At 61.7% G+C, this 54953-nt stretch carries 58 protein-coding genes and 2 pseudogenes (2 of these 60 running past the window's edge); 34 read left to right on the plus strand and 26 right to left on the minus strand.

Features of this window, described 5'->3' with window-relative positions; all coding sequences use genetic code 11:
* Window positions 1-265, minus strand: partial view of a LysR family transcriptional regulator gene (locus FHR21_RS13765; protein ID WP_184099242.1) — the start only. The gene continues 659 nt to the left of window position 1, outside the view; the window shows 265 of its 924 coding nt (coding positions 1-265); it begins with the start codon at window positions 263-265; the stop codon falls past the left edge of the window.
* Window positions 266-346: 81 nt separating this feature from the next.
* Between FHR21_RS13765 and FHR21_RS13770 the strand changes: the two genes are divergently transcribed.
* A complete protein-coding gene (locus FHR21_RS13770; protein ID WP_184099244.1) occupies window positions 347-1225 on the plus strand; it encodes a TauD/TfdA dioxygenase family protein in 879 nt (292 codons plus the stop codon).
* Between the two features lie 232 nt (window positions 1226-1457).
* Here the strand turns inward: FHR21_RS13770 and FHR21_RS13775 are convergent, their stop codons facing one another.
* Both FHR21_RS13775 and FHR21_RS13780 read right to left on the minus strand, forming a co-directional pair.
* Window positions 1458-2600: a thiolase family protein gene (locus FHR21_RS13775; RefSeq protein ID WP_184099246.1), complete on the minus strand. Its 1143-nt coding sequence runs from the start codon at window positions 2598-2600 to the stop codon at window positions 1458-1460.
* Entirely contained in the window at window positions 2597-3031 is a 435-nt protein-coding gene (locus tag FHR21_RS13780) for a Zn-ribbon domain-containing OB-fold protein (protein ID WP_246427241.1), read from the minus strand. Before FHR21_RS13780 ends, FHR21_RS13775 begins: the two co-directional genes overlap by 4 nt.
* A gap of 219 nt (window positions 3032-3250) precedes the next feature.
* Between FHR21_RS13780 and FHR21_RS13785 the strand changes: the two genes are divergently transcribed.
* From FHR21_RS13785 to FHR21_RS13820, 8 genes are all read left to right on the plus strand, one after another.
* On the plus strand, window positions 3251-4162 hold the full coding sequence (locus FHR21_RS13785; RefSeq protein ID WP_184099250.1) for a LysR family transcriptional regulator: 912 nt from the start codon (window positions 3251-3253) through the stop codon (window positions 4160-4162).
* Window positions 4163-4242: 80 nt separating this feature from the next.
* Window positions 4243-5400: an acyl-CoA dehydrogenase family protein gene (locus FHR21_RS13790; RefSeq protein ID WP_184099252.1), complete on the plus strand. Its 1158-nt coding sequence runs from the start codon at window positions 4243-4245 to the stop codon at window positions 5398-5400.
* Window positions 5401-5417: 17 nt separating this feature from the next.
* A complete protein-coding gene (locus tag FHR21_RS13795; RefSeq protein ID WP_184099254.1) occupies window positions 5418-6425 on the plus strand; it encodes an acyl-CoA dehydrogenase family protein in 1008 nt (335 codons plus the stop codon).
* 7 nt (window positions 6426-6432) lie between these two features.
* On the plus strand, window positions 6433-7227 hold the full coding sequence (paaG, locus tag FHR21_RS13800) for a 2-(1,2-epoxy-1,2-dihydrophenyl)acetyl-CoA isomerase PaaG (protein WP_184099256.1): 795 nt from the start codon (window positions 6433-6435) through the stop codon (window positions 7225-7227).
* Window positions 7224-8219: an NAD(P)H-dependent flavin oxidoreductase gene (locus FHR21_RS13805; protein ID WP_184099258.1), complete on the plus strand. Its 996-nt coding sequence runs from the start codon at window positions 7224-7226 to the stop codon at window positions 8217-8219. The genes paaG and FHR21_RS13805 overlap by 4 nt, the downstream gene beginning before the upstream one ends.
* Window positions 8216-8425, plus strand: a complete 210-nt coding sequence (locus FHR21_RS13810) for a ferredoxin (RefSeq protein WP_184099260.1) — start codon at window positions 8216-8218, stop codon at window positions 8423-8425. The genes FHR21_RS13805 and FHR21_RS13810 overlap by 4 nt, the downstream gene beginning before the upstream one ends.
* Window positions 8426-8649: 224 nt before the next feature.
* Window positions 8650-9759, plus strand: a complete 1110-nt coding sequence (locus tag FHR21_RS13815) for an acyl-CoA dehydrogenase family protein (RefSeq protein ID WP_184099262.1) — start codon at window positions 8650-8652, stop codon at window positions 9757-9759.
* Window positions 9759-10961 carry an acyl-CoA dehydrogenase family protein gene (locus FHR21_RS13820; RefSeq protein ID WP_184099264.1) on the plus strand — a complete coding sequence of 401 codons (1203 nt, stop codon included), beginning with the start codon at window positions 9759-9761 and terminating at the stop codon, window positions 10959-10961. Before FHR21_RS13815 ends, FHR21_RS13820 begins: the two co-directional genes overlap by 1 nt.
* 3 nt (window positions 10962-10964) lie before the next feature.
* Here FHR21_RS13820 and FHR21_RS13825 read toward each other — a convergent pair whose 3' ends face one another.
* The 4 genes from FHR21_RS13825 to FHR21_RS13840 all read right to left on the minus strand — a co-directional run bounded on the left by FHR21_RS13825 (window position 10965) and on the right by FHR21_RS13840 (window position 14835).
* Entirely contained in the window at window positions 10965-12095 is a 1131-nt protein-coding gene (locus tag FHR21_RS13825; RefSeq protein ID WP_221235178.1) for a Gfo/Idh/MocA family protein, read from the minus strand.
* Window positions 12096-12117: 22 nt separating this feature from the next.
* Complete coding sequence (locus FHR21_RS13830; protein ID WP_184099268.1) at window positions 12118-12975, minus strand: MaoC/PaaZ C-terminal domain-containing protein; 858 nt, start codon at window positions 12973-12975, stop codon at window positions 12118-12120.
* A gap of 56 nt (window positions 12976-13031) precedes the next feature.
* The gene (locus FHR21_RS13835; protein ID WP_184099270.1) at window positions 13032-13886 is read right to left on the minus strand and encodes an SDR family NAD(P)-dependent oxidoreductase; all 855 of its coding nucleotides are present in this window, start codon (window positions 13884-13886) and stop codon (window positions 13032-13034) included.
* 88 nt (window positions 13887-13974) lie between these two features.
* The gene (locus FHR21_RS13840) at window positions 13975-14835 is read right to left on the minus strand and encodes a cytochrome P450 (protein WP_184099272.1); all 861 of its coding nucleotides are present in this window, start codon (window positions 14833-14835) and stop codon (window positions 13975-13977) included.
* A 66-nt stretch (window positions 14836-14901) separates the two neighbouring features.
* Here FHR21_RS13840 and FHR21_RS13845 point away from each other — a divergent pair, with 66 nt between their 5' ends.
* The 3 genes from FHR21_RS13845 (at window position 14902) to FHR21_RS13855 (ending at window position 17925) form a co-directional block, all read left to right on the plus strand.
* Window positions 14902-15543, plus strand: a complete 642-nt coding sequence (locus tag FHR21_RS13845; RefSeq protein ID WP_184099274.1) for a hypothetical protein — start codon at window positions 14902-14904, stop codon at window positions 15541-15543.
* Between the two features lie 16 nt (window positions 15544-15559).
* Complete coding sequence (locus tag FHR21_RS13850) at window positions 15560-16861, plus strand: FAS1-like dehydratase domain-containing protein (protein WP_221235179.1); 1302 nt, start codon at window positions 15560-15562, stop codon at window positions 16859-16861.
* Between the two features lie 74 nt (window positions 16862-16935).
* Window positions 16936-17925: a LysR family transcriptional regulator gene (locus FHR21_RS13855; RefSeq protein ID WP_184099276.1), complete on the plus strand. Its 990-nt coding sequence runs from the start codon at window positions 16936-16938 to the stop codon at window positions 17923-17925.
* A gap of 55 nt (window positions 17926-17980) precedes the next feature.
* On the opposite strand, the gene FHR21_RS20900 is transcribed toward FHR21_RS13855, so the two are convergent.
* Window positions 17981-18172, minus strand: a complete 192-nt coding sequence (locus FHR21_RS20900) for a hypothetical protein (RefSeq protein WP_246427244.1) — start codon at window positions 18170-18172, stop codon at window positions 17981-17983.
* Here FHR21_RS20900 and FHR21_RS21085 point away from each other — a divergent pair.
* The 7 genes from FHR21_RS21085 to FHR21_RS13890 all read left to right on the plus strand — a co-directional run bounded on the left by FHR21_RS21085 (window position 18086) and on the right by FHR21_RS13890 (window position 23402).
* On the plus strand, window positions 18086-18352 hold the full coding sequence (locus FHR21_RS21085; RefSeq protein WP_276569281.1) for a hypothetical protein: 267 nt from the start codon (window positions 18086-18088) through the stop codon (window positions 18350-18352). The genes FHR21_RS20900 and FHR21_RS21085 overlap by 87 nt on opposite strands.
* Window positions 18253-18798: an SDR family NAD(P)-dependent oxidoreductase gene (locus FHR21_RS13865; protein WP_338113164.1), complete on the plus strand. Its 546-nt coding sequence runs from the start codon at window positions 18253-18255 to the stop codon at window positions 18796-18798. The genes FHR21_RS21085 and FHR21_RS13865 overlap by 100 nt, the downstream gene beginning before the upstream one ends.
* Window positions 18799-18815: 17 nt before the next feature.
* On the plus strand, window positions 18816-20024 hold the full coding sequence (locus tag FHR21_RS13870; protein ID WP_184099282.1) for an acetyl-CoA C-acetyltransferase: 1209 nt from the start codon (window positions 18816-18818) through the stop codon (window positions 20022-20024).
* Between the two features lie 134 nt (window positions 20025-20158).
* Window positions 20159-20479 (plus strand): 2Fe-2S iron-sulfur cluster-binding protein, encoded by a 321-nt coding sequence (locus FHR21_RS13875; RefSeq protein WP_184099284.1) that lies wholly within the window; start codon window positions 20159-20161, stop codon window positions 20477-20479.
* Window positions 20480-20492: 13 nt separating this feature from the next.
* On the plus strand, window positions 20493-21404 hold the full coding sequence (locus FHR21_RS13880) for an SDR family NAD(P)-dependent oxidoreductase (protein ID WP_184099286.1): 912 nt from the start codon (window positions 20493-20495) through the stop codon (window positions 21402-21404).
* A gap of 18 nt (window positions 21405-21422) precedes the next feature.
* A complete protein-coding gene (locus FHR21_RS13885; protein WP_184099288.1) occupies window positions 21423-22154 on the plus strand; it encodes an SDR family oxidoreductase in 732 nt (243 codons plus the stop codon).
* A 96-nt stretch (window positions 22155-22250) separates the two neighbouring features.
* Window positions 22251-23402 carry an acyl-CoA dehydrogenase family protein gene (locus tag FHR21_RS13890; RefSeq protein WP_184099290.1) on the plus strand — a complete coding sequence of 384 codons (1152 nt, stop codon included), beginning with the start codon at window positions 22251-22253 and terminating at the stop codon, window positions 23400-23402.
* Window positions 23403-23462: 60 nt separating this feature from the next.
* Here FHR21_RS13890 and FHR21_RS21185 read toward each other — a convergent pair whose 3' ends face one another.
* The 6 genes from FHR21_RS21185 to FHR21_RS13920 are packed head-to-tail and all read right to left on the minus strand — an operon-like array spanning window position 23463 to window position 29029.
* Window positions 23463-24710 (minus strand): acetyl-CoA hydrolase/transferase C-terminal domain-containing protein, encoded by a 1248-nt coding sequence (locus FHR21_RS21185; protein WP_184099292.1) that lies wholly within the window; start codon window positions 24708-24710, stop codon window positions 23463-23465.
* Between the two features lie 3 nt (window positions 24711-24713).
* Window positions 24714-26126 carry an MFS transporter gene (locus FHR21_RS13900; RefSeq protein ID WP_184099294.1) on the minus strand — a complete coding sequence of 471 codons (1413 nt, stop codon included), beginning with the start codon at window positions 26124-26126 and terminating at the stop codon, window positions 24714-24716.
* Window positions 26123-26563 carry a nuclear transport factor 2 family protein gene (locus tag FHR21_RS13905; protein ID WP_184099296.1) on the minus strand — a complete coding sequence of 147 codons (441 nt, stop codon included), beginning with the start codon at window positions 26561-26563 and terminating at the stop codon, window positions 26123-26125. The genes FHR21_RS13900 and FHR21_RS13905 overlap by 4 nt, the downstream gene beginning before the upstream one ends.
* On the minus strand, window positions 26560-27378 hold the full coding sequence (locus tag FHR21_RS13910) for an SDR family NAD(P)-dependent oxidoreductase (RefSeq protein ID WP_184099298.1): 819 nt from the start codon (window positions 27376-27378) through the stop codon (window positions 26560-26562). The genes FHR21_RS13905 and FHR21_RS13910 overlap by 4 nt, the downstream gene beginning before the upstream one ends.
* The gene (locus tag FHR21_RS13915; RefSeq protein WP_184099300.1) at window positions 27375-28160 is read right to left on the minus strand and encodes an SDR family NAD(P)-dependent oxidoreductase; all 786 of its coding nucleotides are present in this window, start codon (window positions 28158-28160) and stop codon (window positions 27375-27377) included. The genes FHR21_RS13910 and FHR21_RS13915 overlap by 4 nt, the downstream gene beginning before the upstream one ends.
* Window positions 28157-29029, minus strand: coding sequence for an SDR family NAD(P)-dependent oxidoreductase (locus FHR21_RS13920; RefSeq protein ID WP_338113159.1), 873 nt, complete (start codon window positions 29027-29029; stop codon window positions 28157-28159). The genes FHR21_RS13915 and FHR21_RS13920 overlap by 4 nt, the downstream gene beginning before the upstream one ends.
* A gap of 82 nt (window positions 29030-29111) precedes the next feature.
* On the opposite strand from FHR21_RS13920, the gene FHR21_RS13925 reads away from it, so the two are divergent.
* A complete protein-coding gene (locus tag FHR21_RS13925) occupies window positions 29112-29828 on the plus strand; it encodes a TetR/AcrR family transcriptional regulator (RefSeq protein ID WP_184099304.1) in 717 nt (238 codons plus the stop codon).
* Between the two features lie 24 nt (window positions 29829-29852).
* Here FHR21_RS13925 and FHR21_RS13930 read toward each other — a convergent pair whose 3' ends face one another.
* Window positions 29853-31472 (minus strand): AMP-binding protein, encoded by a 1620-nt coding sequence (locus FHR21_RS13930; protein WP_184099306.1) that lies wholly within the window; start codon window positions 31470-31472, stop codon window positions 29853-29855.
* A 172-nt stretch (window positions 31473-31644) separates the two neighbouring features.
* On the opposite strand from FHR21_RS13930, the gene FHR21_RS13935 reads away from it, so the two are divergent.
* The 3 genes from FHR21_RS13935 to FHR21_RS13945 are packed head-to-tail and all read left to right on the plus strand — an operon-like array spanning window position 31645 to window position 34193.
* Window positions 31645-32397 carry an SDR family oxidoreductase gene (locus FHR21_RS13935; RefSeq protein ID WP_184099308.1) on the plus strand — a complete coding sequence of 251 codons (753 nt, stop codon included), beginning with the start codon at window positions 31645-31647 and terminating at the stop codon, window positions 32395-32397.
* Entirely contained in the window at window positions 32394-33701 is a 1308-nt protein-coding gene (locus tag FHR21_RS13940; protein ID WP_184099310.1) for an MFS transporter, read from the plus strand. Before FHR21_RS13935 ends, FHR21_RS13940 begins: the two co-directional genes overlap by 4 nt.
* A gap of 27 nt (window positions 33702-33728) precedes the next feature.
* Window positions 33729-34193 (plus strand): NmrA family NAD(P)-binding protein, encoded by a 465-nt coding sequence (locus FHR21_RS13945; RefSeq protein ID WP_184099313.1) that lies wholly within the window; start codon window positions 33729-33731, stop codon window positions 34191-34193.
* Between the two features lie 101 nt (window positions 34194-34294).
* On the opposite strand, the gene FHR21_RS13950 is transcribed toward FHR21_RS13945, so the two are convergent.
* Window positions 34295-35995: an MFS transporter gene (locus tag FHR21_RS13950; RefSeq protein ID WP_221235180.1), complete on the minus strand. Its 1701-nt coding sequence runs from the start codon at window positions 35993-35995 to the stop codon at window positions 34295-34297.
* Between the two features lie 312 nt (window positions 35996-36307).
* Here FHR21_RS13950 and FHR21_RS13955 point away from each other — a divergent pair, with 312 nt between their 5' ends.
* The gene (locus FHR21_RS13955) at window positions 36308-37042 is read left to right on the plus strand and encodes an SDR family NAD(P)-dependent oxidoreductase (protein WP_184099317.1); all 735 of its coding nucleotides are present in this window, start codon (window positions 36308-36310) and stop codon (window positions 37040-37042) included.
* A 4-nt stretch (window positions 37043-37046) separates the two neighbouring features.
* Here FHR21_RS13955 and FHR21_RS13960 read toward each other — a convergent pair whose 3' ends face one another.
* On the minus strand, window positions 37047-37829 hold the full coding sequence (locus FHR21_RS13960) for a DUF2889 domain-containing protein (protein ID WP_184099319.1): 783 nt from the start codon (window positions 37827-37829) through the stop codon (window positions 37047-37049).
* 284 nt (window positions 37830-38113) lie between these two features.
* Between FHR21_RS13960 and FHR21_RS13965 the strand changes: the two genes are divergently transcribed.
* The gene (locus tag FHR21_RS13965; protein WP_184099321.1) at window positions 38114-39478 is read left to right on the plus strand and encodes an MmgE/PrpD family protein; all 1365 of its coding nucleotides are present in this window, start codon (window positions 38114-38116) and stop codon (window positions 39476-39478) included.
* Window positions 39479-39512: 34 nt separating this feature from the next.
* A complete protein-coding gene (locus tag FHR21_RS13970) occupies window positions 39513-40262 on the plus strand; it encodes an SDR family oxidoreductase (RefSeq protein ID WP_184099323.1) in 750 nt (249 codons plus the stop codon).
* Window positions 40263-40298: 36 nt separating this feature from the next.
* On the opposite strand, the gene FHR21_RS13975 is transcribed toward FHR21_RS13970, so the two are convergent.
* Complete coding sequence (locus FHR21_RS13975; RefSeq protein WP_184099325.1) at window positions 40299-40529, minus strand: hypothetical protein; 231 nt, start codon at window positions 40527-40529, stop codon at window positions 40299-40301.
* A 28-nt stretch (window positions 40530-40557) separates the two neighbouring features.
* Here FHR21_RS13975 and FHR21_RS21300 point away from each other — a divergent pair, with 28 nt between their 5' ends.
* Window positions 40558-40797, plus strand: coding sequence for a hypothetical protein (locus FHR21_RS21300; protein WP_184099327.1), 240 nt, complete (start codon window positions 40558-40560; stop codon window positions 40795-40797).
* Here FHR21_RS21300 and FHR21_RS13985 read toward each other — a convergent pair.
* Window positions 40792-41472, minus strand: coding sequence for an SDR family oxidoreductase (locus FHR21_RS13985; RefSeq protein WP_184099329.1), 681 nt, complete (start codon window positions 41470-41472; stop codon window positions 40792-40794). The two genes, FHR21_RS21300 and FHR21_RS13985, sit on opposite strands and share 6 nt — an antisense overlap.
* Window positions 41469-42326 (minus strand): HpcH/HpaI aldolase/citrate lyase family protein, encoded by an 858-nt coding sequence (locus FHR21_RS13990; protein ID WP_184099331.1) that lies wholly within the window; start codon window positions 42324-42326, stop codon window positions 41469-41471. Before FHR21_RS13990 ends, FHR21_RS13985 begins: the two co-directional genes overlap by 4 nt.
* 216 nt (window positions 42327-42542) lie before the next feature.
* Here FHR21_RS13990 and FHR21_RS13995 point away from each other — a divergent pair, with 216 nt between their 5' ends.
* The 7 genes from FHR21_RS13995 to FHR21_RS14020 all read left to right on the plus strand — a co-directional run bounded on the left by FHR21_RS13995 (window position 42543) and on the right by FHR21_RS14020 (window position 50599).
* Window positions 42543-43295 (plus strand): electron transfer flavoprotein subunit beta/FixA family protein, encoded by a 753-nt coding sequence (locus tag FHR21_RS13995; protein WP_184099333.1) that lies wholly within the window; start codon window positions 42543-42545, stop codon window positions 43293-43295.
* 28 nt (window positions 43296-43323) lie between these two features.
* Window positions 43324-44256, plus strand: a complete 933-nt coding sequence (locus FHR21_RS14000; protein WP_184099335.1) for an electron transfer flavoprotein subunit alpha/FixB family protein — start codon at window positions 43324-43326, stop codon at window positions 44254-44256.
* Between the two features lie 21 nt (window positions 44257-44277).
* Window positions 44278-44649 (plus strand): FAD-dependent oxidoreductase, encoded by a 372-nt coding sequence (locus FHR21_RS21305; protein WP_420825291.1) that lies wholly within the window; start codon window positions 44278-44280, stop codon window positions 44647-44649.
* 12 nt (window positions 44650-44661) lie between these two features.
* On the plus strand, window positions 44662-44997 hold the full coding sequence (locus FHR21_RS21310; RefSeq protein WP_476712845.1) for an oxidoreductase C-terminal domain-containing protein: 336 nt from the start codon (window positions 44662-44664) through the stop codon (window positions 44995-44997).
* A 161-nt stretch (window positions 44998-45158) separates the two neighbouring features.
* Entirely contained in the window at window positions 45159-46664 is a 1506-nt protein-coding gene (locus FHR21_RS14010) for a class I adenylate-forming enzyme family protein (RefSeq protein ID WP_184099337.1), read from the plus strand.
* A 121-nt stretch (window positions 46665-46785) separates the two neighbouring features.
* On the plus strand, window positions 46786-47715 hold the full coding sequence (locus FHR21_RS14015) for an NAD(P)-dependent oxidoreductase (protein ID WP_184099339.1): 930 nt from the start codon (window positions 46786-46788) through the stop codon (window positions 47713-47715).
* Between the two features lie 457 nt (window positions 47716-48172).
* Window positions 48173-50599, plus strand: a complete 2427-nt coding sequence (locus tag FHR21_RS14020) for a TonB-dependent receptor (RefSeq protein WP_184099341.1) — start codon at window positions 48173-48175, stop codon at window positions 50597-50599.
* A 210-nt stretch (window positions 50600-50809) separates the two neighbouring features.
* Here the strand turns inward: FHR21_RS14020 and FHR21_RS14025 are convergent.
* The 6 genes and pseudogenes from FHR21_RS14025 to FHR21_RS14045 form a co-directional block, all read right to left on the minus strand.
* Window positions 50810-51601, minus strand: a pseudogene (locus FHR21_RS14025) (transposase); the annotation flags it as partial.
* Window positions 51602-51665: 64 nt separating this feature from the next.
* A pseudogene (locus tag FHR21_RS21315) lies at window positions 51666-51923 on the minus strand (helix-turn-helix domain-containing protein); the annotation flags it as partial.
* A 66-nt stretch (window positions 51924-51989) separates the two neighbouring features.
* A complete protein-coding gene (locus tag FHR21_RS14030; RefSeq protein WP_184099343.1) occupies window positions 51990-53297 on the minus strand; it encodes a TraB/VirB10 family protein in 1308 nt (435 codons plus the stop codon).
* Window positions 53294-54058: a type-F conjugative transfer system secretin TraK gene (locus tag FHR21_RS14035; protein ID WP_221235181.1), complete on the minus strand. Its 765-nt coding sequence runs from the start codon at window positions 54056-54058 to the stop codon at window positions 53294-53296. The genes FHR21_RS14030 and FHR21_RS14035 overlap by 4 nt, the downstream gene beginning before the upstream one ends.
* Window positions 54042-54683 (minus strand): TraE/TraK family type IV conjugative transfer system protein, encoded by a 642-nt coding sequence (locus tag FHR21_RS14040; RefSeq protein ID WP_184099347.1) that lies wholly within the window; start codon window positions 54681-54683, stop codon window positions 54042-54044. Before FHR21_RS14040 ends, FHR21_RS14035 begins: the two co-directional genes overlap by 17 nt.
* Window positions 54684-54692: 9 nt before the next feature.
* A protein-coding gene (locus FHR21_RS14045; RefSeq protein ID WP_184099349.1) for a type IV conjugative transfer system protein TraL crosses the window boundary here: on the minus strand, window positions 54693-54953 show its 3' portion. 6 nt of this gene lie beyond the right edge of the window; only the last 261 of its 267 coding nucleotides appear in the window; the start codon falls outside the window, past its right edge; its stop codon occupies window positions 54693-54695.

Consider the following 54953-nt stretch of genomic DNA (forward strand, 5'->3'; position numbering starts at 1 on the left):
CCTCCCATGCCGCGGTAAGTGCCTCGGCTTCGGGGACGAGGGTTGCGCCTTCTTCGGTCAGGGTGACGGTGCGCGTGGTCCGCTGGAACAGCGCAAAGCCAAGGTCCCTCTCAAGCTGCCGTATCTGGCGCGAAAGCGTCGCCTGATCGATCCCAAGCGCGCGGGCAGCGGCGCTGAACGACATGGTCCGGGCGACGGCGGCGAAGCGCGAGAGGTGCAGAGGGCTCAAAACTATTGACCGGTCATATTGATGATGATCATACATCAATGACGCATGGCAAGCCCATTGTCGAGCGGGGTGGCGTTTCATATTCTTCTACGGGTATAGGAGAAGAAGGCGAAGAATATGAGCAGCGCGATATTCGAGCAGAAGGATATGGCCACCGGCATGCTGGTGTCGCCGATCGGCGGTCACATTGGCGCCGAGATCACCGGGATCGACCTTTCGGGCCCGCTGACGGATACCGTGTGCCGCGAGTTGCGGGCTGCACTGTCACGCCATGGCGTGCTGTTTATTCCGGGACAGGATCTGACGCTTGCGCAATATGTGCGGCTGGGCGAAGCGTTCGGCGAACTGGAAGTCAATGATACGCTGGCGCATCCGGCCGGCTATCCGCAGGTCGGGTCGCTCGTAAAGGAGGCCGGTCATGTCACGAGCATCGGTGATATGTGGCACACCGATCACACATATCTGGAAAAGCCGCTCGCCTTCACCATGCTTCGCGCCCTCGAAATCCCGCCGCACGGTGGCGACACGCTTTTTCTTAGCGCCAAGGCCGCCTTTGCTGCGCTTCCCGACAGCGTCAAGGACACGCTCCGAAGCCTGAGAGCATTGCATTCGAGATCCTACCTGATCCGCGACGGCAAATATGCGGCGCAGTTCCTCCTCGAGCGCCCGCCGCAGGGCGGCAAGCCTGCTCTCAACAAGACCGCGGTTCACCCGGTCGTCACCACCATCCCCGAAACCGGCGAAGAGGTGCTCTTCGTCAACCCGGGCTATGTCGTAAAATTCGAGGGCTGGAGCGCGAAACTCTCCCAAGGACTGCTCGCATCGCTTTTCGAGCATTGCCACCAGCCGGAGTTTCAGTGCCGCTTGCGCTGGCAGGAGAAGGCGATTGCCATTTGGGACAATCGACAGACATGGCATTTTGCGGTCAACGATTATCACGGCCACCGCCGGTCGATGCAGCGGTTGGTAATCGGTGAGCGGTCCAAGGTTGGGTAGCAGTGCAATGTCATCACGCGCTACAAGGATATTATGGCGATTTCACCTCGCGTTGACGTCTTCAGCAATGCTTGCGGCGGCTTTCTCAGCGAGATCAAGTATCGCGAAGTGGCGGGCGATGCCAACTTCTCGGAAGGCTTATGGCCCGAGGGCGGCGGGGAGATCGGAGATGCCGAGCCGCCCTGCCTCATCGGGAAGGGCGGCTCTCGATGTTCGGAGGCCGTACGAAAGATCAGGCCTTCTCAAGAATGTGAACCGCGCAGGCGCTTCCCAGTCCGACGACGTGGGTCAGGCCGATCGTCGCCCCTTCCATCTGGCGCTTGCCCGCCTCGCCGCGAAGATGCTGCGCAATCTCGTAAATGTTCGCGATGCCGGTCGCACCCAAGGGATGCCCCTTCGATAGCAGGCCGCCCGACAGGTTGACGGGAACCTTGCCGCCAAATGTCGTCGCACCGCTGTCGAGAAAGGCGCCGCCTTCGCCTTCGGCACACAAGCCCAGATTCTCGTAGTGCGGTATCTCGGCGGTGGCGAAACAGTCGTGCAGCTCGACAAGATTCACGTCTTCGGGCCCGACGCCCGCCATCTCATAGGCGCGCGCCGCGGCGAGGCGGGTGACCGTATTCACGTCCTGCATGACGAGATTGCGATCGGTGAAGGGATCGCTGGCAAGACCCGACCCTTTCACGCGAACGGCGCGGTTCATGAGTCCGAGTTCCTTCGTGCGCTTCTCGCTCATCAAGACGGCGGCTGCCGCGCCATCGACGTTGACCGAACACATGAGCTTGGTAAGCGGATAGGCGATCATCTCCGCCTCCATCACCATGTCGAGCGGGGTTTCCTTCTGATACATGGCTTTCGGATTGAGCACGGAATGCTTGTGGTTCTTTTCCGACACGCGTGCGAACTGTTCGAAGGTGGTCCCGTATTTTCGGCTGTGTTCCATCCCCATCTGCGCAAATACCGATGGCATCACGCCGGAGCCTAAAAGACCCTCCGTCGGTATGGCCGTCCCGCCGCTGTTCTTGGGTACGAGCATGCCCTTGCCCATCTTCTCCGAACCGACGGCGAGGCAGGTGTCGTACAGGCCTGCCTTGATGGCGATGAACGCTTCGCGAAAAGCCGTTGCCCCGGTGGCACAGGCATTGGTGACGTTGACGACCGGCGCGCCTGTCTGACCGATGTAGTGCAGCATGCGCTGTCCCATCATCGTGCCGTTGCAGGTACCCGCATAGATCGCCTGCATGTCCTGGATGGTCTGTCCGCAATCGTCGAGCGCCAGCAATGTGGCCCGGGCGGCCAGGCTTTCGGGCTTGGCATCGTCAAAACGGCCGAACTTGATCATATCGATACCGACAACATAGACGTCGTTGCTCATTGCGCGGCTTCCTGTGCGGGGATGAAGAAATGGGCAATAAAGCCGTCGCCATCGGCGACAGCGGTCGAGGCGGAACGGAAGATCACGTCGACCGGCATGCCGAATTTCACATGCGACGGGTCGGGCACGATATCGATCAGATTGCCGCGAACGGTGCCGCCGCCATCGAGATCGACCGTGGCGGACACGAAGGGGACTTTCACTCCGGGAAGGCTGCGGTGGACGATCGTATAATTGTACAACGTGCCGTGCGATGCGAGCCTGACAACATCCATGGCGTTGCGCGCACCGCATTTCGGGCAATTCTCGAACCGGCCCAGATGGGTCTGGCCGCAGGCACCACAGCGACTGCCGAGAAGATACGGCGCTCCGTTCTCGTCCAGTTCGGTGTAGGGCGCGACCGGTCTCTCTGTCGCTGTAATGTCGTTCATGCGTTCCACTTTCCAGTTTCGGCGTTCGGAGCCGCTGCCCGGCAGTCTCCATCAGTGCCATCGGCATATGCCGCGCGACGCATCGCTACCCCATATCCGGCGTAACGCCGCAGACGGGTTTGCCAAAAATTAGGAGCGATGCTGGCAATCGGCACGGGTCCCCAAACAGCGCCGGCGAGAGCAGGTTGACTGGTCCGGCCGTCGCGATAGGTAGGCGGGATGAATTTACGCTGGATCACATTATTCGCCACTATCGCGGAAGAGGGTTCTTTCACGCGCGCTGCCACCCGGCTCAACATCGCGCAGCCATGGCTGTCGGCCCAGATGCGAAAGCTGGAATATGAGCTCGGCGTACAATTGCTCGTGCGCGAGAATGTCGGCGTGCGTGTTTCGGAAGCCGGCGAACTGCTTTTGCCCCACGCCCGCCAAATCGCCGAGTCGGCCCGGCTCTTTCGTGAAGCGGCACGCAGTCTCTCGCAAAGCCGAAGCCAGATGGTGAAGTTGGGTTGCTATGTCCCGATTATCGATGTGAGCGGGCTCAAGACGGCGACGCTCGACTTCGTTCAGCGCTATCACAACTTCGAGCTCGAGACCGAGATGAACTATCCGGCCGCGCTGGTGAAGTCGCTCGACGAATGGAGTATCGACCTTGCCTTGATTCCCCGTGAGTTGGCTACCGGCGTGGTCGAAATGGATTTCATATCTTTCGGTTCCGCGGGAATTTACGCCCTCGCCCAGAGCAAGAAGGCGAGGAAACTGGACGACCTCAAGGGCGGAACGATCGGCTTGCCCCCGAAGGAGTGGGGCGGCGCCCTTCATGTCGGCTTGCGGGAGCGCTTCGAGAAACTCGGTATGGTGACCAGTGAGGTGCCGGAGTTCGACCTCCGCGCGATCGAGCATTCGGTTGCCGGTCGCGGGGCGATGGTCGCGATGGCGCTCGATGAACGAGGGCTGGCATCGCTCGACCGCGACATAAGCGCAATTCCCGTCGAGGGGATCGAACTCGAGCACGTGCTGTGCCGGATCAAGGGGCGCGAACTCGGCCGGGCCGCCGAACGGTTCTGGGCTTTGTGTGCGCGATCGGCCGAAGCCGGCGGCACCGACGCGGCTGCGGGCGAGCGAACTACCTAAATGGCTTAATTCGCGTTTTGGGAACGCAATTGCAATCCAGCTAGACCCGCGGTGAAAGCCAGATACGGGGCAGTTGACGCATGGATCTCAAATTTACCGCAGAAGATCAGAAATTTCGCGAAGAGGCGCGCGAATGGCTGAACGCGAACGTCTTCAAGGAACGTCGTCCGCATGGCGGCGACGAGATGCGCGAATATGATCTTGCATGGCAGAAATGCCAATATGACGGGGGGTGGGCGGGGGTGTCCTGGCCCGAGGAATATGGCGGCATGGGACTGGGCCTCACCCGCCAGCTGATCTGGTACGAGGAATATGCGCGCGCCAATGCGCCCGACAATCATCTGTGCTTCGTCGGCCTCAATCACGGCGGTCCGACCATCATTGCCCATGGCGATGCGGATCAGAAGAAAGAGCATCTGCGCTCGATCCTCTCCGGCGAGAAGATCTGGTGCCAGGGCTTTTCGGAGCCGAATGCCGGGTCCGATCTCGCCTCGCTGAAGACCCGCGCCTATGTCGACGGGAACGAACTGGTCATCACCGGTTCCAAGATCTGGACGAGCCACGGTCATCTGTCGGACATGCAGGAACTGCTGGTCCGGACCGATCCCGAAGCGCCCAAGCATAAGGGCATCAGCTGGGTCATTTTCGACATGAATACGCCGGGTCTGGAGCTTCGCCCGATCGAGATCATGACGGCGCCCAATCACACGCATTTCGTGCAATGCTTCTACGACGAGGCGCGCGTGCCGTTGAAGAATGTCGTGGGCGGACTCAATAACGGCTGGTCGGTCGCGATGTCGACGCTCGGCTTTGAGCGCGGAACCGCACAGATCAAGGACCAGATCCGCTACGCATTTCTTGTCGAGGAGATGATCGCGCGCGCGCGCGAACGCTACGGCGCCGCGTTTCTCGATGGTGATGAATTCGGATCGAGGCTTGCGCAGCTTCGCGCCGATATGGCGGCGGCGCGCGCGATGACCTACATGGTCGTCAGTCGCGCCCAGCACGACGTGAGCCCGGCGATGGCATCGCTGATGCGGGCCATGGTAGGCCAAGTGCAGCAGCGCGTCCGGCGGCTTGCCTTCGACATCATCGGTGCCGATGGACTGGAGAATCCGGAAGACGACGACTGGGTCTACTTCTATCTGCGAACCTATGCGACCACGATCGCCGCGGGCACGTCCCAGATCCAGCGCAATATCATCGGCGAACGTGTGCTCGGCTTGCCGCGCAGCTGACTTCAGGAGAATAGAGCGTGGACTTGCTTCCTTCCGACGACCAGCAGCAAATCGTCGATACGATCAAGGATTTTCTCCGCAACGAAGCGCCGGTCGACCGGCTGCGCGAGTTCGGGGCCATCGGAAATCCGGACGCCCTGCTTTGGCCGCAACTGGGCGAGCTGGGTTTCTTTGCGCTTGGGCTCCCCGACGACAGGGGCGGGGTGGGGCTCAGCGCCGCGGAGGAAATGCTCGCCTTTCAGCAGTTCGGCTACCACCTCGTATCGCCCGGCATCTTCGGCCTGGTGCTCGGGGCCCGAATCGCGGCTTTTGCAGGCGAAGATGCGCTTCGGGACGAATTGCTGGCGGGCGGCATCAAGGTCGGCCTCGCAAATTCGCGCGGCGCCGCCGGCGCTGCCGACGAATATCACCTGTTCGAGGCCGAGGAGGCCGCGTGGGTCCTTCTCGTGTCCGAGGAGGGGGCTGCACTTTACCCGCGCGATGCGTTCAGCGAAATCGTCCGGGTCAATTCGACCGACAGCGCCCTCGTCCTCGAGCGCGCGAAGCTGTCCGGCGCGCCGCGCGTCGCCATTTCCGCAGAGACCGACAATATCCACGACCGCGCCCTGATGTTGATGGGGGCCTATGCCGTGGGTGTCAGCGAGGGCGCGCGCGATCTGGCCGTGGATTACAGCAAGATTCGCGAGCAATTCGGCAAGCCGATCGGTGCGTTCCAGTCGATCAAGCATGTCTGCGCCGACATGGCGATCCGTTCGGAAGCCGCACTGTGTCAGGCATCCTTTGCCGCGCTGGTAATGGATGAAGGATCGCCCGATACGCCCTTCCACGCGACGGCGAGCAAGATCGTCGCCTGCGAAACCGCGGTAAGGAATGCGGCCGACTGCATCCAGGTGCACGGCGCCTTCGGCTTCACGGCGGAGGCCAATGTGCACCACTATCTCAAGCGCGCGCACGTCGCCGACATGATGTGGGGTTCGCTCCGCGAACAGCGCAGGCGCATCCTGACTTTCCCGACCCCTGCATGAGATTGGCATGTCCTACGAAACGATAATATTGACGGTGACGGATGGAGCTTACCGCCTGACCCTCAACCGGCCCGACAAGCTCAACAGCTTCAATGCGCAAATGCACGAGGAGGTGCGCGACGCGCTCACCTGCATCGAACGGGATGCCGATGCGCGGGTGTTGCTCATCACCGGGGCGGGGCGTGGATTCTGCGCCGGCCAGGACCTTGGCGACCGTGATGTGAATGCAGGCCCGCTCGATCTCTCGCAGGGCCCGCAGAATGATTATAATCCGCTGGTGCGGCGGCTGGTCGGGCTGCCGATCCCTGTGGTATGCGCCGTGAACGGCGTTGCCGCGGGGGCGGGGGTCAACATCGCCGCAGCGTGCGATATCGTGGTGGCCACGGCCTCCGCAAAGTTCGCACAGGCGTTTTCGGCTATCGGGCTCGTTCCGGATTCGGGCGGCACCTATATGCTGCCGCGGCTGATGGGACAGGCCCGCGCCATGGCGTTCACGCTGCTGAACGAGCGGCTGACCGCTGAGCAGGCGGCCGCGTACGGCCTCATTTGGAAGGCGATCCCGGACGATGAGTTCGGCGCCGAGGTGGAGGCGATCATCGCCAAACTCGCCGCCGCCCCGACATTCGGACTGGGCTCGGCGAAGCGGGCCATACGCGAGAGTTGGTCGTCGGATCTGGACGCGTCGCTCGATCGCGAACGCGACATGCAGAAACAATGCGGATTATCGCCCGACTACAGGGAGGGCGTGAACGCATTCAAGGAAAAACGCGTGCCCGAATTCACGGGGGCAGGCCCCGCATGAGCCGTTTACAAACCCGCTTTACGCAGGCCTTCGGGGTCGATCACCCTATCGCCCAAGGCGGCATGCAGTGGGTCGGACGTGCGGAACTGACGTCCGCAGTCGCCAATGCGGGTGCGCTCGGCTTTCTGACGGCCCTGACCCAGCCCACTCCCGACGATCTGCTCAAGGAGATCGACCGATGCCGGGAGATGACCGACAGGCCGTTCGGGGTGAATCTCACCATATTGCCGTCGATCAATCCGCCGCCCTACGCCGAATATCGGCAGGCCATCATCGATGGCGGTGTGAAGATCGTGGAAACCGCGGGCTACAGGCCCCAGGAACATGTCGACGCGTTCAAGAAGCATGGCGTGAAAGTCATCCACAAGTGCACTGCCGTCCGGCACGCCTTGTCGGCGGAACGCATGGGTGTAGACGCGATCTCGATCGACGGATTCGAATGCGCAGGGCATCCCGGCGAGGACGATATTCCCGGCCTCGTGCTGATTCCGGCAGCCGCCAATGTGGTGAAGGTGCCGATGCTGGCTTCAGGCGGATTCGGCGACGCGCGCGGTCTTGTTGCGGCGCTGGCGCTGGGGGCGGACGGGATCAATATGGGCACGCGCTTCTGCGCGACCCAGGAGGCGCCGATCCATCGCAACTTCAAACAGGCGCTTGTCGATGGTGACGAGCGTGCCACCGCGCTGATCTTCCGCACCTATCGCAACACCGCCCGGGTGGCTCGCAACGCGATCAGCGAAAAGGTGATCGCGATCGAGGCGGAAGGGAAGCCCTTCGAAGAGGTTGCCAGCCTCGTGAAAGGTGCCAAGGGGCGAGAGGGGCTCGAAAACGGCGATACGCAGCACGGCATCTGGACCGCAGGGATGGTGCAGGGGATCATCGACACTATCCCGACGGTGCGCGAACTGATCGAAACTATCGTGGGCGAAGCAGTCGATATCGTGGGAGGCAGACTTGCCGAAGCAGTCTCGCGCGAGGAGGAAAAGGCATGACGGTCAAAATTCGAGTCGATGTGAAATGTTGCGTGGGCCACGCTCGCTGCGCCGCCGTCGCGCCGGAAGTCTATGAGCTGGACGACAACGGGTTCAACACCACCCCCTACAAGGAAGTGGACGAGAGCCTTCGCAAGCAGGCGATCCGGGGCATGCGCGCCTGCCCGGAGAAAGTTATTACCATCGACGACGAGGATGGCCGATGATGATCGGCCGCATCGGCCTCGCGGCACAACTCATTATCGACGGCGGCTTTGCCGCCGCCTGATGCATGGCGGCGCGTTGCTCGACCGCGACCATGGACGTGTGATCTTGCTTCTACCGAGGAGCCGGGAGAGAGAGTGACCGATCCGCCAGCGCTGAGGCGATGCGCCGAACCCAAGCTTTGCCTTTGATCGGCCAACGAGACGGACGGGTAGGACAATAAGCGATGAATTTCGATTTTTCCGAAGACCAGGAAATTCTTCGCGGCGAGGCGCGAAAGTTCCTCGAAGCGCGATGCCCATTAGCGCTCGTCCGCGGCGTACTCGAAGACGAGGGGCGCAGCCATGACGCGACGCTGTGGCAAGGCCTGGTCGACCAGGGCTGGACCGCGCTGACCTTGCCGGAAGAGCATGGCGGGCTCGGTATGAGTCGCACCGATCTTTGCGTGCTGGCCGAGGAACTCGGCCGTGTGCTGGCGCCAGTCCCCTTTGCATCGACCGTCTACTTCCTGGCCGAGGCGATCATGCTCGCCGGCAGCGATATCCAGCGGGAGAAGCTTCCCGCCATTGCGTCCGGCGAATGCATCGGCTGCCTCGCCATCGACGAGGGAGCCGGGGAGCCGTCTCGCAAGAAGGTCGAGGCGCGCGTTCAGAACGGCTTGCTGTCCGGCATCAAGCAGCCCGTCATCGACGGCCTGTGCGCGACCGATGCCCTGGTCTGGGCGCGCGATGAAAGCGAGACGCCGCGGCTTTTCCTTGCGTCGTTAGTGCACGAGGGGGTCCGCCGCGTGGCGATCGACAGTCTGGATCCGTCGCGCGGTATCGCCCGCCTCGAATTTTCAGGGGTGCCCGTCCAGCCGATCGGCGGCCCCGAGCTGCTCGACCGCCTGCTCGACGGGGCGGCGGTACTTCTCGCGTTCGAACAGATCGGCGGGGCGGACCGGGCGCTCGAACAGGCGGTGGCCTTCGCGAAAGAGCGCTCCGCCTTTGGCCGGGAGATCGGCAGTTACCAAGCGATCAAGCACAAATTGGCGGACGCTTATGTTCATAACCAGATCGCGCGGTCCAACGCCTATTATGGCATTTGGGCACTGGATGCGGACAGCGATGAACTGCCCCACGCCGCCGCAGCTGCCCGCGTTTCTGCGTGCCAGGCGATGTGGTACGCCGCGCGCGAATCGATCCAGACCCATGGCGGCATCGGCTTTACCTGGGAAGCCGACCAGCATCTGTTCTATCGCCGCGCGCTTCATCTCAACATGGCGATCGGCTCGCCGCGCATGTGGCGCGACCGTCTGTTCGCCGCACTGGAAATGCATGACGGAGATTCGAACTGATGGACTTTTCGGACACGCCTGCCGAAGCCGAATTTCGCACTCGCGCACAGCAATTTCTAGACGCCCACCGCGATGATCTGCCCTCGCTGGCCGGCAGCGAGGAAGAGCGGCTGGAGCGCCAGCGTAAGTGGCAGGCGATCAAGGCGAAGCATGGCTTCGCCTGCATCACATGGGATCGCGAATGGGGCGGGGCAGGCGGCACGGCAATGGAAGCTGTGATCTTCCGCGAGGAAGAAGCCCGGCGCGGCGTACCCGACGCATTCTTCGGTATCGGTCTCGGATTGTGCATTCCGACTATCATTCGCTACGCGTCGAAAGAGCAGAAGCAGCAACTTGTCGCGCCGGCAATCCGGGGCGAGCAGATATGGTGTCAGCTTTTTTCCGAACCCGCCGCCGGCTCCGACCTCGCCGGCGTTCGCGCCAAGGCGGTGAGGGAAGGGGACGAATGGGTGCTCAGCGGTCAGAAAGTCTGGACCAGCGGCGCGCATTATTCCGATTTCGGCCTTGTCATTGCGCGAAGTGATCCCGACCAGCCGAGACACAAGGGGCTGACGACCTTTTTCGTCAAGATGGATGCTCCGGGTATCGAGGTCCGGCCAATCCATCAGATGTCGGGGGGGATGGAATTCAACGAGGTTTTCTTCAACGACGTGCGCGTTCCCGATGACCAGCGCCTCGGGGATGCGGGTGAAGGCTGGAAGGTGGCGATATATGCGCTGATGAACGAGCGGGTGCAGGGCGGAAAACAACGCGGCATTTCTGCCGCAGAAACGATCGCGCTTGCGCGCCGCACGCCGGCGGGGGATGCTACGCTCGCCGACGACGGCGCCTTCCGCGGCGCGTTCGCCGATTGGTACATACGCACGCGCGGGGTGCAATTGACGCGCTACCGGACGCTTACCGCCATGTCGCGCGGGCAAACCCCGGGGCCCGAGGCTTCGATAGGCAAGCTTGTCACGGCCTTCGAACTTCAGGAGATGTCGCGATTGCTGGTCGAGGCACAGGGACTCTATGGACTGGTCGACGATTCCGAACTCTCTATGCTGAGAGCCGAAGTTCATCACGATCTGCTGCATGCGCCGGGGATCCGGATCGCTGGAGGGACTGACGAAATCCTCCGGAACATCATCGCCGAACGCGTCCTCGGGCTTCCCAAGGGACCGCAGCCCGAGAAAGGAAAGCCCTTCACACTGACGAAGTAAGCCTCAGTCGCGAAGGACGCTCGCCCATTGGCCGGTTTCGGAGGAACGCAGCGCGGCATCGAGTATGGCTTCGACATGAAATGCTGCTTCGAAGTCGGGCACGGCTACGCCCCCTTCGCGGATCGCGCGCAGCATCTGCTGCAGCGCCGGGGCGATATCGTATATCTGCGGAATTGCCGGCGTATCGGAGAAGAAGAGGCCGGCCGGCTCGGCCAAGTCAGGATCGATCTGCAGCGGCTGGAGGGTGTCGCCATTCCCAGCGCCAAGGAGCTCCAGGCGGGGCCCGCAGGCGAAACCCTGATCGTCCCGCGTCATCAGCGTCATCGCCTGTCCCGAGATTTCCATCTGCCATCCGCTCTTGCCCGGCGACGACCAGCCCAGCGCAAGCGTGCCCATCGCGCCCGAAGCGAAACGCAGGAGCAATTGTGCCGTGTCGTCGACCTCGGGGCGCATGCTGGTTCCGTCGTCGAACACCCATTTCTTGCGCGCGATCATCGTCTGGCCGACGACAGCCTCGACCGGGCCGAGCAACCATGTCAGCAAATGCAATGAATGGGTGCCAAGGTTCCGCATGGCCGACGCGCCATGCTTCTTCACCCCGAACCACCTCCAGCCGGATCCGCCTGCGGTCGGGGTCGCGAAATGGCTTATGTGAAGCCGCGCGTTCACGGCGAAGGGTGTCCCGGCCGTGCCGGTCTCGACAAGGCGCTTGACCTGCCGGTGCGCCGCCTGCCACGCGAAAACCGAATCCAGCGCGCAGACGGTGCCTGCTGCACGCGCCGCGTCGCGCATGCGGCGGGCAGAGGTGAGATCGGGAGCAAAATTCGCGCTGGCAAAGACATGCTTGCCATGTTCCAGCGCGGCAAGCACCATTGGCATCCGTAGGTCGGGCCGCGTCCCGATGTCGATGATGTCAAGGTCTGGATCGGCACACATGGCGAAAGCGTCCCAGTAGGGACGCGCGACGCCAAAATCGCGTGCTGCCGCCTCTGCGGTTTCGCGGCGCGCGGTGCAGACCGCAACAACCTCGGCTCCGCCGGTCGCGTGCCAGGCGGGAAGATGCGCGCGCATTCCCCAATTCGCGCTGACGACGCCGACTTTCAGCTTGCCGGTCACAAGCGACGCCCGTGACATCGACTGGGTTGCTGGTTCCGCATCAGCGCAATTTCGTCAAGCCGTTTCTGATCACCGTCTTACCGCGTTCGGGCACCTCGGCTTCGAAGGAAATCGTCTTCTCGTCTTCCTTCCAGAGCTTCACGCGAAGACTGTCGCCCGGAAAAACCGGCGCCGAGAAACGCGCCTCGTGGCTCGCGACGCTGTCGGGATCGAAGCCGCAAAATGCCTCGACCACTGCGCGGCAGGTGAAACCATAAGTGCAGAGGCCGTGGACGATCGGACCATCGAAGCCGGCTGCTTGTCCGCGCTCGGGGTCGATGTGCAGGGGATTGCGATCGCCCGACAGGCGGTAGATCGCGGCCTGGTTTCCGGCCATCCTGTACTCGACCACCTTGTCGGGTTCGCGTTCGGGGATGGCATGCGGCACGGGCGTCGGACCGGTGTTCCCGCCCGACCCGCCGTCCCCGCGCGCAAAGATGGTGCGCTGCAAAGTGGCAATCTTTTCGCCGTCCGCCTTGTCGCGCAGCACCGTCTCGCGAACGATGATCGCACCCTTGCCCTCACCCTTATCGTAGACTTCGACTACGCTGCTGTCGGCGACGAGCGTGCCCTCTACAGGCATCGGGCGATGCAGGATTGTCTTTTCCTCGCCATGGAGGACCAGCTTGTAGTCGACGCCCAGTTTGTCGGTCGGGACGCCGGCGCCCCATGCCACGACCGTCGCCAGCGTCGGCAGCGCGCGCAGATCCTTCTCGTACACGAAGCGCAATTCATCGAGGTTCATCGGATCGCTTCCCATGCCGACGCCGAGGGCATAGAGCATCGTATCGCGGTCGGTGAAACTATATTCCTTTCCCGTCTCTTTCAGATCGAGGATTGCGGGATATTCTATCGGCATTGCGGGGATCCTCCCAAATCTGGTCCGGCGGCCGGGTCTTTGACCCGGTCCAGATTCTATTCGGCCTGCGGTCCGTAGGCCGTGACCCATTTCGCGGGCCTTTCGGGGAAGAAAATCTTGCCTTCCCCGGCTGCCCTCGCGATGTCATGCGCGCTGAACGCTTCTTCGGGTACATATCCCGCATGGACCTCGAACCGGCATTCGCCGACCCATCCGCCCCCGGCCATCAGGGTCTTCCCGCTCTGTTCGCCCGATAGCTCGCTGACCATGTAGAGAAGCGTCGGCGCCACCCGGTCGATATGGAACTGCCTCTTATATTCATCGGGCATATGCGCGGTCAGCGCGGTTGCGGCGGCGGGCGCGATGTTCCACACCCGGATGCCATATTTGCGACCCTCGATCGCCAGCGAATTCGTGAAGCCGATCGTGCCGCATTTCGCCGTTCCGTAATTCGTCTGGCCAAAATTGCCGCGGATACCGGCAGTCGAAGTCGTATTGACGATAACCCCGCCGCCATTGTCCTTCATCCAACCGAAGACGGGCTTCGTCGAGGCATAGAGCGCCTTGAGGTGAACATGCATGATCGCCTCCCACTGCGACTCTTCCATCTTCACAAATGAGGCATCGCGAAGGATCCCCGCATTGTTGACGAGAATGTCGACCCTGCCGAACGCAGCGAGCGCGGTCTCGAGAAGGCTCGCCCCCCCCTCGAGACTGCCGACGTCGGCAATATTCGCGGCAGCTTTGCCGCCGGAAGCGACGATGTCCTGCACGGTGGCTTCGGCTGCCTTGGCCGAAAAATCATTGACGACGACCGAAGCGCCTTCGGCTGCAAGTGCCCGGGCATAGGATTGCCCAAGCCCGGCGCCAGCGCCGGTCACAATGGCGACTTTACCATCGATCAAACCCATTTCGTCAAATCTCCTTCGCCCATTCCGATAGGCGCGAGCATCGGGCTCTGTCACATTCGGGAACATGTCTGCTGAGGCGTGAGCCCCCTTAACCGGCCCTTGGAACCCGATCCTGCCTGGGGGCCCAAACCAGTCTGAGCTCTTTCATTCCCATCACGCCGCCACCCAGCGTTTCGGGTTCGAAGCCCGGCTCGACCGAAAATTCCGGGATGCGCTTCAGCCATTCGTCGATCGCGACCTGTATTTCGCGGCGTGCCAGATGCGATCCGAGACATCGGTGGGGGCCAAAGGAAAAGGCGTTGTGCCGATTGGGGCTGCGTCCGAGATCGATCTTTTCCGGGTTTTCGAACTCCTCGGGATCGCTCGTCGACAGCAGCGTGGAGCCCGCGACCATGTCGCCCTTTTTCATCGTGACGCCGAAAATGTCGGTATCCGCGCTGACGATCCGGCCGGTCGTCACGACAGGGAAAGCGCGAAACAGTTCCTCGACCGCGTCCGGGATCTTTGCCGGATCTTCACGGAGCAGCTTTTGGGCCTCAGGATGTTCGGCGAGGTAGCGGAAGTGGAAAGTCAGCGAGCTGACCACGGTGTCGAGACCGCCGATGAAGAGCAGGAAAACCGTACCCATGACTTCTTCGTCGGTGAATGGCCGGTCGTCGGCCTTGAAGTCGATCACATCGGAGACCAGCGTACCGGGACGCGGATTTGCGCGATGTTCGGCAATCTGCTCCTCGAGAAAGGCCTTCACTTCCCTCATGGCCTGTCCGCGGCGGGCGCGGTCGTGCACGATCATGTCCGCCCAGTTGCGGAATTTTTCGAGATCGTCGTCCGCCATTCCCATCAGTTCGAGGAAGATGCGAACCGGCATCTGCTCGCCGAAGGCGCGGATGAATTCGCATTCGCCCTTATCCTTGATCGCATCGATCAGTTTACCCGCCATCTCGCGCATCCGCGGCTCGAGCTTTGCGACGCGGCCAGGCGAGAGCAGGGGGTTCAACGGAACTCTGTACTGGGCATGCTCGGGCGGGTCCACTTCGAGCGGGAGCAGTTTCCAGCTTTCGCCCATCGCGAAGCTGCGCGGCTCGGCCGAACTGAACAGATTTGTTTCCTGCAGCATCTTGCGGATGTCTTCGGCGCGAGTGAGCACCCAGGCACCTTTTCCCTCGCCGCCGCGATCCTGGTGGCTGAGCGGGGAATAGAAAATTTTGGGGCCTTTGTGGAACTCGGCGATCTGCTGGTGCGGGCAGCCTCCAAGGCCGGTGCGAAAATCGAGGAAGCGGACGAGCTCTGCCGGAACATGATCGGGTATGTTCCACTGGCCCTCGCGTCGCGGATCTTCATGGGTCATCGGTGCGCTCATCATCTTTTCCTCTCTGCAGACGCTGCATTCCGGATGGGGCCGACACGGCGTTCACCGGTACTCGTTCAACTTCGCACATTACTGATGCCATTACAGTTTTCAAGTGACACGGGCGCGCCATCACTGCCCGCCCATGCGCGCAGCGTGCGCAGGTTCCAAATAATATATTTAAAAACAATTTATTATCATATATCATCCATTATGAGGCGAAGCTCCATAATCGCGAATCCAAGGAGGATTCCTCATCAATTCATAGTTGACACTACTTCAGTTTTGACCCAGCATGCGCCTAAATAGAACCCGGTTCCGCCCGATGGCGGGGACTGGTCGGCAGGCGAGGCCTGCAATCGGGTATTCAGGAGAGAGCATGGCTGACGCTGATTCAACCGCAGGCCGGTTAACCGACGAAGACATTGAGCGAGCGCGCCGTCAGGTGGGCGTGCCGAAATTTGCCTATAACAAGCCCTTCAACGAGCGGGCCACTCCTGACAGCATGCGTCATTTCGCGTTCAACTACGGCGACGACAATCCGCTCTTCAATGACCGCGGCTATGGTCGCAAGACCCGCTGGGGTGACCAGATCGCGCCGCCGCTTTTCCTGCACACGACGGGTGTCAACCTGACGCCGAAGCCGGACGGCGAGTTGAAGGAGCTGTTCAAGGGCCTGTTTCGCGGCGTTGGCAAATATTACACGGGCGTCGACTGGACCTGGTGGCAGCCTTTGTATCCCGATCAGCAATTGTTCGTGGAGCGCGTGACGTCCGATGTATCGATCAACGAATCCTCCTCGTTCAGCGGCGGCCGGACTGTAACCGAGACGTATCGCGACCTTTACGTCAATCATGCCGGCATCCCGGTCGGCAGGCGCGAAGAGCATTATCTGTCGGCCGAGCGCGGCGGCACGAAGAAGAGCGGGAAATACGCCGGCATCAAACGGCAGACCTATACGCCCGACGATATCGCCAAGATTGACGAAATCTATGAGGCCGAGACTCGGCGCGGCGCGGAACCCCGTTTCTGGGAAGATGTCGAGATTGGGGAGGAAATGATCCCGCTCGCCAAGGGGCCGCTGACGATGGTCGAGATTATTTCATACCACATGGGAATGGGTCTGTCCTCCAGCGGCATCGGCCCGTTGGGGCTGGGTTACAAGCAGCGCCGGAAAATGCCGGCCTTCTACGTCGAGGATGCGCACGGCGTGCCCGACGTCGTCCAGCGCGTGCATTGGGATCATGAGCGGGCGCAGCAGCTCGGCCTGCCCAGTTCCTATGACTATGGCCAGATGCGCACGAGCTGGCTGATTCATCTTTGCACCAACTGGATGGGCGACGATGCCTGGCTCTGGAAATTCTCGTGCCAGTCCCGCGCTTTCAATTTCATGGGCGATACAACCATCTGTTCGGGCAAGGTCGTCGCGAAGCGCGAGGAGGGCGCCCACCGGCTTGTCGAGCTGGAACTGGCCTCGACCAATCAGCGCGGCCAGAACACCGCGCCCGGGACCGCGACCGTGATCTTGCCGAGCCGCGAACTCGGTCCTGTCGTCCTGCCGCAGCCGGAGGAGGAGATGCGGATCGCCGGAGCGAAGATGCGCGCGGGCGCGGCGCGGGCGCGCTAGCCCCCGAAACATCACATTGCGCGGAAAGTGCGAACGAGCGGACAGAAACGATAAGAGAATTAGGAGAGCAATAGATGGCAAGGATGCAATCCGGCAAGATGGCCCAGGACAAGACGGGTAAGCGCTCGAAGCTTGCGGTTTCCGACTCGGCCAAGAGTGCGTCGGCTTTCAGTGTCGAATATCTGCTGTTTTTCAGGGCCGTCGCGGACAATCTCAGCTTCACGAAAGCAGCGCGCGAGTTGAACATCGACCAGTCATGGCTCTCGCACAAGATACGCCAGTTCGAGGAGATGCTGGGGATCACGCTGTTTATCCGCAACACCCGCCATGTCGAGCTCACCGCCGCCGGCCGGATACTCCTCGAACCGGTCCAGCGGTTGTCCACGCTCGTCGAGGAAACGCGCGCTGTGACGGAGGCGTTGTGCGAGTCCATGAAAGGCGTGCTGCGGGTCGGCTGCCTGCCTTTCAGTTTTCCCGATCCGCTGCGCACGCGACTGATGGATGAGTTCATCGATCGTCATCAGAACATCCGGCTGCAGGTAACCAGCGGTCCGACGCCGATGCTGCTGGAGCAACTGCGTCTTGCGAAGATCGACCTGGCCTTCGTGTCCGCGCCCTTCGACGAGAGCGATCTCGACCTCCTGCTGCTGCGCGAGAACGAGTTCTGTTTCCTGATCCCCAAGGATCACATCCTGGCGTCGAAGCCGATGATCGAGGAGCAGGACGTGGCGGGAATGAAACTCGTCATTCCGTCGCCGAACTATCACCCCGCTGCATTTGAACTCTATTACAGGCCGCTGTCGAATGCAGGTGCGATCGTCGAGCCGATCCCGGAGTTCCAGAGCGCCGCGACCTATGCTCAGGACAGGCTTCAGCCGGTGGTCTGCACCCGTTATGCGGCAGAACGGTACAACAATCAGAACTTCGTGCGCCGCCCGGTGAGTTTCCTTCCGCCATGCCGCAAGTATCTTGCTCGTCTGAAGGAACGGCAGACGCCCTCGCAGATCCTGCTGTGGGAAATGGCGGAAAGCTCGCTGGAAATGGCCCGCAAGGTTGCCGCCTGATTGACGCTTGGCGAGCGGTACCGGGCCGGTGGCCCGGCGCCGTCGCCCGTCGTTTCTATCGTTCCGCGACAGGAAAGTTCGGATGGATCTGGGTCTTGCGAACCGCAATGTCGCGGTGCTGGGCGGTTCGCGCGGGATGGGCCGCGAGACCGTGCGCCTGCTGGCCGAAGAAGGCGCGAATGTCGCTGTCATCAGCCGAAATGCTCACGCTGCCGCTGCTGCGTTCGACGACCTCGCCGCGATGCATCGGGTCAGGATTATCTGTTTGTCCGCCGACGGTGCGCAGTCCGGTTCGGTCGAGGCGGGGCCGCGGATGCGCTCGGTCCGCTGTCGGGCATGGCCGTCACCAACTACTGGATGGGCACATCCCGCGATTTTGTCGCCATCAACGATACCGAGTGGGAACAATATTTTCAGAACTCGCTGATGGCTGCCATGCGGGCTGCGCGCAGCGCGCTGCCGCACATGGCGGAAAACGGCGGCGGGAGCTTTGTGATTACCAGTGCCTATTCCGCCCGTGCGCCCAAATCCTTCATCCCAGCTTATGCTGCGTTCAAAGCCGCGCTCAACAACCTCGTGAAATCACTGGCAAAATCTTATGGCCCGACCAACGTCAGGGTGAATGCCGTCGCGCCCGGCGCGATCCGCACGGGCCGCTATGACGAGCGTCTGACGGCTCTCCGCGCCGAACGGCAGGACATCTCGCGCGAAGAAGCCGAGACCATCATGCTTCAGGCCATGGAGATGAAGGTCGCGCTGAACCGCATAGGAGATCCATCGGAAGTTGCCGAGCTAATCGTCTTTCTGCTCTCGGCCCGTGCTGCTTATGCTGCGGGGCTGATCGCCAATATCGACGGCGGCACCGATTTCTGACCTGGAGATGTTCATTGATGCGTAGAGTTGCAATCGTATCGCCGCTTAGAACGCCGATCGGCCGGTTTCTCGGCACTTTGGCACCGGTGCCGGCAGAGGAACTGGCCGCCCACATCATTCGCAATGTGATCGAACGCAGTGGAATCGATCCCGGCCGCATTGAGGACGTGGTCCTCGCCCAGAGCTATGCCAACTCCGAGGCGCCCTGCGTCGGCCGCTGGGCCGCGCTGGCGGCGGGTCTGCCGATCGGCGTTCCGGGCATGCAGGTCGACCGTCGTTGCGGCGGCGGCCTGCAGGCGATTTCCACCGCCGCGATGATGGTGCAGTCAGGCGCCGCGGACTGCGTGCTGGCGGGCGGCGTCGAATCGATGTCCAACATCGAATATTATTCGACCGACATGCGCGGTGGGGCCCGCGCAGGCAGCGTGACATTCCACGATCGCCTCGACAGGGGACGCGAGCGTTCGCAGCCCGTGGAGCGGTTCGGCGTGATTTCCGGCATGATCGAGACGGCCGAGAATCTTGCAAGCGACTATTCGATCTCGCGCGAGGCCGCGGATGCCTTCGCTGCGCGGAGTCAGCAGCGCGCCGCTGCGGCCTGGGCCGAGGGACGCTTCGACCGGGAAGTCGTCCCCGTTCCCGTCGCCCAGCGCAAGGGCGATCCGGTCGATTTTGCCCGCGACGAGGGCATTCGTGCCGACACGACTGCAGATACGTTGGCGGGGCTGCGCCCCATCTCGAAGAACGGCACCGTCACTGCCGGCAATTCCAGCCAGCAGAATGATGCTGCCGGCGCTTGCCTCGTGGTTGCCGAGGAAAAGCTCGCCGAGTTGGGGCTTGAGCCTATGGCCTGGTTTACCGGATGGGCCGCCTTTGGTTGCGACCCGTCGCGCATGGGGATCGGGCCGGTGGGTGCGGTCGCCCGGCTTTTCGAACGACACAAGCTCGGTTGGGACGACATCGACATTCTCGAGATCAACGAAGCCTTTGCCGTTCAGGTCCTTGCCTGCCTCAACGAGTGGGGCATCGACCCCGACGGCGAATGGTCGGAGAAGATCAATCCCAACGGGTCGGGCATCTCGCTTGGCCATCCGATCGGCGCCACCGGCGTCCGCATCATGACGACGATGTTGCACGAAATGGAGCGCAGCGGTGCAAGACGCGGCCTCGAGACGATGTGCATCGGTGGCGGGCAGGGCATTGCAGCGGTTTTCGAACGGCCCTGAGCATGTGGACCGGTTAAGGCGGGAAACGCGATAGTGCCGATGATGGCGTAATGGCACCCGGAGCGGTGTGCCATTATGCCCAATCTATGAACCGGCTCCGATGGTGACGCGCGAGCAAGGAAAATCGAGGAATTATGGTCAAGGTTGTCTTCAAGAAGGAAGGGGCGGAGGACCGCGTCGTCGAAGGCCAGGTCGGCAACAGCATCATGGAAACGGCGCTCGACGGCAATATCGGCGAGATACTCGCCGATTGCGGCGGCGCGCTGTCGTGCGCAACCTGCCATGTCTATGTTCCGAAAGAATGGCAGGACCGCGTCGGCACGGCGGGCGCGGAAGAGGAGGCGATGCTGGAAATGGCCGTCGATCCCGACGAACGCAGCCGCCTCTCTTGTCAGATCGGGCTTTCAGACGAAATGGACGGGGTCGAGATCATCCTTCCCAAGTCGCAGCTTTAAGGAGGGGATTTTCATGGGACTGCTTGATGGCAAAGTCATTGCGATCACGGGCGCTGGCCGCGGCATCGGTCGAGCGCTCGCCCGGGAATGTGCGGCGCAGGGTGCAAAGCTTGTCGTCAACGACTTCGGCGGGTCGCTCTCGGGCGAGGGGACGGATCACGGGCCGGCCCAGTCCGTCGTGTCCGAAATCGAGGCTGCGGGCGGCACGGCCATTGCAAATCTCGCGAGCGTATCCGACCCCGCTGGTGCGGCCGGCATTGTTTCCGATGCAATCAACAGCTTTGGACGGATTGATGCCGTCGTGAACAATGCGGGTGTGTCCCGCGACGGTATGTTTCACAAGATGAGCTTTGAAAACTGGCGCGCGGTAATCGACGTGCATCTCAACGGCTCCTTCTTTCTCTCGCGGGCTGCGGCACCGCATTTTCGTGAGCAGGGCAGCGGCGCGTTTGTATTCATGACCTCGACGTCGGGCCTCATCGGCAACGTAGGTCAATCCAATTACTCGGCCGCAAAGATGGCCCTGGTCGGTTTGTCGAATTCGCTGGCGCTCGACCTTCAGCGTTACGGCATCCGCTCGAATTGCGTTGCGCCCTTTGCCTGGAGCCGCATGACCGAGAGTATTCCCGCTGAGACGCCTGAGGCGAAGGAGCGCGTGGAGCGACTGAAGACCATGACCGCCGACAAGGTCGCGCCGATGGTTGCTTTCCTCTGTTCGGACGCGGCCAGCGAAGTTTCGGGCGAGGTTTTCTGCGTTCGCAAGAACGAGATATTCCTGTTCAACCCGATGCGTCCGGTGCGGTCAATCCACCGCAGCGAGGGCTGGACGACCGAGACGGTCGCAACCGAATATCTCCCCGCAATCCGATCGAATCTTCGCAAGCTGGAGGTTTCGGGCGACGTTTTCGCCTGGGATCCCATTTGATCCGTGCCGTCCCGCGCCTTGATTACCGGTGGCGCGGGCGTGCTGGGCCGCACGCTTGCTAGGCTTCTTCTCGACCGTGGCTTTGAAGTCGCGATTGCGGACCGCAGGGAAGCGGCGTTGGCGCGCGCGCGCGAATGGCTGGGCGCGCCCGCCGCTCTGGTATGCCTGCCACTCGACGTGAGCGACGCGCGATCATGGAACGCCGTAGTCGAGGCTGCGGGTCCGATCGATTTCCTTGTCAACAATGCCTGCCCGCCCTCGGCACGCAAGGAACTGCTGGCGATGGACGCCGACGAATGGCGAGCGATGATCGATACCGGGCTGACCGGTGCGTTCCTCGGCATCCGCAGCTTCGTGCCCGCGATGGTCGAGCGGGGTGGCGGGCGCGTGCTCAATATAGCATCGCTGGCCGCCCTTGGCGCAGCGCCGCGACATGGGGACTATGCGGCCGCCAAGGCCGCGCTCGTGAGCCTGTCGGATACGTTACGCAGCGAACTTGCCGGTACGGGCGTCTCGGTCAGCGTTGCCTGCCCCGGTGCGATCGGTCGTCCTGTGGGCGAGGGGAGCGACCCTGCGGGCTGCGCGACTTCGCGTGGTCGAATGGATCCGGCGAACGGGATGGCGCATGTGCTGGACCGGGCAATGGCCGGAGATTTCCTGATTTTGACGCATCGCGACAGTGGCGAGCTTGCAGCATTGCGAGGGCGCGAACTGGCGGCGGCACTTGCTGCGACGCCGCAGGGCCGATGAGCGGTGCAATTTCCTGAATGCGGGCTGATTCCGATTGGGAGGGGGGTGTCCGCCCCCCTATGTCACGCGTGAAACCGCAAATCCGGAGTGTGATCATTGAGCGAGTCATTTCCCGAAATTCGTGAAGCCGTCAGGCGCTTGTGTGCCGACTTTCCCGGCGAATACTGGCAGAGACTCGACAGGGATCGAGCCTATCCCACTGAATTCGTCAGGGCATTGACCGAGGCCGGCTTTCTTTCGGTTCTTATCCCGGAGGAATTTGGCGGCTCGGGCCTCGGACTGAGCGCGGCTACCGCTGTACTCGAGGAAATCCACCGCTCAGGCTGCAACGGCGGCGCTTGCCATGCACAGATGTACACGATGGGGACTGTTCTCAAGCATGGGTCGGAAGAGCAGAAGAAAAATTACCTTCCGAAAGTAGCGTCGGGCGAACTGCGTCTGCAGGCCTTCGGGGTGACCGAGCCGACCGCTGGTACCGACACGACACGCATTCGTACCTTTGCAAAGCGCGACGGTGATGATTTCGTGGTCAATGGACAGAAAATCTGGATCAGTCGCGCCGAACATTCGGACTTGATGGTTCTGTTGTGTCGTACGACGCCGCGCGAAGAGTGCAAGAAACCGTCGGATGGAATGAGCGTGCTGCTTGTCGACATGCGCGAGGCTGTCGGTAACGGCCTCACCATTCGGCCAATCCGGACCATGCTCAATCATGCCACGACCGAGCTGTTTTTCGACGACCTGCGCGTGCCCGCAAAGAATCTTGTCGGCGAGGAGGGCAAGGGTTTCAAATACATCCTGTCGGGCATGAACGCGGAACGTATTCTCATCGCCTCGGAATGTATCGGCGACGGGCGCTTCTTCATCGACAAGGCCTCGGCTTACGCGCGCGGCCGCAGTGTTTTCGGACGGCCCATCGGCGAGAATCAAGGGATCCAGTTCCCGATTGCCCGCGCTTATGTGCAGCTTTCCGCCGCAGCCGAAATGGTCGACAAGGCCGCCCGCATGTTCGACGAAGGACATGCTAGCGGCACCGAGGCGAATATGGCCAAGATGCTTGCATCAGAGGCGAGCTGGTACGCCGCTGACATGTGCGTGCAGACTCATGGCGGATTCGGATTCGCGGAGGAGTATGACGTGGAAAGGAAATTCCGGGAAACCCGGCTCTATCAGGTCGCGCCGATCAGCACGAACCTGATCCTCAGTCATGTCGCGACCCACATATTGGAGCTTCCGAAAAGCTTTTGACGGAGGTTTGTGCGGGAGCGGGCGCGACATCGACCGATGCTTGCGCCCGCTTCCAAACGGTCAGTTCATCGCTTGGCGAAGCTCGCGCCAACTTTTGCTCAGCGCATCGCGGAAGGCCGGGGCCGCGATCGCAATCAGTGCTTCCGCCCGCTCATCGATCGACAGATATCGCAGATGCGCCGTGCCATGTTCGGTCACGATCACGTCCGCAAGGTTGCGTGGCAGCGAAACGGTCGGTGTATCGAGCCGCCCGACGATACGGCTGATCGAGCCCTCGCGCGCGGTGCTCGGCAGCATCGTGATCGCCGCGCCGCCGGGTGAAGCCATGGCCGCGGATGCGAAATCGGGCGCTCCACCCGCGCCGCTCGCGAGGCGCCCGCCCTGCCATTCGAGATTTACCTGTCCGAAGAGGTCGACCGAAAGCGCCGAATTCGCCGCAAAAAAGCCGCGCTCCAATCCGATTGCTCGCGCGTCATGCGTTTCCAGGGTATCGGCAAGCCGGACAAGGTCGCGTTCGGCCATCGCGGAATAGAAGGCTCTCGAACCGGCAAGGATGCCCGCGACATGGTCGCCATCGGCCAGCGCACCCTGATCAGCGAGGTGAAGCAGATCCTCGCTCGCAAGCCCCGATCGCAGGCGCAAACCGCGCCTTCCCGCCAGCGCACGCCATAACGCCGCAGGCGCCGAGCCAATCCCGATCTGGAGTGTGGCGCCGTCAGGAACCAGCGCCGCGACATGCCCTGCGATCGCCTTTCCGACGGCGTCGGGGGAAACTTTCGGCACTTCGACCAGTGGGCTTTCGCATTCGACGACGAGATCGGCTTCCGCAAGGTCGATGCGCGGCGCGCGCTTGATCGCGGGCATCGAAGGGTTGACCAGTGCGATGCGGTAGCGGGCCGCGCGCCATGCGATCGCCGTGAAATCGGCGGCGATGCCCACCGAGGCCCGTTTTCCTTCGCCCGCGAGGGGCGCGGCGACATGCGCAACCGAGACATCGATGCCGGCATCGCAGGCCAGATAGCGGGCGGCGCCGAAGTAGGACAGCGGAAGGATGCGCAGCCTGCCGTTCGCCAGACTGTCGCGCGAAGCGGGCGGAAAAAGAAAGGCGGTCTGGCGGGCATCGCAATGGAGCGCGGCATAATCCGTGGCATTCATGCCCGGCAAGGGACAGCCGATGATGTGCATGCCGGCCATGCGGTCCGGATCCGCCTTCAGCGCGTCGGTCAGTGCCAGTATTTCTCCGGTGGCGCCTGGCAGGTAGCAGGTGCGGCCCGGTGCGAACCGGTCAAGAACGGTATCGAGAGCCACCGGTCAGGTCTCCCGTCCGGTGCGGGGCGTCGCCGCCAGACTCTGTCGTCCGCGGTGGATATCGGCGACGACGGTTGCGAGCGGTAGCAGGCTGATTGGCAGCGTAGCCAGGCTTAGCGCCTTCAGCGCCGTCGTGCCGATTGCATCGGCCATCAGATAAGCGACGAGCGGGGCAGACAACATGGCGCCGAGATAGGCGGACGTGCGCAGGAGGCCCGCCGCCGAACCGCTCTGCTCCAGCGGGGCATAGTCCAGAAGCCGCTGCTGATTGCTCATGTTCAATATGCCGAAGCTTGTACCAAAACCGAGAGAAAGGATGAGAATTCCGATCGCCGAGGGAGCGAGCGCGAGCAGGAAGAGCGAAGCCGAGTTGATGATCAGCAGGGATGCACCCATCATCTCAGTCATGCATCCCTTGCGCCCCCGCGTCGGTAGCAGCGCACCGATGAACGACGCGACCGCCACGGGCATGAGCATCAGTCCCGACGCGGTGAGCGAGAGACTCAACGTCACCTGCGACCATTGCGGGATGGAGTAGAAAAAGCAGTAGTTGACGAAATTGAATGCGGCGTGATTGCCATAGGTCAGCGTCAACGGCAGATTGGAACGCAGAAGGCCGACATCGACGAAGGGGCTCGCCCGTTTCCGCTCGACCAGGGCGAACACCGTAAGCCCGATCAGCCCGAGGCCGAGCGCCTTTGCATCGAACCGGGTTTCCAGATGCATGAGGAAGAACATCAGTGCCGTCATAAACCCGGTGAAAAGCGCGATGCCGGCCCAATCGACACGGATGCCGCCGTGCCGCGGGCTCTGATTTGCCGGCACGGCCAACCAGATCGCGATAAATGCGATGATGGCGAGGGGCAGGTTGATGGCGAAAGTGCCACGCCAGCCCAGCCATTCGGTAACAAGCCCGCCCAGCGGCGGCCCCGCAGCGACGGCGACCGAGCTTGCTGCCGCAAGCCAGCCGAGGATGCGCGCCGGCGGCTCGATCTCGGCCTTGTGGGCGCGCTGGCGGATGATCGCAACGGCGCAGGGATAGGCACTAGACGTACCGAAGCCGATTAAAACCCGCGACAGGATCAGCGTAGCCATGTCTTGCGCCACGATGCCGGCGATGCCCCCCAGCCCCAGAATGACGGTCGCCCAGACCAGCGTGCGGCGGGCGCCGAACCGATCGGCGAAACTGCCGAGCACCGGCTGTGCGATCGCTGCGGTGAGGTACAGCGATGCGACGAGCCACCCACCGATTGTCTCCTGCCCAGGAAAGGCTCGCCCGATAGGAACGAGCGCAGTCGTGAGCATCGCCGAATTGAGGGGATTCAGGATGGTGACCAGAAGCAGCGGAGCGACCAGCCAAATCGTGAACGGGTTGCTCCCCCGCGTGTCCGACACCAGCGATGGCTGCACCGTCATGATTTGCTTCGGACAAGCGTTGATCGCCGCAGCGCAATACGCAGCGATCCGTCCTCGCAAATCATCTCGTCATGAAACTGGCCAAACCCACGGAGCATCGGCGCGCCCGATACCGTGTGAAAAAAGGATACGGCATGCCGAGCAACCAGTGTGCCATCCTTCTTGAGCGTGATATCGGGGCTTTCGGCCACATGGACTTCGCGCCGGTCCGCCTTGCCATGCCCACCCGTTTCCCACACCGTCCGGTAGAAGGCCATGATGGCGCTGCGGCCCTCAATCGGCTCCATCGCCGTTCCGTTCGACGTGATCTCGAGCCGCGCGCCCCTAGTCCAGCAGGCTTCAAAGCGAGGCGCGTTCTCGTCGTCCTTGGCATATTTGACGGCCGCGAGCAGGTCCATCACGGCAGATCTCACGGGGACTTCGGCACCGTGCGTCATCTGCCATACCCCTCGCTCTTCGTGAGCATGGCATCGACCGCATGCAGCAGACGGCCACCGTCGACCGGCAACACCGCGCCGGTCGTGAAGGAACTGGCATCGCTGGCAAGGAACGCCGCGGCATGGGCAATTTCATCCGTGCGGCCGCCGCGGCGCAGCGGCAGGCGGGCGATTCGCCTCGCACCTTCCTCGCTTGCGAACAGAGCCTGGCTTCCGCTCGATTCCACCATCCCGGGTGCGATCGTATTGGCGCGGACGTTGCTCTTCCCGAATTCCGCGGCGAAATTCTTCATCATCTGCCATTCTGCGGCCCGCGCGATGCAATTGACCGAACGTTCGCCCGTGGCCTCGAAAACCGAGCCTGACCCGATGTAGATCAGCGAACCGGTGCCCGCCGCGATCATGTGCGGGATCGCCATCGATGAAAGCCAGAAACGGCTCTTTAGAATGTAGAGCAGTTGTTCGTCGAACACTTCGTCGGGCGTGTCGATCGCGCTTCCGAGCCACGGCCGGACGGTAGGGGAGCAAAGAAGCGTCGTGAGCGCGCCGAAGCGGCCGACGGCCATATCGACCAGCGCTTGCAGATGCGCCTTGTCTCCTAGGTCGCCTGCGACCGCGACTGCGATGTCTTGCCCATTCCCATAGGTCAGGTTGAGTTCATCGGCCACGGCTTCGAGCTTGGCCCGCGTGCGCGCCGCGAGCACGAGTTTTGCTCCGCTCGCAGCGAACAGGCGGGCGGAGGCAAGCCCCATGCCGTTGCTCGCGCCGGTAATGATCGCGACACGCGCGGAGAGATCATATGTTGCGCCCGTCATTCGTGCAGTCCTGTCAATATGCCGCCATCGATCTGGATTGTCTGGCCTGTGATGAATCGGCCGGCGTCGCTGGCGAGATAGGCCACCATGTGCGAGACGTCTTCGGGTTTGCCGAGCGCCGGGGTCAGGACATTTGCGCGTGACTGCGTCAGGCGTTCCTCACTGAGTTCCCGTAGCATGCGCTCGGTCTCGATGGTGCCGGGCGCGATGGCATTGCTGCGGATGCCTTGCTTGCCATAGGCTACGGCCATGTGCCGCGCGAGCATGATGAGGCCGGCCTTTGTCGTCGAATAGGCAAGTCGCCGTGCTGAGCGCGGTGGGGCGATGCCTGCCCGTGAGACGATCGTCGCGATCGAGCCGCCGCCACCTTCTAGCATGATGGGCACGATGGCGCGCGACACGTGCATCGTACCGGTGAGATTGACATCGACGGTGCGGCTCCAGACCTCCGGATCTGTTCCCAATAAATCGAGGTCGGCGCCAAGATCGGCATGCGCCGCATTGTTGACAAGCGCATCGATCCGACCGAACGCATTTCGGGCCGTATCGGCAAGTTGCGCGACCGATTCCGCGTTTGCGATGTCGCAATACACGCCCAGCGCGCCATTGCCGACCTTCGCCGCCGTCGCTTCAGCCATCTCCTGTGCGATGTCGGCTAGTATCACGCGCGCGCCAAGCCGTGAGAACTGGCTCGCCATGTCGGCGCCGAGCCCATTACCGCCTCCGGTGACGAGAATGACTTTTCCCGACAGATCGATCAATGATGCCCCGGCTGCATTCATCGATCGTCCCTCTGGCCTTCCATCTGTGTCCATTGGCCTTTTGAGCCGCGGACCCAGCCCATCGCGGCAGACGTCCCACCATCGATCGGAATAATCGCGCCGGTGATATAGGACGCCATGTCCGACGACAGGAATGCGGCGAGATCACCGCATTCATAAGCGTCTCCTTCGCGCAACAGCGGGATGACGCGCCGCATGCGATCGTCCTGCTCGGGCGTCGGGACGCGCCATTGGCTTTCGTCCACCGGACCGGTGCGATTGCCGCGGCCGCCCGGCGTGATAGTGTGGTCGGGTGCGATGCAGTTGACGCGGATCTTGTCGCCTGACAGCTCGAGCGCCATCGAGCGCGTGAAGCCGATCATCGCGGCCTTGCACGCGGCATAAACCGCGACATTGGGACCGGCGCGCATCCCCTCGATAGAGGCGACGTTGACGATCGAGCCGCCGCGTCCGCCACGCGCCATAATCGGGGCTGCGGCATGCGTTGCCGCGAGCATCGAGACGAAATTGATATCGATATGTCGCCGCCAGCTGTTTTCGCTCTGGTCGAGGAAGCGCTTATAGGCGACGCCCCCGGCGTTGTTTACCAGGATGTCGAGCCGCCCGAACTTCTCCTCCGTGGCGGCAATGCACTGACGAATGCGATCGGTGTCCATCACGTTGGTCGGGAACGGAAGGGCATTCCGGTCCAGTTCGGCGACCCGTGCAGCCACTTCCTCGCAGCGTTCGGGTACGATGTCGGCGATCACGATGTCGGCGCCCAATTCAGCCATGGCGAGGGCACAGGCGCGGCCGATGCCTCCTCCTCCTCCTGTGATCACCGCGACCTTGTCCTTGAGCGACAGCCTTTGAATTGAAGTCATCTGCATCCTTCCCTCTATGTTCGCAAACTTGACGAAGCTTCAGCTTTTTCGCAATGCACTCGCTGCTTCAATCTAGGTGACAACATCCATGGCGCGACCAAAGCAGAACCTTTATGGCCAGGAAATGGGCAGCAAGGGCTTCCAGACCCGCGAAAAGATCATCGATGCGACGACCGAATTGTTGGGGCGACGTCCTTTGCGGGACATCAAGGTCGCCGAAATTGGACAAAACGCAGGCGTTTCGACCGCAACCATCTATCTCTATTTCGAGACGGTAAGCGATATCGCGCTGGCGGCGATCGACCGTATCGATCAGGCGAGCCCGGAAATCGTCCAACTCCTCGAACGCGAATGGAAGCGTGACAAGTTGCTGCAATATTCACGGGAGTTAGTGAATCTGCATTTCTCGATATGGGATCGGCACCACGCGCTTCTTCGTGTGCGCAATTTTGTCGCGGACGAAGGCGATCGGCGTTTTGTCGATTCCCGTCGTCGCTCGGTCGAACCGGTACATTTGCTGCTGCAAGAGAAGATCCGCGAGTTGCAGGCCGTCTTGCCCGAAGAGCGCCGGCTCGATCCTCCGTCCACGGCCTCGGTCGTTTTGGCCATGCTTGAGCGCACTGCGCAGGTCATCCGCCTCCCGTCGGCCCACAAGGCAACGCGGCCGCGGCAGGTCGATACCGCTGCCTTCCTTGTCGCTAGCGCGATCAGTGGGGGCGCGCCTTTCATGGAGACACTGCCGGCGGGCCTTGCCGATTCCGCCGAGCAGCTCCCTTCCGCCATCCGCGTCAATAGAGGCAACTGAACGCGCGCGCCGCTGCGGCGGGTATCACCGTTTCTTCAGTTCGAAGCCCGATTTCTCGCGGTCCCATGTTGCAGCCGTGCACCCCTCGTCGCGCAACTGATATTTCAGCACCCGGCCGACCGGGTTGCGCGGCAGGTCTTCCCTGAACTCGAAAAAGCGCGGCACCGCGAAATAGGGCATCTTGTCGACGCACCATTCGCATAATTCTTCTTCTGTAATGCTTGCGCCGTCCTGCAATGTGATGGTGGCTTTCACTTCGTCCTCGGTTTCCGCCAGTACCGCGTGCACGGCCACGTCCTTCACCAATTTATGCTTTTTGAACGTCGCCTCCAGCTCTTGGCTGGAGATATTCTCGCCGCGACGACGAAGATAATCCTTCTTGCGGTCGACGAAAAACATGAAGCCATTCTCGTCCATTCGCCCGATATCGCCCGAATGCAGCCACATGTTGCGCATGATCTTCAGCGTGTCTTCAGGCCGGTTCCAGTAGCCCATGAACATGATATCGGGGTGACGAGGGCGGATGATGATCTCACCCGGCTGCCCAACCGGCACCTCATTGTCCTCGTCGTCGACAATGCGAACATCGAAATCTTCGTTGATCTTTCCCGCGTTGCCGACCGGTCCCTCTTCGTGATCGGCAAGGGTCGTGACGCGGGCGGCTTCAGTCAGGCCATAATTATGCGATCCTGTGATGGTGACACCGAACCGCTCCCTCCACTTACGTTGGATGTCGGGAGGGAAGGGCGACCCGCGCACCGCGAAGATTTGCCCGAAACAGCGCTTGGCTGCCTCGTTCTCGGGTGCGTTGGCAATGAATGTGAGCATCGACCCGAGCAGGTTCACGATCGTCGCTCCCGAACGCTCGATATCGTCCCAGAATCTGGACACGGAAAAGCGAGGGAACACCGCGACCCGCGCGCCGACCATGGCGGACGAAAGGATCGACCCGCCGAGCGCATTCATGTGGAAAAAGGGAAGCGGCGTCCAGTTCACCGTCTTCTCGTTGCGCGCCTCACGCTTCAGAATCTGGCGACCCACATTGCAGCAATAGTTGTGCGAGATCATGCAGCCCTTCGAAGGACCGGTCGTGCCCCCGGTGAAAATCAGCATGCAAAGATCCCCGGGCTTGTTCTCGTCGGGAATGGGCGCATCATTCTCTTCATAGGCGGCCGACAGGCGTTCGGTTTCGATCCGCTTGAACAAGGGCAAGGCTTCGTCCTCGCCGCGGACGAGTACGCGGTTCGCCTGCGGCAGGTCTTCTTCGATATCGGTCAGGCGCAGCGCGTAATCAGGCTCCATGACGAGTAGCTGCGCCCCTGCATCGTCGAACTGATGGCTGAGAAACCCGCCCTTATAGGCCGTGTTCACGGGCACATGCACCGCTCCGATCTTGTTTGCAGCAAACCACAGAGAGATTGAGTCGATGTTGGAATCGAGCAGGCTGCACACCCGGTCGCCACGCTTGACACCCCGCGATAGCAGGCCATGCGCCAGCCGGGTCGACCGCCTGTCGACGTCGGCATAGGTGTAGGTTTCGCCCTGGAAATCGAGGAAGATATTGTCCGGATATCTTGCGACAGCGCGCGCCAGGACCTCGGTGACAGTTTCGCGAACGTCGGAAGACCAAACCGGGAAGCTCAACTCATTCTCTCCCAAACTGATGATGCGTCAGTAATAGCTGGCCTTTGCGCGCCCTGACAAGAAGCTGGCTGTGCAGTCTAAGGTGCGACGGTCCTGAAAACGCCGATGTCAAACCTTGGGTGACATGGTCTTTCGCGCAACAATGTCGGACGGAGCAGAGAGGGAGCGGACAGTGCGCTATGCCGGAAAAGTTGCGATCGTCACCGGCGGAGGCCGCGGCATCGGCTTCGCCATTGCCCGGAGGGTAGGGGGCGAGGGGGCGTCGGTGGTCCTTGCGGATATCGCCATCGCGAATGCGCAAGATGCTGCTACGCGCCTGAAGGCCGAGGGAATCGAAGCGCTCGGCATCGCATGCGATGTTGCGGACGAGACCGCGATGCATGCCGTGGCTGAAGAGGCATGCGCGCACTTCGGTGGCATCGATTTACTTGTCGCTAATGCCGGACTGCATCTTTCCGGCTATGCCAAGACGCCGTGCGAGCTGCCTGGCGAGGAATGGCAGCGGCTGATGGACGTCAATGTCATCGGTATCGTCAACGGCGCGCGCGCCTGCCGCGCCGCGATGCGCGCGCGGGGCGGCGGGGCGATCCTCACCATTTCCTCGATGGCAGGGTATAAGGGGGAGAACGCCTATGGCATCTCCAAGCTGGCTGTGCGGGGTTTGACGGTGGCGCTGGCGAAGGAACTGGCGGTCGACCGCATCCGTGTCTGCGGAATTGCTCCGGGACTTGTCGATTCGGAAGAGGCGATGGCCCGCTTCCCGGTAGACCGGCGCGAGAAATATGTGAACGAACTGCAACTGGTGAAGCGCCTGGGGCGGATGGACGACATCGCCGCGGCTGCGGCATTTCTGGGCAGTGACGAAGCGTCCTTCATCACAGGAGAGACGATATTGATCAGCGGAGGCGCATTTTGCAGGATATGACCGCGACCGATAGCTCAAAAGACGCACGAGATACTCACCTCGTGGCCGGTCCCGCGACGGATCGGCCTGTCGCGCATCGCCCGTGGTACATGCTGTTGCTTCTGGCGCTGATCTATATCTTCGGTTCCATCGACAGAGCCGTCCCGTCGGTCATCGTCGAACCCCTCAAGAGCGAGTTCGGACTTAGCGATTCGCAGATGGGCTTCCTGACGGGTTTTGCCTATTCCATCCCCTTTGCGATGGCGGCGCTTCCAGCGGGCTGGCTGATAGACCGGATGGACCGGCGTATCTTGCTGTCGATCAGTTCGGCCATCTGGAGCCTGCTGACAGCCGTCGGCGCATTCGCGCAGAATTTCACGATGCTCGTCCTGGCGCGCGTAGGCGTTGGCGCCTCGGAGGCGCCTGCCTCGCCCGGCAGCCTGTCGATCATCAGCGACCTGTTTCCCAAGGAACGCCGTGCCACCGCCATCAGCCTCTATTACGCGGGCACGGCTACGGGCCAGATGATCACCTTCCTTGTCGGCGGGTGGTTGCTCCTGCATTTCGGCTGGCGCACGCTTTTCATGATCGCCGCCGTGCCGGGGCTGATCCTCGCGGCGCTTCTGTTCTTCACCTGCAAGGAGCCGAGGCGCGGACAGTATGACGACGAACGCGGCGCAAGTGAACCCGTCAGCTACAGCAAGGCGGTCGGTGTCATCTTCAGAACGCCGGCGCTGCGCCATGCGATCGTCGCGAACATGCTGGTCACGGGCGTGCAATATGCGGTGATGGTGTGGACCGTATCGTTACTGGTGCGCGTCCACGCGATGAGCGTCGAATATGCCGCGATGGCTATGGGCGTTGCGGTCGGGCTGGTCATGATGATCGGCTCGACGCTGGTAGGATTCGTCGCCGATAGCTATGCCAAGGGCGATCCGGCGCGCATCGCCACCGTTCCCGCGATCGGAGCGGTGTTTGCAGGGCTTGCAGGTGTCGCGATGTGCCTGATGACTTCGCTCGTCCCCGCCCTGATCTTCATGGCGATCCTTGCCTTTTGCATGGGTGTCAACACCGGACCCAGCTACACGACGCTTGTCAGCATGACGAGTTCGAACATGCGCGGTTCGATACTGTCGGTCGCCAAAATTGCCTCGATCCTGATCGGCAACGGATTTCTGGCCTATTATACCGGTGCCGTGAGCGACCTTATCGGCGGCGAGGACTCGATAAGATGGGCGCTTCTGCTGACGGTGATCTTCTTCTTCTGGGCATCGCTGCATTTCTGTCTCGCCAGCCGCGCCTGGCGGAGCCGGTTGGCTGACTGACATCTCGAACGAAGAGGAGTGCCACCAATGACAATCAGCGGGAAGACCATATTGGTCACCGGTGCGACCGGGCAACTCGCCGGCGCTGTCGCCCGCGGGCTGGTCGGCGACAACGAGATTATCGCTCTGGCCCGATTTTCCGCGTCGGGCTCGCGCGAATCGCTCGAGCAGGCGGGCGTGACCTGTGTCTATGGTGATTTTGTCACCGGGGAGTTCGGACAAGCTCCCGAGACGGTCGACTATGTTTTTCATGCACGTCTCGGCAACCGGTTGCTATGCCGCGCATCCAGACCCGGAGCATATCTGCACCGAAGACGAACTGCTCGGCGGCTCGACCTGGTTCGCTCCGATGTACGGCGTTTCGAAGACGGCAACCGAAGGCGTGGTGAGGTCGGCGCTCTGCAGGATCTACGGCCTACTGACGGTCATCGGTCGGATGAACGTGGCTTCCGGGGCCACAGCTTGACTAACTCCTCGCGGGAGAACCGATAAAACTCCAACTGACAGCGCGCGCGACCTTTACGAGGCGGCGTTGGCGCTCATCGCGGCGCGCGGGATCGCCTTCGACAATTTCGCTCCCGGAGGGGGAAGCTTCAGTGCGAACCGATCGTGGTCAGACTGACCGGGACGCGAAGCACGTCCCCTGGATCGATCGTGTCTTCGCGCCAGCGGACCGACCCCGTGGGACGTTCGAGAAACCGCCGAACGCGTGGCGGCGCGTCGTCGATCTGAAACGCCAGCGCGCGGTCACGCCATTTGCGGTCGTCGACGGTGGGGCGGTCGCGGGCGCGAAGATAATCGTTCCAGGTGGCATAGTGGAAGCGCTCGATCCATAGCTTGGGATCGGAAATGTCCCGCGCGAGCGAGGTCGAATAGGCGCCGTTCCGCTCGCGCGACCGACGTACATCGCGCATCGCATGGTAGAATTTGCGCGCATCGTCGACATGGACGCGATACTCGATTTCGATCACGATCGGGCCGCTCCGCCCGGTGAGTGCCATCTTGACGACGGGATCGCTGCTCGGCGGTGGCGCAGCTTCGGCAGAGGTGGTGCGCGGCATCGCGAGGATGAAGCGCAGGAGTGCGGTAATGACCATCAGCGCCGACGCGGTGCAGACGGCGGCAGTGATCCCGAACCGCTCGGCCAGCAAGCCCCAGCACAGCGAGCCTAGGGCCAGTCCGCCGGCGACCGCCGCCTGGAAGGCCGCCAATGTCCGTCCGCTTACCCAGCGTGGCGAACTGATCTGGACCGAGACATTGTAGGTCGAAATAGAAACCATCCACGACGCGCCCGCCGCAAATGTCGCCAGCACGGAAAGCGCGGCAAAGGGGCTGAAAGCAAGAACGAGCAGCGCCGCTGCCATCACCAGCGAGCATCCGACCACGATCGTCTCGACGTCGAACCAGTCGTGCAGACGCGTTGTCAGTAGCGCAAAGCCGATCGCCCCGAGGCCGAACCCGCCCAGGAGAAAACCATATATCTCCGGCCCGCCGCCAAGTATCGAATGCGCGACCAGCGGCAACATGGAATAGACCGCTGCACCGCCCAGCGACATCGCCAGCGCGCGTAATATCACCCGCATCACAGGAGGCGAATAACCGACAAAGCGCAGGCCGCCGAGCATCGCCCGGTCGAGCCGCTCGGGGGGCAATCGCGGCGGCGGGACATCCCGTTTCCACAGGAACAGCGCGACGAGGATCGGGATATAGAGGATCGCGTTTACTGAAAAGGCGGCCACCATTCCGAAGGAGGCGATAACGAAACCGCCGATGGCCGGCCCGACGCTGCGTGCCGCATTGGACGACATGGAATAAAGCGCGACCGCGGCGGGAAGATGCTTCACGCCCACGATCTCGGCCGCCGAAGCCTGCCAGGCCGGCGAATAGAGCGCGATCCCCGTGCCGGTAATGAAAACACCGAGAAGGATCATTGCGGGAGAGAGCATGTCGAGCGCGGCGACCGCCGCCAGAAGCGCAGATCCGGAAAGCGAGACGGCAAGCGCGCTTATGGCGACCAGCCGCCGATCGTACATGTCGGCAATCGCGCCCGCCGCGATCGCAAGCAACATCACCGGCAGCATCGACGCCGTTTGCACCATCGCGACAAGGTCGGCCTGCTGGGTGATCTGCAGCATCGTCCACGCCGCGGCGACGGCCTGCATCTGCTGGCCAAGGTTCGAGAGCAGGCTAGACCCCCATATCCGCCGGAAAGTCGCATCGCGCAGCGGCGCGCCAATACCGCTACGGCTCCTGTCCGTTGGGGTCGACTCTTCCGCGCCGGGGGTTTCGGTCAAGGCCTGCCTTTCGCAATGCTGCGGCCGGAGCGAACTCGCACGACCGAAAAATGATGTCCCATCAGTTTCGTTCCGCTTTATCGCAGCGTCGAACCCTGTCAACGCCATCTTGGTTCCCGGCACCCGCGGCGGCTGCTGAACGGACATGGCGGTGGCGGCGGCCCATAGGTACCGCTGACCCCCGTCGACATGCGGAAGGATCTGACGTGACATCTATACTGGCCGGCAAAGTCGCCCTGGTTACCGGGTGCGGTCGAAAGGATGGGATCGGCAGGGCGGTGGCGCTGGCACTCGCAGAACTTGGCGCCGCTGTTGCGATATCCGACCTTGTCGCAGGCGGCGTGCGCAATCTGGGTGGGGGCGAGGTGCGAGGACGACTGGCAAGGCACCGCCAGCCTCGCCGGGGAAATTGCAGCGCTTGGAGGCCGATGTGCGACGCTGACCGACGATATCTCGTGCGAAAGCGATGCCGAGGCCATGGTCGCCGATGTGGTGGCGCGGTTCGGGAGGCTGGACATCCTCGTCAACAATGCCGGCGCACCGCACGGTGCTGATCGCGGACCGTCATGGGAAATCCCGATCGAAGCGTTCGACAAGGTGATGGCGGTCAACACCCGCGGCACCTTCCTGATGAGCCGGGCGGCGGTGCGGCAAATGCTCTCGCGCAGCGAAGGCGAGGCGACCGGGGGGCGGATCATCAATATCGCCTCGGGCGCCGGGAAACGCGGTTTCCCGGACCTGGCCGCCTATTGCGCCTCAAAATTCGCGGTCGTGGGACTGACGCAGACCATGGCCCAGGAATTGGGCGACAAGGGAATTACCGTCAACGCCGTCTGCCCCGGCGCGATCGAGACCAGCCGGGCCGCGGCGCGCACCGCTCGGGGCGACGCACCGGACCTCGCAAAGCGGGGCATGATTGCACCCGCGATACCGCGCGCGGGAAGCCCCAAGGAAATTGCGGACATGGTAACGTTTCTCGCGTCGCCATCGGCTGCCTATATCACGGGGCAGTCGATCATGGTCGATGGCGGCCTGCTCATGGGGTGACGGCTCAGGGCCGTTCGCCTATGTGCGAGAGCATGCCTGCGCTATCGTCCTCGTAATTTCTCGCCGCCCCCCTCATGTTATGGGCCTCGGCGCGGCGCTTTTCCTGGAAGGTGAAGCAAACCCCGCTTTGGCCCCGCTCCGCGGCGGTGCGCACCGTATCGGGGTCGAGCGTGCGACCCGACGCGACCATGACCGCGCGGCGCAGAACGGTCGCAGCTTCGGCTTCATCGACTTCCATCGCTTCGGTATGGGTGCGAAAACCCTTGATCATCGACTGGCCGGCCCAGCCTTTCGGACCGGTGATGTCGCGCCGGTCGACCTCCCACATGAGCACCTCCTCGCCGTCGCGGAAGAGGCGGGCCGTGCCGGGGCCGAGCAGGCGCCGCATGCCGGCTTCCCAAGCCACGATTTCCCGGTCCTCGACGATCGCCTCATAGCGTCGGTGCCGTCTCCTAACCGAAGCTTGCGCCATCGCAAGGCCGGCCAGATCGAACATATGAGTGCACTGGTCGCGCATCTCGATCATCGCACCGACATCGGTCGAGCGAGCGGAGAGTGGCTTGCCGATCATGCCCTTGAGATGTTCGCCGGCGAGCGGGCAGGTCGAGAAGGGTACGCGCGGCGATGCTGCGCGGATGTCGGTGACGCATTCGCCATCATGTTCGAGGGTGACGCCGAAATGATGGAAATCATCCTCGAGCCAGCCGACCACCGCGCCGTCGCGCTCGGTTCGCAGATCGATCAGCCTGCGAAAGCGGCCGCCCGTCCGAGGGAAATCGTCGCCCATATCAATCGTCCTTGCCGTATCCGCGCCCGCCGATTGATCGGCCTGCCTGTTCAGTGTGGGCACGCTGCCAGGACGCGGTCAAGCGGGAGCGTGTGCGGCAGGAGCGGCAAAATCGGCTCCTGCGGCGCACTTTCGCGTGGATTATGGTCCAACACAGCATAAAGCGCGCGCACGCATCCGGAAGGTGAGGGAGAATTTGATCTAGAAGGGGAGGAAATCCGGGCAGACTGTCCGGGGGAAGGGTAGGGAGAACAGCTTTGGCTCATGCAACATCGCCTGTCGAATTGAGCAAAACCCTCGCAGGGCGGCAGGCGGAATGGATTGCGTCCCTCGACTTTGAGCAAATTCCTGAGGAGGTGCGTCACCGGGCGCGGCTTTTGCTGCTGGACTTTCTTGGCGTGGCGCGGCGCGGTTCGACACTCTCGCAGGTGGAACCGGCGCGGGCCCTGCTCGCCGACCTCGACACCGCGCCGCAGTGCGGGATTATCGGCGGTGGACGCGCCACGGCCGCCTATGCGGCTTATGCCAACGGAACCTTTGGCCACGCGCTGGAATATGACGACGCGCATTGGCAATGCGGGCATCCTGGCGTGTGTGTTATTCCCGCCGTCCTGGCGCTGGCAGAACGGGAAAATATCTCCGGCAAGCAGTTCCTGACCGCGATCGTTGCCGGTTACCAGTCGATGGTCTGGTCCATGGGGCCGATCAATCGGCGCACGCTCGATATCGGCTGGCACGGCATGAAGATCGGCGGCGTATTCGGCGCTGCGGCTGCTGTGGCGAAGGTCCTCGGTCTCGACGTGGTCCAGACGGCCAACGCGCTGGCGATTGCTGGCAGCGACGCCTCGGGTACGATGGAATATGACCAGTCCGGCGGCGAAGTGAAGCGGTACCATGCAGGAATGGCGAGCCGGGCCGGGGTCGAGGCCGCGGTTCTTGCGCGGGCGGGCCTGACCGGTCCCCTCACGATCTACGAAGGTCTGCGCGGCATCTACAAGTTGTTCTCCGAGCGCGATCACCTCGACCCCGAACTGCTGTGGGACGGGACATGGCACATCATGAACACCTTCATAAAGCTGTACCCGATGGTAGGGACAACGCATGCTGCACTGGATGCGCTGGGCATGGCGCTCGCCAATCTCGAGCAAGGCGGGGTCGCGGTCACAGCCGATGATATCGAGACGATCGAAGTCGGAATCGTCGACTGGGCCATCCCGCATGGCGCGGCGATCGTCCATCCGCATGACATGCTAAGCGCCCAGTTCAGCCTCGCGTTCGCCTCCGCCCTCCGCGTCGTGCGAGGCCGGGTCGCCATTCTTGATCTTGCCGATCCGGACGTGCGATCGGACCCTGTCGTCAATGCGCTGGCAGACCGGGTCAAGCCCTTTGCCATGGACGTGCCGAACGGGTGCGATCCGCTGTTCGGTTATGTGCGCATCACGACCAAAAACGGGCGCAGTGCTGAAGCGCTTCAGCCCGCCCCGCGAGGGCATCCGGCCAATCCCGCGGGGGCGGAAGATATCGCCGCGAAGTTCCGCGACGTTCTGACGCCACTGATGACCGATGAAGGCATTTCTCGCGTTCTCGCGGCTGCCGACAAGCTCGAAACCGATGAGCCGCTGCCCGAATTCATAAAGCTTATGAACTGATCATTCTCTTCAATTTGACGGAGCAAATCGAACTATGCGTTTCAAGGACAAGGTGGCAATCGTCACAGGCGGCGGGCAGGGTATCGGCGAGCATTATGCAAGAGCGCTGGCCGCGGAGGGGGCGGCCGTGGTCGTTGCCGAGATCAACGAAGACAATGCACGCAAGGTCGCGGAGGCCATCGTGGCCGAGGGCGGCAAGGCGATCTATACCGCGACCGACGTCTCGAACGAGGACAGCTGCGCCGAATGCGTCGAACGCACGATATCCGAGTGCGGCGGGATCGATTTCCTCATCAACAATGCCGCGATATTCGCAGGGATGCGCCGCAAGTCGTGGATGGAAATCGAACTCGACTATTATCGCCGCTTCATGGCGGTCAACCTCGAAAGCGTGCTGCTCATGACGCGCGCGGTCTATCCCGCGCTCAAGGCGCGCGGCGGCGGATCGATCGTAAACCAGTCGTCCACCGCCGCCTATTACGCGGGCAATTATTACGGCCTGGCGAAGCTGGGCGTGAACGGCCTGACAATCGCGCTCGCCAAGGAGCTCGGGCCGGACAATATCCGCGTGAATGGCGTAGCGCCCGGACCGACAAACACCGAGGCGACGCGTACGTCGGTGGCCGAAGACCGGGTGAAGGGCATCATCGACAGCCTGCCGCTTCGGCGACTGGGCGAGACGCAGGATATCGTCAACACCGTATTGTTTCTATGCTCTGACGAGGCCTCGTGGGTGACGGGCCAGACCTGGTCGGTCGATGGCGGGCATATAATGCGACCCTGAAGCGCGGCCACGCGGCCCACTGGTTCGGTCCATGCTTCAGGGATACCCGGGTTCAAGCGTTTCGACCAGAGTCCGGCGCGTCATGCCCTCGACGAGATGAGCGCGATATTCATCATCGCCATGGGCGTCGCCGTTCATTTCGGCCGGATCCATCTTGAGGCCATCCCGTGCGTTGACCGAAAATGACGCGGTCAGCGTATCGTTGGCCTTCGACGAGCGAAAGGCGCCGGACCTGCGGTCTATCAAGAGTTTTGTGCGCGGGGCCATAAGATGGAATGGAAAAGGGGGCCATCATATGGCAATCGACAAGGAAGTTTCGGATCTGTTGGTGGCGGGGCGCGATCCCGAGGAGTTGTCTGCCAAAAATGGGCTGACCGACGAGTTGAAGAAGGCGCTGCCGGAATGGGTGCTGACGGCGAGCCTGGATGATCACCTGGGATCGGAAGCTGAGGTCGGCGCCGGTATCATCCCCGTCGGTCGCCGCGCGATTCCATCGGCAATGCCCGATCGACCGGCATGTCCGCTGCGATCATAGTCTTCCAGTAACGGGAATATTCGCGCCGGTGATCGCACTTGCGGCGTCCGAGAGAAGAAATGCGATGACTTCAGCCAATTCTGCAGGCTTCACCCATTTGTGGCTGTCCGCATCGCCCATGTCCTTGCGGTTCTGAGGAGTGTCGAGGATCGAGGGAAGGACCGCATTGACCCGGATGCCTCGTTCCTTGCATTCGGCCGCCAGCGCCTCGGTCAGACGCGCAACGCCCGATTTGGCCGCCGTATAGGCTCCCATCCCGGCCGCCGCGTTCGCCGCCGCTGCGGCTCCGACGTTGACGATGGAGCCGCCCGAGCGCAATAAGGACAGCGCCGAGCGCGATGCGTTGACGGCGCTCACCACATTGATCCGAAACATATTTTGCCAGCTTTCGGTGCAGCTTTCTTCCACCGTCTGCCAGACAAAGCCGCCGGCCACATTCACCAGCCCGTGGATGTCTCCGTCATTTCCTATCTGTTCGAAAATCCGGGCCACGCTCTGCTCGTCGGCGAGATCGACCCCGTCGAAGAACGGAATGCCGGCAGGTCCCTGGCTTGCGAGGTCGATACCTATCGGCTGCAGCTTCGCAGCGACGAGGCGGTCCACGACCGCCCGTCCGAGAAGGCCCGATGCACCTGTAACGACTATTCGCCGTTCTTCGGAATGTGATCCGTTCATGAAATTTCTCCCGCCCGAGTGAGAGTGAGCCGCGCTCTTGCAACGACCGGCGCATCGATCATCATGCCGTCCAACTGAGCTACCGCGACGCCAAGCGATTGGGACTGGCCCCATGCGGCCAGAATGGCTCTGGCCTCGTCGATATCCGCGGGTGCCGGAGAAAAGGCAGAGTTGACGGCTTCGACCTGATTAGGATGAATGCAAAGCGCGCCGGTGCAACCGAGACCGGCTGCCTTCTTTGCCGCTTCGCTGACTTTTTCAGCGTCGCGAAACTCAGCAATCGAGAGGGGAAGCGCCAGAGCCGCAAGGCGATGGGCGCGAGCGGCAAGGGCGATCTGGCGTACCGGAAGGTCGAGCAGATCGGGCGTCGGACGCGTCCCCATGTCGAGCGAGAAATCCTCGGTGCCAAGGGCAAGCGCGGAGACGCCAACGGCGGCGGTGATCTGCGGCGCCGCGAGAATTCCGCATGCACTCTCCACTAAGGCGATAATGGTGGGTGGGATCTGGCCCCTGCCCGGGTTATGGTGCGCGATCAACGCGCTGGCCTGTTCGATGCGTGCGGGGGATTCCACTTTCGGCAGCATGACGGCATCGAAGCCGCATTCGCAAGCGGCGCGGAGCTCGGATTCCGTTCCCGGCGGGTCGGCGTTTATCCTGACGACGCACGCTTTTCCGGCAGACTTCAGCACGGCATGCGCGTCATTCAGACCCACAAGGGCAATATCCTTGGCACCCGTTGCGACCGAATCTTCCAGATCCACGATGACCGCATCCGCCTTGCTGCCTGCCGCTTTCTGGATGCGGTCGGGATTGTCGCCGGGCACAAAGAGAAATGATTTGAGGCTTTCGATCATGACGACACCGCGTAGCTCGTGCCGGCAAAATCGGAATGACCAAGACAGCCTATTTGAGGTGGTTCAGGACTAAGAGCGATGTCCGGCCACATCGCGAAGTAAACCCTCCTGAATTTCCGAATATCCATCCTCCTCCATTGTCTCGATGTGATCTAATTCGCGCTCGACAGGCCGCCGAATTGCTCGGCGCGGCTATTCATCGAGTAGGACCTTTCCATGAAAATCCTTGTGCCCGTAAAGCGGGTGATCGACTATAATGTAAAGCCGCGGGTGAAGGCGGATGGCTCGGGAGTGGACCTGAGCAATGTCAAGATGAGCATGAACCCGTTCGACGAGATCGCCGTCGAGGAAGCCGTTCGCCTGAAGGAAAAGGGTAAGGCGGAAGAGATAGTGGTCGTCAGCATCGGCCCCGCAAAGGCACAGGATACGCTGCGAACCGCTCTCGCGATGGGCGTGGACCGGGCGATCCTGGTCCAGGTCGACGATGCCGTCGAAGTCGAGCCGCTCGCAGTGGCCAAGATCTTGAAGGCGATTGCCGACGTTGAATCGCCCGGCCTCGTGCTGCTGGGCAAGCAGTCGATCAGCGACGACAGCAACCAGACGGGGCAAATGCTGGCGGCGCTGATGGATCGTCCGCAGGGGACATTTGCAAACAGCGTCGACGTCGAAGGCGGAGCAGTGATCGTGAAGCGCGAGGTCGACGGCGGCCTCGAGACAGTCGAGCTGACGCTTCCCGCGATCGTCACCACCGACCTTCGCCTCAACGAACCCCGTTATGCATCACTGCCGAATATCATGAAGGCGAAGGCGAAGCCGCTCGAGATCAGGTCGCCCGCTGACTATGACATCGACATTTCTCCGCGTATCGCCACGCTCAAGGTAGTCGAGCCGCCGGTGCGCAGCGCGGGTGTGAGGGTCGCAGACGTGGATGAACTGGTCGCAAAGCTCACGTCTCTCGGCATCGCCTAACGGGCCTGACAAGAAAGGAAATTCTGGGATGAAAACCCTCGTCTGGGTCGAGCACGACAACGCCAGTGTCAAGGATGCGACGCTTTCGGCCGTCACGGCCGCGGCCAGCATGGGCGACGTCGATCTGCTGGTCGCTGGAAAGGGCGTCCGCGCGGTAGCAGAGCAGGCTGCGAATATCGAGCCCGCCCGCAAAGTTTTGCTCGCCGATGATGCAGCCTATGAACACGCGTTGCCGGAGAATCTTGCCCCGCTCGTCGTCGGATTGATGCAAGGCTATGATGCCTTCGTCGTGCCCGCGACAACGACCGGCAAGAATGTGGCGCCGCGCGTCGCTGCGCTGCTCGATGTGATGCAGTTGTCCGAAATAATCTCGGTCGAAGGTCGGAAGACCTTCACGCGGACGATCTACGCCGGCAATGCCGTCGCCACCGTCGAAAGCCATGACGCGAAGCTGGTCGTGACCGTACGTGGAACCGCCTTCGACAAGGCTGCGGCGAACGGAGGCTCGGCTGCGATCGAAGATGTTTCCGGCCCCGGCGATGCGGGGACCTCGCGTTTCGTCTCGGCTGAAATCGCCCGCAGCGAGCGCCCCGAACTAACCAGCGCGAAGATAATCGTATCGGGGGGACGTGCGCTCAAGGATGCGGCGACCTTCGATGAGGTCATCACACCGCTTGCCGAAAAGCTCGGTGCCGGGGTCGGCGCCAGCCGCGCGGCGGTCGATGCAGGCTATGTCCCGAATGACTTCCAGGTTGGCCAGACGGGCAAGATCGTTGCTCCCGAAGTGTATTTCGCCATCGGAATTTCGGGGGCGATCCAGCATTTGGCGGGAATGAAGGACTCCAAGACCATCATTGCCATCAACAAGGACGAGGATGCCCCGATTTTCCAGGTCGCCGACATCGGGCTCGTCGCGGACCTGTTCAAGGCCGTCCCGGAACTGACCGGTAAAATCCGATAGGCTTGAGGGAGGGATGTCGACATGACTGACGAACCTGACATCGTGATCGTGGGCACGGGCCATGGCGGCGCACAAGCGGCAATTGCGCTACGGCTGCTGAAATTCGATGGTTCGATCATGATGATCGGTCGCGACAGCGAATTGCCCTATGAGCGCCCTCCATTGTCGAAGGAATATCTTGTCCGGGAGAAGCCGTTCAAACGCATACTGCTACGGCTCGAGGAGTTCTGGAACGACAAGAATGTCGATCTCAGACTTGGTGAAGCTGTGACTGCCGTGGATGCGAGCGCGCATGTGCTGACTCTCGCGTCGGGTCGAACGGTCACCTATGGACATCTGATCTGGGCGGCGGGCGGAGCCGCGGCGCCTTACATCCGCCTTGAATCGGTGTAGAACGCCAATGACATGGCGATGGTGGTCGCCTATGACATTGCGGGCGAGCCTGCGCAATGCCAGGCGACGCCCTGGTTCTGGTCCAACCAGTATGATGTCAAGCTGCAAGCGGTCGGCCTTTCGATCTGCTATGATGAAGCAGTCCTGCGCGGCGTCCCCGAAATCGGCAGCTTCACGGTCGTCTACCTTAAGCAAGGACGGGTATCGCCCTTGATTGCGTCAACGCCGTACGGGACTATGCGCAAGGGCGAAAACTTGTCGAACATCGCGCATCGCCATCGGTCAAGCGATTCGCTGATCGCGAGACCCTGCTCAAGGAGCTGGCTCAATAGGCAGCTGGCCAATTGAGGGCAGCCACCCTCAATTCCGAATATGATGTAGTTCCCCGGGGCCGCCGAGTTGGTATCGCTGGTTTGCGGGGGAACTGGCCCGGCGTTCTGCGCCAGTCAGCCACGCCGGGGCGGCTTTTTTCGTACCGGATAATCGACGGGAACCGGATGGGACGCCGCATGCAGATATCGCCTGGTGACAGGGTCGACAGCGACCTTTTGGAAAGAATTCGGCGCGCTCTTCTCTCGGGCGAAGGTGTTGCTCTATCGTCCGACGACAGCGAACTGAGCTGGCGCGAGCTCGCCGGCCGGATCGCAAGACTGGAGGCGGACCTCGACGCCAACGGCATTGCTCCTGGCGCCACCGTCGCCGTGCTCGGACGCAACACCATAAGCTGTGCGATCTGCATATTCGCGATCGTCCTCAGTCGCCGCTGCGCGATCATCATCAACCCGTTTACGTCGCCCGAGGCTGCCCTTGAATCCGCCCGACAACTTTCGCCGCAAGCAATCCTGATTCCAGTGGGCGACGACATGCTCCGAGCAGCGAATTCGGACCCCGCGCTTCTCGTGCTCCAGGAGGACGGAGCGCTCGTGAGGTTGAGTCCTGCGGCTCAGCGGGAGCCGTCCGGCGATCGTCGCGCCGGACTTATTGTCTATACGAGCGGCACAACCGGAGATCCGAAGCCTCTTCATCTTTCCCTTTCGACCCTTTCGCGAGCGATGCATGAGATCGAGCGCACCAATGCGGGATTTGGCGACTGTCGTTGCGACGATGGTTTGTGGCCTGCACTCATTCAATATTCGCCGCTCGCGCACATCGGAGGCGTGCTTACCCTGTTGCGAGCGGCAGCGCAGGGCCGCTCGACGGTCATGCTCGGGAAGTTTGACGCGGAACGCTGGGCTGAGATCGTCCAGCAATATCAGCTCAAAACAACGGGTCTCCCGCCGAGCATGCTGCGAATGGTACTGGAAGCCGAAATAGCGCCCGAGCGGCTCTCGTCGCTCATCAGCGTCTGGTCGGGCACTGCGCCATTACGCGCAGAAGATCGGCAAGCCTTTTCGGGTCGCTACGGCATACCGGTGCTCGGCAACTATGGTGCGACCGAGTTCTGCGGAGCAATCGCCGCGTGGTCGCTCGAAGATTTCAGGATGCATTTCGATACGCGGCCATCGGCGGTGGGACGTCTTGACCCGACGGTAGCGCAGGCGCGCGTCCGGTCTCTCGCCGGGGAAATTGTCGAGGGCGAAGGGCAAGTTGGTGTCCTCGAGTTCAAGGTCGGCAGGATCGGAGATCACTGGATTCCCACCAGCGACCTGGGTTCGGTCGATGGCGATGGATTTCTGACTCTCCACGGCCGTAAGGACGATGTGATTATTCGCGGGGGTTTCAAGCTGTCCCCGGCTAAGATTTCGGACGTATTGCGCCAACATCCGGCGGTTCGTGATGCCGCGGTCGTTGGCGTGGCTGACAAGCGACTGGGACAATTGCCGGTGGCGGTCGTCGAGCTTGAGCTGGGTGCAAAGCTGGACTCCGCTGAAATCCGCGAATTCGTCCGCGCTCGACTCCCGGCCTATTTCGTCCCCGCAAGGATCAAGCAAGTTCAATCCCTGCCTCGCAATTCCGCCATGAAGCTGGATCGCCGCGCAATCGCGTCGCTGTTCCACGAGCACGGAGATCACTGATCATACCCAGTCGCTGCACAATCTTCCCCGGGTAAGGAAAATTGCCCTGATCATACGCTGAACACAAGGTCGCGAAGGACTCTCGGTTGGAAAGCTTCCGTCGAAGTCCTCGACCAGTTCTTTGCAGACCAGTGAAGCCGGTGTTGCGACAACCGGTCAAATTCGCCCATATCCGCACGGACGGAGTTTAAAGACCTTCATGACTGCACAGCCTGTTTTCGGTTTCATCGGCCTCGGCAATATGGGGCGCCCTATGGCAGTTCGCATCGGCCAGGCGGGCCTGCCGCTGCGCCTGTGGGCGCGCCGCCCCGCATCACTTGAGGGCCTGCTCGGCGGCAATGTAGAAGCGGCGACCTCGCCTCGTGACCTAGCGACACAGGTTAAAGTGGTTGGGGTTTGCGTGCGAACGGACGAGGAACTGCTCGACATTGCTTTGCGCGAGCCGGATGGCCTGGTCGGTGGTATGCGGGCTGGCTCGGTTCTGACCATCCACGCCACCGTCATGCCCGCGACGATCGAGCGTGTGGCCGAGACCGCTGCGCAGCGTGGAGTCCAAGTGCTTGATGCGCCGGTCAGCGGTGGTTCGAAAGGGGCTGAAGCTGGAATTCTGACGGTTCTGCTCGGGGGGGATGACAAAGCGATCGAGATTGCCAGACCGATGCTGGAATGCTTTGCAACCAAGCTGCTGCATGTCGGAGCACTGGGGTCGGCGCAGACCCTCAAACTGCTCAACAACAATCTGTGCTTTGCCAATGTTGTGGCGTCGATTGCCGCCTTGAACCTAGCTACGCGCATGGGGATCGACCCGCTGGTAGCCGCTCGTGTGATGGGTAGTAGCTCGGGCAACAGTCATGCGCTGGGGCTTGTGCGTTCGCCTGCGCAGGTCGCTAAGATGACTGGGCCGACCAGCAACGTCGGCAAGGATGTTGCCCATCTGATCGAACTGGCGAAAGCGGCAGGCGTGGACCACTCTGACCTGACCGACCAGTCGCAACTCACGGTGGATCGGATCCATGCATATGCCGCGGCGGGAGCCCCGGGCGCCGAGTGATTGGGTGCGAGGATACCTGGCTCCAGTCAAACACCTCTTCGATCCGTTTGCGGATGCACAGGCTGACCGTGCCCCCGATAGTGTGGCTGCCCAACAGTGGGCTGGTGATGCGGTCAGCGGTCCATGAAAACGCCGAAGTCAAGGCGCGATAGAAGGCCGCACTCGATCATCAGTTCAGAAAATCAGGGTTACTTTCGCATCATGGGCGGCAAACATGGCACTCTTGATTTTCGAAAAAGCTAGCGAAATCAGTTCAGAGGGGAAGGCTGTCGTCCGGCTTGGCCATGTGCTGTTAGACATTTCCCATAGAACGGTACTTTTCTCATAGAACGGCACTTTTCGGACTTATCGTTCCTCTCCGCGCGCCCCTAATGAATGATCACTTGGTCACGGCGTTGCAGCCTCACCCTGCGTGAGTCGTAAACAGCCACGTAAACAAAAGATTAGGGAGACAACCATGAAGCGATCGATCTCTGTGCGGGGCACTCTTCTGCTCGGCGTTGCATATTGCCTTGCATCAACAGCATCGTCGGCACTTGCGCAGCAATCCGGGGAGAGTGATCCCGACGTCGTCGCGCAGGGGGGCGCTTCATCTCTTCAGCAAGCGGGCGTTCAAAGAGGCGGCCTGCAGGACATCGTGGTCACGGCACGTCGGTCGGAGGAGCGGTCGCAGGATGTGCCCATTTCCATTACTACGGTAAGTGGAGAAGATTTGCAGAAATTTAGTATGCGTGACGTGGCGGAAATCCAAAAGGTTACCCCGGGCCTTTATATGAGTTCGCAAAACAGCGCGGGCCGTGTAAAAATCACTATACGTGGACAGAGTGAGGCTGATAGCCGCTTGACAACTGACCCGTCAGTGGGAGTCTATATTGATGGTATCAATTATACTCGTACGTATGGTTTGAGATCTTCTTTCGTAGATCTTGCACAAGTAGAGGTTTTGAAGGGGCCTCAGGGGACATTGTTCGGAAAGAACACCACCGGTGGTGCAATTAACATCACGACGCAGCATCCGAAATACCAGGCAGAAGGTTACGCCGATCTGCTCTATGGTAGCTACAATAACATGCAGGCTCTGGGTGTCATTAATCTTCCCATCGTGGAAGATCGACTGGCCATTCGGGCTGTAGGTCAAGTGATTTCTCGGGACGGCTACGGGAGTAAGTTGGACGGGCAGGATATCGGTGATGATCACGTCGTCACTGGCCGATTACTCCTGCGTGCGGACCCTGCCGAAAATGTCCGCATCTTTTTGTCGGGCGATTATACTCGGCAGCGCAATACCGGAACCAATGTGATTTTGACTGACGATTCGATGCTGCAGAATACGAATTCAGGCACTGGCACGTTGGGTTCGATTGCTGCCGAACTTGGGCTGGATCCGACGTCGGAGGTGGATCGACGGCGTGCCTATGATGTCTGGCGTGGCTATTACGATGGCTATTCTAACGGCTCAAAATTCCAGAGTGGATTTGCGACTGATCCGCGCGGAATTTTCGACGATGTGGATCATTGGGGTGTGTCAGGTGAGATTGCGGTCGACGTTGGCGACATTACGATCAAATCAATCACTGCCTATCGCCATCTGAATCGGGAATATATCCAGGATCTGGATGGAACGCCGTTCAGCCTGCTGCAGGTTCATCTTGGGACTGATGTGCAGAATTTCAGTCAAGAGTTGCAGGTATCCTCGATCGACGGAACTGGTCTCGACTGGCAGTTCGGCGCATATTATAACCGAGAGAGCGGAAATGAGCTTTCGGACAATAACACTAATTCCTACGTAAGCGCCAGTCGCTCGAGCGTCACCGATACAGATAGTCTGAACAAAAGTGCCGCCGTTTATGGCCAGGCTGTCTTGCATCTAACCGATTCGTTGCGCATGACGGGCGGCCTGCGGTATACTGAGGACTATCGCGGCATCACCTCGCATAGCCGGATAGAACCGAGCTTTGCAATTCCTCCAGCCGTACCGGCCTCTGCTGCACGCTGTAATCAGCTAGCTCCAGAATTCGGTGGGCCGGTTTATCCGCACTGCAATTATGAGACACACTCAAAATTCGACCAGTTCACTTGGCTGGCGAGCGTGGACTGGAAACCTGCGCCCGATCTACTTGTCTACGGCTCCGTTAACAAAGGATACCGCGCTGGTGGTTATACCGCGCAGGCATTCAGTCGGCCGCTGACGCCGGATCAGTTAGAACAAGCGTCAAATCCTTTCCAGCCCGAAAAGGTCATCGCCTACGAGGTTGGGTTCAAATCCGACCTACTGGGCCGCACATTACGGGTAAACGGGGCCGCATTTTATCAAGATTACACCAATATTCAGCAACAGATTCGCGATTATATCGATGGCAATTCGGTGACATTGATCCGCAATGCTGCCGCAGCGACACTGTGGGGCGGCGAACTGGAAGTTGTCTTCGCTCCCACCGATGCCACGATGATTAACTTAGGTGTGTCCTATCTTAGCGCAGAATACGACGAATACATCGTGCCGAATGCGGCCGGTGATCTCATCGATCTATCAGGAGCGCCGTTTCCAGCACCTGAAGTTACATTCAACATTGGCGCGACGCAAACGGTACCGCTGTCGGATGGCGAGCTTCGATTCTCCACTAATTTCAATTGGATTGACGACGTGGTCTATCGTGCCGAGGCAAAAAACCTTCCAAGTGTGACGCAAGGGGCGTTTGGGTTGCTTGATGCTCGTATAAGTTGGAGGATCCACAGTCAGGATTTGGAGATCTCGATCTTCGGTAAGAACTTGACTGACAAGCGCTACATCCAAGCGGCTTCGAACTCTGAAGGCTTGGGATTCAATTATGCATTTCCAGGAGACCCGCGTGTATTTGGTATCCAAGTGCGAAAGAACTTCTGAATCCATGTCAATAAATGAAGGATCCGCTCTGAACTGGCGTCGGAGCGGATTCTTCGGTTCCGGTTGCGAAGTTGGACACCTCGAAGAACCGACGGATTTTGATGTGAGCCTGTGATGGAGGCGGTTGGGGTGTGACGTGCCGGCTATTATTGGCTGATCTTCGTCCAATTTTCTGACCTTCTGGCCCTTGAAGGCAGCGTTTCTGCGTCGGGCAGGCGCAGTTCGCCCCTGGAGCCAGGCAAGCCGCTGGAAGTTATAGGCCAGGTTGGCCATGCCGATCTTGAGGCGGGCACGGGCGATGCCGATGGTGCGCACCACCAGCCCCATGCGATGCTTCTGCCCGGCGAACACGTGCTCGACATGGGCACGGACTTTCGAGCGCTTCGCGTTGGCCCTGGCGATGCGCTCGGGCATCGGCCGGCGCGGTGGTTTCTTCTGGTGGATGTGGCTGGTGAACATGCCCTTGGCGAGGAAGGCCTCGTTCTTCTTCGAGCGGCAGGCGGTATCGGCCCAGACGCCCGCAGCGGTGTTGTCCCTGCTGATCGGAACCGGCAACCGAGCTCCGTCATGGGCATTGGCGGCGCTAGCATCCCAGGTGCGGATCAGCCCGTGCGCCCGGTCGATGCCGACATGGTTCTTGTAGCCGAACATGGGAATGGCAAGATCGACCGGCCCCCGGGACTTTGGGGCCGCCTTGGGATTGCCACCTTCCTTGACCTTGACCTTGCTGTATTTGATCGACCAGCGCGCATCGCGATCCTTCTGCCGGGCTTTGGCCGGCTTCCAGTCCGCAGGCGTGCGGCCTTCCTTGATCGCGGCTTTTTCCTCTTGGGTGTTGCGCTGTTTCGGGGCCGGTACGACGCTGGCATCGATGATCTGCCCGCCCATGGCGAGATAGCCGCGTTCGGTCAGTGCGGCATCGAAACGCGCGAAGAGCCTGTCGATCGCCTTGGCTTTGACCAGGCGCTCGCGGAACAACCAGACCGTCGTCGCATCGGGCAACCCCATGCGCCGCCGGGACCGGCCCGGCCTCGACAATTTCCGCAAGCCGAGCGCGCTTCTCATCATTCAGGATCGAGGCTCGCCCGGGCGCCTTGCGCGTCGCAAGACCAGCAGGGCCGCCCTCGTTGAACCGTAGGACCCACTCGCGCACAATCTGCAGCGTAACCCCGGCAATCTTCGCCGCCTCGCTCCGGCTCCCGCCATCCAGGATCGGGGCTGCCGCCAATAATCGCCGAACCTGATCCGCGCTGTCACTTCGACGCGCCAAAATGCGCAAGTCTGCCGCTGTGTAATCCCTTCGAACTCCAATCGCCGACGGCATCGCATGCCTCCCTGTGTCTGCATCGTCGAAGCAGATTTTTAACCTCTTGGAAATCCCTCGCGTGCGTCAGAGCCACCGCGCGTTGGTATTACTTCCGGCCGTCGGCTTGATCTCGAGGGTGACGCCTTCCTGGATGACGACGACGACATCCTTTGCCGCACCGACCTCGACGATCGGTCCGGCCTGGCGCGCAAGGTCGAGATAGAAATCCGTCAGCTTGTCGGACGACTTCGACAGGCCGCCCGCGATCCCGGCCTTGGCCGCGTCACCTGCATCGAGCGTCCGCACCGAGCCGAGTGCGGATGTCGAGACGTCACCGATCGTATTTTCGACCGTCTGGCTGATGCCGCTGATCGTGCCGGCTATGAAGGCTCGAGCGAGGCTGGCACCGGCACGGGTCACGACCTTCCCCGACAGCCCCTTCTTGCCGTCGGTGTCGACGAAAAAGCCCTTGATCGGCTGGTCGACCACCGAGCGTTCGTCGAAATCGACGCAGGAGAGCGAGACGAGTTGCACCTCGACGCGCTCCTTGGCGAGGCTTCCCGTCGCATTGCCGATGACGAAGCAGCCGGAGAGATTGGCTTTCACATCGTTCGGCAGCACGGCGGGTGCCTGAACGCGAGCGATCAGCGGCTCAGGGTTCGAGGTCGCGTCTCGGCTCGCGAGCGCGTCGATCCCGGTCAGCAGCCGTGCCTTCATGAAACCAGGCGGCAAATAGATCGTCCGGGTCTTTTTTTTAGAGCCAGTCACCGCGCCCTTGCCGTCTGCATCCGCGCCGATGGTTGCTGAGGTCGCCGCACCGATCGCGCCGACTGTCTTTTCAACCGGCGGCGCGGGTGGGGCCAGCGGCGCGGACGGGGGTGAGGGAGGAGCAGGGATTTCACCCATCGCGCTGCCGGCTCCGCCGGGCGCGGGCGGATAGTCCGGAATGTCGCTCGGCAGGGCAGGGGGCAGGCCGGGATCGACGTCGGGCAGTGCGGCGCTGCCGCTGCCCGGCACGACCTTGCCTTCCTCGATCGCCGTGATGCGCTCGCCGAGCAGCGACTGCCCCTCGAGCACCTTTTGCAGATCGCCGCGCAGCTTGGTTTCGAGGCTATCGCCGCGCAGGCCGGCGCCCATGTCGAGCTTGGTCGCGGGCGGGGCTTCCGTTGGCCCATCCTTGCCGCCGGTGCTCGCGGTATAGAGCCCGGTGCCGAGCATCGCGACCACGGCGGCGACGCCGAACTGCTTGGCGCGCAGCTGCTGTTTCGAGCTGAGCATCGCCCACCGCGCTTTGAGCGCCAATAGCGCGGGGCCGCGTCCCGCGCTCTCGAGCGGAAGCGGTTTGCCCTCCTCGGCAAGGTCGAGCGGGATTTGGTCGGTGGGGTCGGTCATTCACCATCTCTCCGCCGGATGACGATCAGCCGGGCGGTCTCGCCCGATTTGACCTTGAGCCGATCGAGCGTGACCGCGAAGATGTCGGCGCCAAGCGCCCGATCGAGAAACTGCCGTTCCTCCAGGATCACATCGCTATCGCTGCCGAGCCGATATTCGGATACCGACAGCCCGGCGCCTTCGATGGCGAGGCGCCGGCGTTCGATCAGCTTGACCGCGGGAAGAGCCGCAATCGTGATCGCTCCCGCGCGCGGCGCAACGTCCGCAAAACTCGCGGGCACCCGGTCGCGCAGCATCGCGAGCGTAATCGAGATCGCGCGCTCTTCTTCGACGAGCGGTCCGAGCAGTTCCTCATTGGCTTGCGCACGTTGCGGGCGGCCCGGCGAGAGCGTGATGGTCTGCGCCGGAATATCGGCGGGCTCGGCATAAAGCGGATAGATGGCACCGTTGCACGAGATGAAAAATTCCGAGGGCGTCGTCACATAGCTGCGCGTGACCATTCCCATGTCCTCGACTTCCTTGACGAGGAACTTGATCCAGGCGTCGGCACCGGCGCGCTCGACCGCGATCGCCTTTTCGGCCGAGAATTTCACATCTTCGATCTCGCCGCCGACGCAGACGACATGATTGACGTCGCGGTTGGAGAGACGGATCGTGCTGACCTGTTCGGGCAACGCGGTGATCGATTGGGCCCAAGCCGGATCTGGGAGAAGGAAGGCGGTGCCAAGCAACAGGGCGGCGCCTTTAGCGAGTCTCGGCATTGAAGCTCTCCTCATTGAGTGCGACGAGCCAGAAGCGGCCGTTCTCTACCGCGTAGCGAATGCGCAAGTTACCGCGGAACTTGCGGATGACGCCGCCGATGACGCGCACCTTCTCCACGGGTACGAGGATGTCGCGATCGCTCCATTCCACGGGCTGGTCAGGACGGATGTAGGTGGCGATCGACAGCGTCGGGTTGTTCGCGAGTTCGTCCAATATGCTGTTCAGGCTGTCGCGCATGCTGTTGTAGGCGGACGGATGGACGATCGAGAGCAGCTCCGCGAACTGCCGGTCGGCAGAGTAAGCGGAATAGGTTCCGGCGAGCGCGACGATGTTGCGCGTGATGGTCCGAAGATAGGCGGCCGACGGCTTGGCGCCCGTGACATAGAGATCGCCGCCCGATCCGAACGGCACGACGACCGTGCGCTCGTTCCGGTCGGCGCTATAGATGACGGCGCCGAGGACAGCCGTGATGCCGAACAGTCCAACGATCGCGAACTTCAGCAGCCGGTTCTCCTCGAACAGGTTCGATGAACCCTGGAGATAGCGATGGATGCCGAAGCTCGCGGGCTTGCCGGCGAGCGGATCGACCGGCTCGCGGCGGGATTTTCCGATGCGGGAAAACATGGGTCGCCCTCACTCGTAGAAGCGGGTCTGGGTCGGACCCGGATAATGGCGAAAGCGCAGCATTCCCCAGCGCCACGCCAGATGGGAGAGGAAACCGCGCGGTTGCGCGCGCTTCCACGGCAGAAAGAGGAGAAGAGCCGCGATGAACGCCCACCCGACCAATCCGCCGACGATGACGGCGACGAAGAGGATCGTGACCACCAGCACGAACTCATCCGATCCGAACCAGAGGATCTGAACGGGTTTGTGCAGATATTGCGGCAGGCGTTC

Source organism: Sphingopyxis panaciterrulae, from assembly GCF_014199295.1.
Classification (GTDB): Bacteria; Pseudomonadota; Alphaproteobacteria; order Sphingomonadales; family Sphingomonadaceae; genus Sphingopyxis; species Sphingopyxis panaciterrulae.

Excerpts from the sequence above, each read along its gene's own strand:
- FHR21_RS13940 (WP_184099310.1), top strand. The coding sequence starts at position 32,394 with ATGACCGCGACCGATAGCTCAAAAGACGCACGAGATACTCACCTCGTG.
- FHR21_RS13770 (WP_184099244.1), top strand. The coding sequence starts at position 347 with ATGAGCAGCGCGATATTCGAGCAGAAGGATATGGCCACCGGCATGCTG.
- FHR21_RS13870 (WP_184099282.1), top strand. The coding sequence starts at position 18,816 with ATGCGTAGAGTTGCAATCGTATCGCCGCTTAGAACGCCGATCGGCCGG.
- FHR21_RS13775 (WP_184099246.1), bottom strand. The coding sequence starts at position 2,600 with ATGAGCAACGACGTCTATGTTGTCGGTATCGATATGATCAAGTTCGGC.
- FHR21_RS13960 (WP_184099319.1), bottom strand. The coding sequence starts at position 37,829 with ATGGGCGACGATTTCCCTCGGACGGGCGGCCGCTTTCGCAGGCTGATC.
- FHR21_RS14020 (WP_184099341.1), top strand. The coding sequence starts at position 48,173 with ATGAAGCGATCGATCTCTGTGCGGGGCACTCTTCTGCTCGGCGTTGCA.
- FHR21_RS13910 (WP_184099298.1), bottom strand. The coding sequence starts at position 27,378 with ATGACGGGCGCAACATATGATCTCTCCGCGCGTGTCGCGATCATTACC.
- FHR21_RS13785 (WP_184099250.1), top strand. The coding sequence starts at position 3,251 with ATGAATTTACGCTGGATCACATTATTCGCCACTATCGCGGAAGAGGGT.
- FHR21_RS13900 (WP_184099294.1), bottom strand. The coding sequence starts at position 26,126 with ATGACGGTGCAGCCATCGCTGGTGTCGGACACGCGGGGGAGCAACCCG.
- FHR21_RS13845 (WP_184099274.1), top strand. The coding sequence starts at position 14,902 with ATGCTCGGGCGGGTCCACTTCGAGCGGGAGCAGTTTCCAGCTTTCGCC.
- FHR21_RS21300 (WP_184099327.1), top strand. The coding sequence starts at position 40,558 with ATGGCAATCGACAAGGAAGTTTCGGATCTGTTGGTGGCGGGGCGCGAT.
- FHR21_RS13790 (WP_184099252.1), top strand. The coding sequence starts at position 4,243 with ATGGATCTCAAATTTACCGCAGAAGATCAGAAATTTCGCGAAGAGGCG.
- FHR21_RS13850 (WP_221235179.1), top strand. The coding sequence starts at position 15,560 with ATGGCGGGGACTGGTCGGCAGGCGAGGCCTGCAATCGGGTATTCAGGA.
- FHR21_RS13810 (WP_184099260.1), top strand. The coding sequence starts at position 8,216 with ATGACGGTCAAAATTCGAGTCGATGTGAAATGTTGCGTGGGCCACGCT.
- FHR21_RS13815 (WP_184099262.1), top strand. The coding sequence starts at position 8,650 with ATGAATTTCGATTTTTCCGAAGACCAGGAAATTCTTCGCGGCGAGGCG.
- FHR21_RS14000 (WP_184099335.1), top strand. The coding sequence starts at position 43,324 with ATGAAAACCCTCGTCTGGGTCGAGCACGACAACGCCAGTGTCAAGGAT.
- FHR21_RS13805 (WP_184099258.1), top strand. The coding sequence starts at position 7,224 with ATGAGCCGTTTACAAACCCGCTTTACGCAGGCCTTCGGGGTCGATCAC.
- FHR21_RS13975 (WP_184099325.1), bottom strand. The coding sequence starts at position 40,529 with ATGGCCCCGCGCACAAAACTCTTGATAGACCGCAGGTCCGGCGCCTTT.
- FHR21_RS14040 (WP_184099347.1), bottom strand. The coding sequence starts at position 54,683 with ATGTTTTCCCGCATCGGAAAATCCCGCCGCGAGCCGGTCGATCCGCTC.
- FHR21_RS13905 (WP_184099296.1), bottom strand. The coding sequence starts at position 26,563 with ATGACGCACGGTGCCGAAGTCCCCGTGAGATCTGCCGTGATGGACCTG.
- FHR21_RS13920 (WP_338113159.1), bottom strand. The coding sequence starts at position 29,029 with ATGCAGATGACTTCAATTCAAAGGCTGTCGCTCAAGGACAAGGTCGCG.
- FHR21_RS21310 (WP_476712845.1), top strand. The coding sequence starts at position 44,662 with ATGGCGATGGTGGTCGCCTATGACATTGCGGGCGAGCCTGCGCAATGC.
- FHR21_RS21305 (WP_420825291.1), top strand. The coding sequence starts at position 44,278 with ATGACTGACGAACCTGACATCGTGATCGTGGGCACGGGCCATGGCGGC.
- FHR21_RS13820 (WP_184099264.1), top strand. The coding sequence starts at position 9,759 with ATGGACTTTTCGGACACGCCTGCCGAAGCCGAATTTCGCACTCGCGCA.
- FHR21_RS13855 (WP_184099276.1), top strand. The coding sequence starts at position 16,936 with ATGGCAAGGATGCAATCCGGCAAGATGGCCCAGGACAAGACGGGTAAG.
- FHR21_RS14030 (WP_184099343.1), bottom strand. The coding sequence starts at position 53,297 with ATGACCGACCCCACCGACCAAATCCCGCTCGACCTTGCCGAGGAGGGC.
- FHR21_RS13825 (WP_221235178.1), bottom strand. The coding sequence starts at position 12,095 with ATGTCACGGGCGTCGCTTGTGACCGGCAAGCTGAAAGTCGGCGTCGTC.
- FHR21_RS20900 (WP_246427244.1), bottom strand. The coding sequence starts at position 18,172 with ATGCATCGCGGCGAGGTCGTCGAACGCAGCAGCGGCAGCGTGAGCATT.
- FHR21_RS13915 (WP_184099300.1), bottom strand. The coding sequence starts at position 28,160 with ATGAATGCAGCCGGGGCATCATTGATCGATCTGTCGGGAAAAGTCATT.
- FHR21_RS13875 (WP_184099284.1), top strand. The coding sequence starts at position 20,159 with ATGGTCAAGGTTGTCTTCAAGAAGGAAGGGGCGGAGGACCGCGTCGTC.
- FHR21_RS14035 (WP_221235181.1), bottom strand. The coding sequence starts at position 54,058 with ATGCCGAGACTCGCTAAAGGCGCCGCCCTGTTGCTTGGCACCGCCTTC.
- FHR21_RS13990 (WP_184099331.1), bottom strand. The coding sequence starts at position 42,326 with ATGATCGAAAGCCTCAAATCATTTCTCTTTGTGCCCGGCGACAATCCC.
- FHR21_RS13835 (WP_184099270.1), bottom strand. The coding sequence starts at position 13,886 with ATGGGTTTGATCGATGGTAAAGTCGCCATTGTGACCGGCGCTGGCGCC.
- FHR21_RS13995 (WP_184099333.1), top strand. The coding sequence starts at position 42,543 with ATGAAAATCCTTGTGCCCGTAAAGCGGGTGATCGACTATAATGTAAAG.
- FHR21_RS13945 (WP_184099313.1), top strand. The coding sequence starts at position 33,729 with ATGACAATCAGCGGGAAGACCATATTGGTCACCGGTGCGACCGGGCAA.
- FHR21_RS14010 (WP_184099337.1), top strand. The coding sequence starts at position 45,159 with ATGCAGATATCGCCTGGTGACAGGGTCGACAGCGACCTTTTGGAAAGA.
- FHR21_RS13970 (WP_184099323.1), top strand. The coding sequence starts at position 39,513 with ATGCGTTTCAAGGACAAGGTGGCAATCGTCACAGGCGGCGGGCAGGGT.
- FHR21_RS13780 (WP_246427241.1), bottom strand. The coding sequence starts at position 3,031 with ATGAACGACATTACAGCGACAGAGAGACCGGTCGCGCCCTACACCGAA.
- paaG (WP_184099256.1), top strand. The coding sequence starts at position 6,433 with ATGTCCTACGAAACGATAATATTGACGGTGACGGATGGAGCTTACCGC.
- FHR21_RS13840 (WP_184099272.1), bottom strand. The coding sequence starts at position 14,835 with ATGCGCGAGATGGCGGGTAAACTGATCGATGCGATCAAGGATAAGGGC.
- FHR21_RS13925 (WP_184099304.1), top strand. The coding sequence starts at position 29,112 with ATGGCGCGACCAAAGCAGAACCTTTATGGCCAGGAAATGGGCAGCAAG.
- FHR21_RS13880 (WP_184099286.1), top strand. The coding sequence starts at position 20,493 with ATGGGACTGCTTGATGGCAAAGTCATTGCGATCACGGGCGCTGGCCGC.
- FHR21_RS13985 (WP_184099329.1), bottom strand. The coding sequence starts at position 41,472 with ATGAACGGATCACATTCCGAAGAACGGCGAATAGTCGTTACAGGTGCA.
- FHR21_RS13830 (WP_184099268.1), bottom strand. The coding sequence starts at position 12,975 with ATGCCGATAGAATATCCCGCAATCCTCGATCTGAAAGAGACGGGAAAG.